This is a genomic window from Pseudomonas alcaligenes (assembly GCF_014490745.1).
GTDB classification, from domain to species: Bacteria; Pseudomonadota; Gammaproteobacteria; order Pseudomonadales; family Pseudomonadaceae; genus Aquipseudomonas; species Aquipseudomonas alcaligenes_C.
Genome location: NZ_LZEU01000001.1, coordinates 621,527 through 679,197 on the forward strand (window position 1 = coordinate 621,527; position 57,671 = coordinate 679,197).

General features: G+C 66.3%; 43 protein-coding genes and 2 tRNA genes (2 of these 45 running past the window's edge). 23 read left to right on the forward strand and 22 right to left on the reverse strand.

What is annotated here, in order from left to right; genetic code table 11:
* The 9 genes from miaA to A9179_RS02815 all read left to right on the forward strand — a co-directional run.
* Window positions 1-548 carry the 3' portion of a tRNA (adenosine(37)-N6)-dimethylallyltransferase MiaA gene (miaA, locus tag A9179_RS02775; protein ID WP_187804340.1) on the forward strand. 421 nt of this gene lie to the left of the window's left edge, so 548 of the gene's 969 nt are visible here — the last part of the coding sequence; its start codon lies off the left edge, out of view; its stop codon occupies window positions 546-548.
* A gap of 102 nt (window positions 549-650) precedes the next feature.
* Entirely contained in the window at window positions 651-905 is a 255-nt protein-coding gene (hfq, locus tag A9179_RS02780) for an RNA chaperone Hfq (protein WP_187804341.1), read from the forward strand.
* A gap of 12 nt (window positions 906-917) precedes the next feature.
* Window positions 918-2,219, forward strand: coding sequence for a ribosome rescue GTPase HflX (gene hflX, locus A9179_RS02785; RefSeq protein ID WP_187804342.1), 1,302 nt, complete (start codon window positions 918-920; stop codon window positions 2,217-2,219).
* 96 nt (window positions 2,220-2,315) lie between these two features.
* Window positions 2,316-3,458, forward strand: a complete 1,143-nt coding sequence (gene hflK, locus A9179_RS02790; protein ID WP_187804343.1) for an FtsH protease activity modulator HflK — start codon at window positions 2,316-2,318, stop codon at window positions 3,456-3,458.
* Window positions 3,458-4,327, forward strand: coding sequence for a protease modulator HflC (gene hflC, locus A9179_RS02795; protein ID WP_187804344.1), 870 nt, complete (start codon window positions 3,458-3,460; stop codon window positions 4,325-4,327). The genes hflK and hflC overlap by 1 nt, the downstream gene beginning before the upstream one ends.
* 111 nt (window positions 4,328-4,438) lie before the next feature.
* Complete coding sequence (locus A9179_RS02800; RefSeq protein WP_187808479.1) at window positions 4,439-4,624, forward strand: DUF2065 domain-containing protein; 186 nt, start codon at window positions 4,439-4,441, stop codon at window positions 4,622-4,624.
* Window positions 4,625-4,659: 35 nt separating this feature from the next.
* On the forward strand, window positions 4,660-5,847 hold the full coding sequence (locus tag A9179_RS02805) for an ATP phosphoribosyltransferase regulatory subunit (protein WP_187804345.1): 1,188 nt from the start codon (window positions 4,660-4,662) through the stop codon (window positions 5,845-5,847).
* Window positions 5,848-5,902: 55 nt separating this feature from the next.
* Complete coding sequence (locus tag A9179_RS02810; protein ID WP_187804346.1) at window positions 5,903-7,198, forward strand: adenylosuccinate synthase; 1,296 nt, start codon at window positions 5,903-5,905, stop codon at window positions 7,196-7,198.
* Window positions 7,199-7,352: 154 nt separating this feature from the next.
* Entirely contained in the window at window positions 7,353-9,287 is a 1,935-nt protein-coding gene (locus A9179_RS02815) for a methyl-accepting chemotaxis protein (RefSeq protein ID WP_187804347.1), read from the forward strand.
* Between the two features lie 92 nt (window positions 9,288-9,379).
* Here A9179_RS02815 and A9179_RS02820 read toward each other — a convergent pair.
* Together A9179_RS02820 and A9179_RS02825 are read right to left on the reverse strand one after the other, a co-directional pair.
* Window positions 9,380-9,466: transfer RNA gene (locus A9179_RS02820), tRNA-Leu, on the reverse strand.
* A 108-nt stretch (window positions 9,467-9,574) separates the two neighbouring features.
* Window positions 9,575-9,661: transfer RNA gene (locus A9179_RS02825), tRNA-Leu, on the reverse strand.
* A 207-nt stretch (window positions 9,662-9,868) separates the two neighbouring features.
* On the opposite strand from A9179_RS02825, the gene rnr reads away from it, so the two are divergent.
* The 8 genes from rnr to alr all read left to right on the forward strand — a co-directional run bounded on the left by rnr (window position 9,869) and on the right by alr (window position 18,259).
* On the forward strand, window positions 9,869-12,379 hold the full coding sequence (rnr, locus tag A9179_RS02830; protein ID WP_187804348.1) for a ribonuclease R: 2,511 nt from the start codon (window positions 9,869-9,871) through the stop codon (window positions 12,377-12,379).
* Complete coding sequence (rlmB, locus tag A9179_RS02835; RefSeq protein ID WP_187804349.1) at window positions 12,379-13,131, forward strand: 23S rRNA (guanosine(2251)-2'-O)-methyltransferase RlmB; 753 nt, start codon at window positions 12,379-12,381, stop codon at window positions 13,129-13,131. Before rnr ends, rlmB begins: the two co-directional genes overlap by 1 nt.
* 207 nt (window positions 13,132-13,338) lie before the next feature.
* The gene (gene rpsF / locus A9179_RS02840) at window positions 13,339-13,752 is read left to right on the forward strand and encodes a 30S ribosomal protein S6 (RefSeq protein ID WP_187804350.1); all 414 of its coding nucleotides are present in this window, start codon (window positions 13,339-13,341) and stop codon (window positions 13,750-13,752) included.
* A 28-nt stretch (window positions 13,753-13,780) separates the two neighbouring features.
* Window positions 13,781-14,011: a 30S ribosomal protein S18 gene (rpsR, locus tag A9179_RS02845; RefSeq protein WP_021701047.1), complete on the forward strand. Its 231-nt coding sequence runs from the start codon at window positions 13,781-13,783 to the stop codon at window positions 14,009-14,011.
* 36 nt (window positions 14,012-14,047) lie between these two features.
* Window positions 14,048-14,941: a hypothetical protein gene (locus A9179_RS02850; protein ID WP_187804351.1), complete on the forward strand. Its 894-nt coding sequence runs from the start codon at window positions 14,048-14,050 to the stop codon at window positions 14,939-14,941.
* A gap of 22 nt (window positions 14,942-14,963) precedes the next feature.
* Window positions 14,964-15,410, forward strand: coding sequence for a 50S ribosomal protein L9 (gene rplI, locus A9179_RS02855; protein WP_187804352.1), 447 nt, complete (start codon window positions 14,964-14,966; stop codon window positions 15,408-15,410).
* A 152-nt stretch (window positions 15,411-15,562) separates the two neighbouring features.
* Entirely contained in the window at window positions 15,563-16,957 is a 1,395-nt protein-coding gene (gene dnaB, locus A9179_RS02860) for a replicative DNA helicase (protein ID WP_187804353.1), read from the forward strand.
* A 225-nt stretch (window positions 16,958-17,182) separates the two neighbouring features.
* Window positions 17,183-18,259: an alanine racemase gene (alr, locus tag A9179_RS02865; RefSeq protein ID WP_187804354.1), complete on the forward strand. Its 1,077-nt coding sequence runs from the start codon at window positions 17,183-17,185 to the stop codon at window positions 18,257-18,259.
* Between the two features lie 9 nt (window positions 18,260-18,268).
* On the opposite strand, the gene A9179_RS02870 is transcribed toward alr, so the two are convergent.
* Window positions 18,269-20,182, reverse strand: coding sequence for a diguanylate cyclase domain-containing protein (locus tag A9179_RS02870; protein WP_394354696.1), 1,914 nt, complete (start codon window positions 20,180-20,182; stop codon window positions 18,269-18,271).
* 189 nt (window positions 20,183-20,371) lie between these two features.
* On the opposite strand from A9179_RS02870, the gene A9179_RS02875 reads away from it, so the two are divergent.
* The 4 genes from A9179_RS02875 to A9179_RS02890 all read left to right on the forward strand — a co-directional run bounded on the left by A9179_RS02875 (window position 20,372) and on the right by A9179_RS02890 (window position 29,778).
* Entirely contained in the window at window positions 20,372-22,681 is a 2,310-nt protein-coding gene (locus tag A9179_RS02875; RefSeq protein WP_187804355.1) for a YgiQ family radical SAM protein, read from the forward strand.
* Between the two features lie 266 nt (window positions 22,682-22,947).
* On the forward strand, window positions 22,948-26,244 hold the full coding sequence (locus A9179_RS02880) for a transglutaminase family protein (protein ID WP_187804356.1): 3,297 nt from the start codon (window positions 22,948-22,950) through the stop codon (window positions 26,242-26,244).
* Between the two features lie 127 nt (window positions 26,245-26,371).
* Window positions 26,372-28,867, forward strand: a complete 2,496-nt coding sequence (locus A9179_RS02885; RefSeq protein WP_187804357.1) for a circularly permuted type 2 ATP-grasp protein — start codon at window positions 26,372-26,374, stop codon at window positions 28,865-28,867.
* A complete protein-coding gene (locus A9179_RS02890; RefSeq protein ID WP_187804358.1) occupies window positions 28,864-29,778 on the forward strand; it encodes a transglutaminase family protein in 915 nt (304 codons plus the stop codon). The genes A9179_RS02885 and A9179_RS02890 overlap by 4 nt, the downstream gene beginning before the upstream one ends.
* Before the next feature lie 146 nt (window positions 29,779-29,924).
* On the opposite strand, the gene betA is transcribed toward A9179_RS02890, so the two are convergent.
* The 8 genes from betA to A9179_RS02930 all read right to left on the reverse strand — a co-directional run bounded on the left by betA (window position 29,925) and on the right by A9179_RS02930 (window position 39,994).
* A complete protein-coding gene (gene betA, locus A9179_RS02895; protein WP_187804359.1) occupies window positions 29,925-31,619 on the reverse strand; it encodes a choline dehydrogenase in 1,695 nt (564 codons plus the stop codon).
* Between the two features lie 219 nt (window positions 31,620-31,838).
* A complete protein-coding gene (gene betB, locus A9179_RS02900) occupies window positions 31,839-33,311 on the reverse strand; it encodes a betaine-aldehyde dehydrogenase (RefSeq protein WP_187804360.1) in 1,473 nt (490 codons plus the stop codon).
* A 359-nt stretch (window positions 33,312-33,670) separates the two neighbouring features.
* Entirely contained in the window at window positions 33,671-34,279 is a 609-nt protein-coding gene (gene betI / locus A9179_RS02905) for a transcriptional regulator BetI (RefSeq protein WP_187804361.1), read from the reverse strand.
* Between the two features lie 159 nt (window positions 34,280-34,438).
* On the reverse strand, window positions 34,439-35,299 hold the full coding sequence (locus tag A9179_RS02910) for a glycine betaine ABC transporter substrate-binding protein (RefSeq protein WP_187804362.1): 861 nt from the start codon (window positions 35,297-35,299) through the stop codon (window positions 34,439-34,441).
* Between the two features lie 175 nt (window positions 35,300-35,474).
* Window positions 35,475-36,419, reverse strand: a complete 945-nt coding sequence (locus tag A9179_RS02915; RefSeq protein ID WP_187804363.1) for a choline ABC transporter substrate-binding protein — start codon at window positions 36,417-36,419, stop codon at window positions 35,475-35,477.
* Window positions 36,420-36,456: 37 nt separating this feature from the next.
* Window positions 36,457-37,344 carry an ABC transporter permease gene (locus A9179_RS02920; RefSeq protein ID WP_187804364.1) on the reverse strand — a complete coding sequence of 296 codons (888 nt, stop codon included), beginning with the start codon at window positions 37,342-37,344 and terminating at the stop codon, window positions 36,457-36,459.
* A gap of 2 nt (window positions 37,345-37,346) precedes the next feature.
* Window positions 37,347-38,543 carry a quaternary amine ABC transporter ATP-binding protein gene (locus A9179_RS02925; RefSeq protein ID WP_187804365.1) on the reverse strand — a complete coding sequence of 399 codons (1,197 nt, stop codon included), beginning with the start codon at window positions 38,541-38,543 and terminating at the stop codon, window positions 37,347-37,349.
* Window positions 38,544-39,055: 512 nt separating this feature from the next.
* Window positions 39,056-39,994, reverse strand: coding sequence for a choline ABC transporter substrate-binding protein (locus A9179_RS02930; RefSeq protein WP_187804366.1), 939 nt, complete (start codon window positions 39,992-39,994; stop codon window positions 39,056-39,058).
* 239 nt (window positions 39,995-40,233) lie between these two features.
* On the opposite strand from A9179_RS02930, the gene A9179_RS02935 reads away from it, so the two are divergent.
* On the forward strand, window positions 40,234-41,610 hold the full coding sequence (locus tag A9179_RS02935; protein WP_187804367.1) for an L-serine ammonia-lyase: 1,377 nt from the start codon (window positions 40,234-40,236) through the stop codon (window positions 41,608-41,610).
* Window positions 41,611-42,112: 502 nt separating this feature from the next.
* Entirely contained in the window at window positions 42,113-43,204 is a 1,092-nt protein-coding gene (gene gbdR / locus A9179_RS02940) for a choline metabolism transcriptional regulator GbdR (protein ID WP_187804368.1), read from the forward strand.
* 267 nt (window positions 43,205-43,471) lie between these two features.
* Here gbdR and A9179_RS02945 read toward each other — a convergent pair whose 3' ends face one another.
* The 11 genes from A9179_RS02945 to A9179_RS02995 form a co-directional block, all read right to left on the reverse strand.
* The gene (locus A9179_RS02945) at window positions 43,472-43,735 is read right to left on the reverse strand and encodes a hypothetical protein (RefSeq protein ID WP_187804369.1); all 264 of its coding nucleotides are present in this window, start codon (window positions 43,733-43,735) and stop codon (window positions 43,472-43,474) included.
* Window positions 43,736-43,765: 30 nt separating this feature from the next.
* A complete protein-coding gene (etfB, locus tag A9179_RS02950) occupies window positions 43,766-44,539 on the reverse strand; it encodes an electron transfer flavoprotein subunit beta (RefSeq protein WP_187804370.1) in 774 nt (257 codons plus the stop codon).
* A gap of 119 nt (window positions 44,540-44,658) precedes the next feature.
* Complete coding sequence (gene etfA / locus A9179_RS02955; RefSeq protein ID WP_187804371.1) at window positions 44,659-45,891, reverse strand: electron transfer flavoprotein subunit alpha; 1,233 nt, start codon at window positions 45,889-45,891, stop codon at window positions 44,659-44,661.
* Between the two features lie 148 nt (window positions 45,892-46,039).
* Entirely contained in the window at window positions 46,040-47,998 is a 1,959-nt protein-coding gene (dgcB, locus tag A9179_RS02960; protein WP_187804372.1) for a dimethylglycine demethylation protein DgcB, read from the reverse strand.
* 144 nt (window positions 47,999-48,142) lie between these two features.
* On the reverse strand, window positions 48,143-50,203 hold the full coding sequence (gene dgcA / locus A9179_RS02965; RefSeq protein WP_187804373.1) for a dimethylglycine demethylation protein DgcA: 2,061 nt from the start codon (window positions 50,201-50,203) through the stop codon (window positions 48,143-48,145).
* A gap of 15 nt (window positions 50,204-50,218) precedes the next feature.
* Window positions 50,219-50,749, reverse strand: coding sequence for a 4-vinyl reductase (locus A9179_RS02970; protein WP_187804374.1), 531 nt, complete (start codon window positions 50,747-50,749; stop codon window positions 50,219-50,221).
* Between the two features lie 213 nt (window positions 50,750-50,962).
* A complete protein-coding gene (locus tag A9179_RS02975; RefSeq protein ID WP_187804375.1) occupies window positions 50,963-51,940 on the reverse strand; it encodes a dipeptidase in 978 nt (325 codons plus the stop codon).
* Between the two features lie 359 nt (window positions 51,941-52,299).
* A complete protein-coding gene (fdhA, locus tag A9179_RS02980) occupies window positions 52,300-53,499 on the reverse strand; it encodes a formaldehyde dehydrogenase, glutathione-independent (RefSeq protein ID WP_187804376.1) in 1,200 nt (399 codons plus the stop codon).
* 184 nt (window positions 53,500-53,683) lie between these two features.
* On the reverse strand, window positions 53,684-54,541 hold the full coding sequence (purU, locus tag A9179_RS02985; protein WP_187804377.1) for a formyltetrahydrofolate deformylase: 858 nt from the start codon (window positions 54,539-54,541) through the stop codon (window positions 53,684-53,686).
* Window positions 54,542-54,670: 129 nt separating this feature from the next.
* The gene (locus A9179_RS02990; RefSeq protein ID WP_187804378.1) at window positions 54,671-55,300 is read right to left on the reverse strand and encodes a sarcosine oxidase subunit gamma; all 630 of its coding nucleotides are present in this window, start codon (window positions 55,298-55,300) and stop codon (window positions 54,671-54,673) included.
* A gap of 71 nt (window positions 55,301-55,371) precedes the next feature.
* Window positions 55,372-57,671, reverse strand: the 3' portion of a protein-coding gene (locus tag A9179_RS02995; protein ID WP_187804379.1) for a sarcosine oxidase subunit alpha. It continues 739 nt past the right edge of the window; the window shows 2,300 of its 3,039 coding nt (coding positions 740-3,039); its start codon lies beyond the right edge, outside the window; it ends in the stop codon at window positions 55,372-55,374.

Consider the following 57,671-nt stretch of genomic DNA (forward strand, 5'->3'; position numbering starts at 1 on the left):
ACCGCGAGCTGGCGGCGGTCGATCCTGAGTCGGCGGCGCGAATTCACCCCAACGACCCGCAGCGCCTGACCCGGGCGCTGGAGGTCTACCGTGTCAGCGGCCTCAGCATGACCGCCCATCGGCAGCGCCAGGCTGCGCAAAATAGCGGTTTAGACGCGCCGGAAATGGCGCATTTGCCTTATACTGTGGCGCAATTCGCCATAGCTCCGACGCAGCGCCAGGTGCTGCATGCGCGTATCGCGCAACGTTTTCACCTGATGCTGGAACAGGGCTTCGTCGAAGAGGTCGAAGCGTTGCGCCTGCGGGGCGACCTGCATGCGGGATTGCCGTCGATCCGCGCGGTGGGCTATCGCCAGGTATGGGATTACCTGGACGGGCGCCTCGGCCGCGAGGACATGGCGGAACGGGGGATCATCGCCACACGCCAGTTGGCCAAGCGCCAGTTCACCTGGTTGCGCAGCTGGGCAGCCCTGGAGTGGCTGGACAGCCAGGCCGACGACAATCTGTTGCGTACCTTGAAATACCTCAAGACGGTCTCCATATTGTGATGAGACCCGTCAATTCGCCGTCTATCCTTGGTTTTCAAGGCTGATACGGCATAAAAGCCATTTTTGCGTTACTACTTTTAGACCTCTACAGGAGTGCGGCACATGTCAAAAGGGCATTCGCTACAAGACCCTTACCTGAATACCCTGCGTAAGGAACGCGTACCGGTTTCCATCTATCTGGTTAACGGCATCAAGCTGCAAGGCCAGATCGAATCCTTCGACCAGTTCGTTATTTTGCTGAAGAACACTGTCAGCCAGATGGTCTACAAACACGCCATTTCCACCGTGGTGCCGAGCCGCCCGGTGCGTCTGCCGAGCGCCGGTGAAGGCGAGCAAGCCGAGCCGGGCAACATTTGACGGGAGTCTGTCTTGTTCTTTGAGCGCCACGGTGGTGGTGAGCAAGCGATCCTTGTTCATCTGGAAGGTGCAAATCCCGAGGCGCGCGAAGACCCGCAGGAGTTCCGCGAACTGGCTCTTTCAGCCGGCGCGGATGTGGTGGCCTTCGTCAATGTGCCGCGCCATATGCCGACCGCCAAGTTCCTGGTCGGCAGCGGCAAGGTCGAAGAGCTGCGTGATCTGGTCAAGGCCGAAGGGGCCGAGCTGGTCATCTTCAACCACACCCTTACACCCAGCCAGGAGCGCAACCTCGAGCGCGCCTTCGAGTGCCGGGTGCTCGACCGTACCGGTCTGATTCTCGATATCTTCGCTCAACGTGCGCGTACCCATGAAGGCAAGCTGCAGGTCGAACTGGCCCAGCTCAACCACATGAGCACGCGTCTGGTGCGCGGCTGGACTCACCTGGAGAGGCAGAAGGGCGGTATCGGTCTGCGCGGTCCGGGTGAAACCCAGCTGGAAACCGACCGCCGCCTGCTGCGGGTACGCATTCGCCAGATCAAGCAACGCCTGGACAAGGTGCGCAGCCAGCGCGAGCAGGCCCGGCGCGGGCGCAAGCGGGCGGACATTCCTTCGGTTTCCCTGGTCGGCTATACCAACGCCGGCAAGTCGACCCTGTTCAATGCGCTGACCACCTCCGAGGTGTATGCCGCCGACCAGCTGTTCGCCACCCTCGACCCGACCTTGCGCCGCCTCGAGCTGGACGACCTGGGGCCGGTGGTGCTGGCCGACACGGTGGGTTTCATTCGCCACCTGCCGCACAAGCTGGTGGAGGCTTTCCGCGCCACCCTGGAAGAGTCGAGCAACGCCGACCTGCTGTTGCACGTGATCGATGCTCACGAGCCGGAGCGTGATCAGCAGATCGAGCAGGTCATGGCGGTGCTCGGCGAGATCGGTGCCAACGAGCTGCCGATGCTCGAGGTGTACAACAAGATCGACCTGCTCGAGGGCGTCGAGCCGCAGATCCAGCGCGATGGCGACGGCAAGCCGCAGCGCGTCTGGCTGTCGGCGCGCGACGGCCAGGGCCTGGAACTGCTGCGTCAGGCGGTGGCCGAGCTGCTCGGTGAGGATCTGTTCGTCGGTACCCTGCGCCTGCCGCAGCGCCTGGGCCGGCTGCGTGCCGGTTTCTTCGCGCTGAATGCGGTGCAGAGCGAGGCGCATGACGAGGAGGGCGCGATCCTGCTGGCCATCCGTCTGCCGCGGGTCGAGCTTAACCGGCTGGTCAGTCGCGAAGGTTTGCAGCCGCAGGAATTCCTCGAGCAACACACTTTGCAATAAAGCCCGCGCCATCGCTTTTGCGGCGGACGGCAGGCATTCTGTAGCATGGGCCGGCGCGCCGCGGGTGCGTCTTTGCTTTATCAGATGGAGAGCGCTATGGCTTGGAATGAGCCGGGTGGCAACTCGAACAATCAGGATCCCTGGGGTGGCCGCAAAGGCGGTGGCCGACAAGGGCCGCCGGATCTCGACGAAGCCTTCCGCAAGCTGCAGGAGAGCCTGAATGGCATCTTCGGCGGCGGCAAGAAACGTGACGATAGCTCGGGCGGTGGTTTCGGCCTGCTCGGCATCGGTGTGGCGCTGCTGGCGGTCGTCTGGCTGTGGAATGCCATCTATATCGTCGATGCCCAGGAGCAGGCGGTGATCCTGCGTCTCGGCAAGTACCACGAGACGGTGGGCCAGGGGCTGAACATCTACTTCCCGCCCTTCGACAAGAAATTCCAGGAGAACGTGACCCGCGAGCGAACCTTCTCCAAGCAGGGGCAGATGCTCACCGAGGACGAGAATATCGTCGAGGTGCCGCTGACCGTGCAGTACAAGATCAGCAACCTCAAGGACTTCGTGCTCAACGTCGACCAGCCTGAGGTCAGCCTGCAGCACGCTACCGAGAGCGCCCTGCGCCACGTCGCCGGCTCCACCTCGATGGACGAGGTGATCACCCTCGGTCGCGAGCAGATGTCGATGGCGGTGAGCAAGCGTCTGCAGACCTTCCTCGACAACTACGGCACCGGTATCACCGTCACCCAGGTCAACATCCAGCGTGCGGCGGCTCCGGCCGAGGTCAAGGATGCCTTCGACGACGTGATCCGTGCTCGCGAAGACGAGCAGCGCGAGAAGAACCAGGCAGAAACCTACGCCAATGGCGTGGTGCCGGAAGCCCGCGGTCAGGCCCAGCGCATCATTGAAGATGCCAACGGCTATCGCGACGAAGTGGTGGCGCGTGCCCAGGGTGAGGCGGATCGCTTCACCAAGCTGGTTGCCGAATACCGCAAGGCGCCGGAAGTGACCCGTCAGCGCCTCTACCTGGACACCATGCAGCAGGTCTTCAGCAATACCAGCAAGGTGCTGGTGACTGGCAAAGAGGGGCAGAACAACCTGCTCTATCTGCCGCTGGACAAGATGATCGACAGCCGCGGCGGTGTGCCGGTCGGTTCCGCGGCGCCTGCCGCCAGTGGCGAGACCACCACGCGGATCGTTGGCGATCTGCAGCAGCGTGACCTGCGTTCGAGGGAGAGCCGCTGATGAGCAACAAGTCCCTATTTGCCCTGATCGGCGCGGTGGTTCTGGCTGTACTGGTGTGGAACAGCCTGTATATCGTCACCCAGACCGAGAAGGCCGTGCTCCTGCAGTTCGGTAAGATCCAGGTGGCCGATGTGCAGCCGGGCCTGCACGTGAAGATCCCGGGGGTCAACCAGGTGCGCAAGTTCGACGCCCGCCTGCTGACCCTGGAATCGCCGATCCAGCGCATCCTGACCAAGGAAAAGAAAGCGGTGATGGTGGATGCCTATGCCAAGTGGCGGGTGGCGGATGCCGAGCGCTTCTATACCGCGACTTCCGGCCTGAAGCAGATTGCCGACGACCGCCTGTCCCAGCGTCTGGTGTCGGCGCTGTCCAACCAGTTCGGTACCCGTTCGCTCAACGAGGTGGTGTCCGGTGAGCGCGATGCGCTGATGGCAGCCATCACCAAGTCGCTCAACGGCATGGCGCAGAAGGAGCTGGGCATCGAAGTGGTGGACGTGCGGGTCAAGGCCATCGACCTGCCGAAAGAGGTCTATCGCAGCGTGTTCGACCGCATGAGCTCCGAGCGTGAGCGCGAAGCCCGCGAACACCGCTCCAAGGGCAAGGAACTGGCCGAGGGGATTCGCGCCGATGCCGATCGGCAGAAGCGGGTGATCCTGGCTGAGGCCTATCGCGAGGCTGAAGAAGTGCGCGGTGATGGTGATGCCAAGGCCGCGGCGATCTACGCCAAGGCCTATGGCCAGGATGCCGAGTTCTACGCCTTCTACCGTAGCCTGGGTGCCTACCGCGACAGCTTCTCCAGCAAGAACGATGTACTGGTGCTGGATCCGCAGAGCGAGTTCTTCCGCTACCTGCAGCAATCCAAGCCCTGATCGAGGCGCTCCCGACGTGGCCGTTCGGCCCGTCGGGGTGACCGTCAGGGAAAACGTGTTATCATGGGTCAGCCGGGTAAACAGCCCGGCTTTTTTGCGTCTGCGGGAATCATGTTGCAGGAATTCGGTATCGCGTTGTGCCTGGTGTTGGTACTGGAAGGCGTCTTGCCCTTCCTCTATCCCCGGCAGTGGCGCGCAGTGCTCGCCCAGGTGGCGCAGCTGTCTGACCGCCGCCTGCGCCTGATCGGGCTGGCCAGCATGTTGCTGGGGACTGCCCTCCTGTATCTGCTTCACTGAAGGCTTGCCGCCCGCACCGAGAGGGGAATGGCGAAATGGCAACGGTAGACCGCTGGCTGCTGCCAGATGGCATCGAAGAAGTACTGCCGCCGGAAGCGGCGCGCATCGAGGCGGCACGCCGCCAGGTGCTGGATCTGTTCCAGCGCTGGGGTTACGAATTCGTCGTGACCCCGCATATCGAATACCTCGAATCCCTGCTCACCGGTGCCGGCCAGGATCTGGATCTGCGCACCTTCAAGGTGACCGATCCGCAATCCGGCCGCCTGATGGGCTTCCGCGCCGACATCACGCCGCAGGTGGCGCGTATCGATGCCCACACCCTGCGCCGCGAAGGGCCGAGCCGTCTGTGCTATGCCGGTAGCGTGCTGCACGCCAAACCGCGTGCGCTGTCCACCTCGCGCAGCCCGATCCAGTTGGGTGCCGAGCTGTACGGCGATGCCAGCCCGGCCAGCGACGTGGAAGTCATCAGCCTGATGCTCGACATGCTCGAGCTGGCGCGGGTGCCGGATGTGCACATGGATCTCGGCCATGTCGGCATCTACCGTGGCCTGGCGCGCGCCGCCGGCTTGTCCGGCGAGGCCGAGCAGCAACTGTTCGATGCCCTGCAGCGCAAGGCGGTGGACGAGGTGGCGCTGCTCACCGAGCAGCTGCCGGCCGAGCTGGGTTCCATGCTGCGGGCCCTGGCTGAGCTGTGTGGCGGGCGCGAAGTGCTGGAGCTGGCTCAGGCCTGCCTGGTTGAGGCGCCGGCCGAAGTGCATGCCGCGCTCGACGAGCTGGTCGCCATTGCCGACCAGCTGGAGCTGCGTTATCCGGAGCTGCCGCTGTACTTCGACCTTGGCGAGCTGCGCGGCTACCACTATCACACCGGGGTGGTGTTCGCCGCCTTCGTGCCGGGCATGGGGCAGTCCATCGCCCAGGGTGGCCGCTACGACGACATCGGCGCCGATTTCGGCCGTGCGCGTCCGGCCACCGGTTTCTCCACCGACCTGAAGACCCTGGTGACCCTGGGCGACATGCAGGTCGACGAGCCGGCCGCTGGAGTCTGGGCGCCGGACAGCCATGACGTTTACCTGTGGCAGGCCGTACAGCGCCTGCGCCGTGAAGGTGCGCGTGTGGTACAGGCATTGCCCGGGCAGGATATCGCCGCCGCCGGCGAGGCTGGTTGCGACCGCCTCCTGCAGCTGCGCGACGGGCGTTGGCAAGTGGCGCCGCTGGCGTCCTGACGAGTTTTCCGCCGGCCGCGGCCGGCATCGAGCTTCCGCAAAGAGGAAAAGTGTTATGGGTAAGAATGTCGTCGTCCTGGGCACCCAGTGGGGTGATGAGGGCAAGGGCAAGATCGTCGACCTGCTGACCGAGCAGGCCGCCGCTGTCGTGCGTTACCAGGGCGGCCACAACGCCGGTCACACCCTGGTCATCGACGGTGAGAAGACCGTGCTGCACCTGATTCCATCCGGCATCCTGCGCGAAGGCGTGCAGTGCCTGATCGGCAACGGTGTGGTAGTCGCCCCCGACGCCCTGATGCGCGAGATCACCAAGCTGGAAGAGAAGGGTGTACCGGTGCGCGAGCGTCTGCGTATCAGCCCGTCCTGCCCGCTGATCCTGTCCTATCACGTGGCCCTCGACCAGGCCCGTGAGAAGGCCCGTGGCGATGCCAAGATCGGCACCACCGGTCGCGGCATCGGCCCGGCCTACGAAGACAAGGTGGCGCGTCGTGGCCTGCGCATCGGCGACCTGTTCCACCGTGAGCGCTTCGCCGCCAAGCTCGGCGAGCTGCTGGACTACCACAACTTCGTGCTGGTCAATTACTACAAGGAGCCGGCGGTCGACTTCCAGGCCACTCTCGACGAGTGCATGGCCTATGCCGAGCAGCTGCGCCCGATGATGACCGACGTCACCGCCGACCTGCATGAGCTGCGTCGCGCCGACAAGGACATCATGTTCGAAGGTGCTCAGGGCTCGCTGCTGGACATCGACCACGGCACCTACCCGTACGTCACCAGCTCCAACACCACCGCCGGCGGCACTGCCACCGGTTCCGGTTTCGGCCCGCTGTACCTCGACTACATCCTCGGCATCACCAAGGCCTACACCACTCGCGTCGGTTCCGGCCCGTTCCCCACCGAGCTGTTCGACGAGACCGGCGCCTTCCTCGCCAAGCGTGGCCACGAGTTCGGCTCGACCACCGGTCGCGCCCGTCGCTGCGGCTGGTTCGATGCCGTGATCCTGCGTCGCGCCATCGAGATCAACAGCATCTCCGGCCTGTGCCTGACCAAGCTGGACGTGCTCGACGGTCTGGAGACCATCAGCATCTGCACCGGCTACAAGGATGCCCAAGGCAACCTGCTGGTCGATGCGCCGACCGACGCCGACAGCTACATCGGCCTGCAGCCGGTGTACGAGGAGCTGCCGGGCTGGAGCGAGTCGACCCTGGGCGCCAAGAGCCTGGACGAACTGCCGGCCAACGCTCGTGCCTACATCAAACGCGTGGAAGAGCTGGTCGGTGCGCCGATCGACATCATCTCCACCGGCCCGGATCGCAACGAGACCATCGTGCTGCGTCATCCGTTCGCCTGATCCGTCGGGTGTAATAACAAAAAGGCCGCTCTCGAGCGGCCTTTTTGCATGCTGGCAAAGTGCTCTTGGTGGCCTATACCTTGCTTTAGGTTACAGCTTTGCTGCCTGCGGCCGATGCCCTGCCGTGGGCCGTCCTGGCGGAAGGAGTTGAGCAGTGTCCGTTCTATTTTCGTTGTTGCGCAGTCGTCTGTTGCGCCCGGTATTCATCGCCCTAGGTCTGGCCATGCTGGTGCAGGTGGGGCTGGCGGTATGGCTGACACGAGCCAGCGTGGATGGCCTGGTGGTCGATCTGACCCAGCGTCTGGGTGGCGAAAGTGAGCGCCTGGCGGGTGAGCTGGGCAGTGCCGAGAAGGAAATGAGCGCCGGCCTGGCTGCGCTTTCGGCCAATACCCGCGAGCGCCTCACTGGCGGCCTGTCGGGGCAGCTCAAGGGCGAGCAGGCGCAGCTGCGCAAGGTGCTGCAAGAGAATCTCAAGCAATCCGGCAACTCGCTGGCGCAGCTGCTGGCCGGCGTGGCGCCCAAGGCCATCTGGGATAACGACTCGCCGGCCCTGACTGCCTTTACCCGCATCGTCCAGCGCGATCCGGCGGTGCTCTTCGCCATTTACTACGACGCCCAGGGCCAGCGCCTGACGCGCAACTTCAACCGCAGCAGCCCGCAGGTGCGTGAGCTGATCGCTGCCGGCACGGGGGCAACGCCCCTGGAGAAGCTGGTGGATGCCGCCTCGCGCGACCCGCGGGTGCACCTGGTCGAGGTCGATATCAATCCGATGGGGGCCTCGATCGGCAAGATCCAGCTGGGGCTGTCACTGGATGCCGTGGAACAGGAGCTGACGGCGTTGGATGGGCGCTTCGCCGTGCTGGTGGGGAGCGCCGGCGAGCTGGTCGACAGCAGCCTGAGCGGTGCCGCCCAGGAAAGCACCAAGGCGCTGCAGCAGCGCCTGCAGGCGGCAGAGCAGGCGACCCAGGAGATGGCGCGCAATGGCAGCGATACCGTGCGCCAGTCGACCGATGGTCTGCGCTGGCGTATCGCCCTCGGCTTGCTGGTGGTCGGTGTGCTGACCCTGGTGGCGGTGGCGCTGGTGCTGGGCTGGCGGGTGCTCAGTCGCCTGCAGCTGCTGATTGCTGCATTGCAGGATCTGGCGGCCGGGGAGGGTGACCTGACTCGCCGGGTGCAGCTGGATAGTCGCGACGAAGTGGGCGACATGGCCGATGCGGTCAACCGTTTCATCGCCAAGCTGCAGCCTATTGTGCGCGAGGCGGGCGAGGTGGCGGCGCGTACCGGCGACGAGATCCGCAGCCTGGCGCAGCGCAGTGCAGCGGCGGAGTCGGCTTCGGCTCGTCAGCGCGATGAGGTGGCCGGCAGTCTGCAGGCGCTGGAGGAAATGGCTGGTGCCGCGCAGGCGGAAAGCCAGGCCATGCATGCGGCGCAGCAGCGGGTGGCGGCGATTCGCCAGGCCGCCCACGAGAATGCGGCGATTGCCGCCAAGGTCGGCGGCCTGATCGAGGCGCTGGTGGCGCGGGTGGAGAACGGCTCGGCGGTGATCGAGCGGCTGGCGCGGCAGAGCGAGCAGATCGAAGTGGTGCTGACGGTGATCCAGTCGATTGCCGAGCAGACCAACCTGCTGGCGCTGAACGCGGCCATCGAGGCGGCGCGGGCTGGCGAGAGCGGGCGTGGCTTTGCCGTGGTGGCCGACGAGGTGCGTGCCCTGGCGAGCAAGACCCAGCAGTCCACCGGCGATATCCAGGCGCATATCGCGGCGCTGCAGAAGGGCGCGAGCGAGGCGGTGGCGGTGATCGGTCAGGCCGGCGCGCAGGCGGCCGAAGGTCTGCAGGCCCTGCGCGACAGCGCGCGCCTGCAGCAATCGGTACAGGCTTCGGTGGATGAGGTGCATGGCGCCATCGATGCGGCGACGCGGGCGGCGAGCCATCAGGCCGATGGCGCCAGTGCCGTGCGTGGTCGGGTCGAGGTGATCCATGGCGAAGCGCAGCGCGCGGCGCAGGCGGTCAGCGAGACGGCGGCCAGCGGGCGGGTGGTCGATGGTCTGGTGGCACAGCTGAAGGCCAGCTTCGCCCAGTTCAAGGTCTAGGGTTGGCAGGGGGCGTCAGTGTGGCGCTCCATGGCTTTTTCCGGGCCAGAAAAGACAAAACCGAGCCAGTGGCTCGGTTTTGTTTTGAAGAGTGGTGCCCAGGAGAAGACTCGAACTTCCACGGTGTTGCCACCGCTAGGACCTGAACCTAGTGCGTCTACCAATTCCGCCACCTGGGCACATTGCGATGACGAATCATCGACTTTTTGCAGCGTTCATCGGCTATGCCGATACGGTGTTGCTGCTCCGTTGAAGCGAAATCAAGCTGGCGCTCGATTTCTGAATAGTGGTGCCCAGGAGAAGACTCGAACTTCCACGGTGTTGCCACCGCTAGGACCTGAACCTAGTGCGTCTACCAATTCCGCCACCTGGGCACGGGAAACTATGATGAATCAGTCGTTTCCGTGTTACAACGTCTCAGCAACGTTGAGGCCGCGAACTATACGGATGCGGTTTTTGCTTGTAAACCCCTGACGGTAAAAAAATTATTGTCGCGGGAAAAGCTGACCCCCGAGGTCGTTTCGCGCTTCAATAGGCAAATGGCAAACACATCTATATATGCGTAAAGGTGATTTCACTTAATGGCCGATTGGCAATCCCTCGACCCTGAGGCCGCCCGCGAGGCGGAAAAATACGATAACCCCATTCCCAGCCGCGAGCTGATCCTGCAGCACCTGTCCGAGCGCGGTTCGCCCGCTGCCCGCGAGGAGCTGGTGGCCGAGTTTGGCCTGACCACCGACGAGCAGCTCGAAGCGCTGCGTCGCCGCCTGCGCGCCATGGAGCGCGACGGCCAGCTGATCTACACCCGGCGCGGCACCTATGCCCCGGTGGATAAGCTGGATCTGATCCGCGGGCGCATCAGCGGTCACCGCGATGGCTTCGGTTTCCTCGCACCCGACGATGGCAGTGACGACCTGTTCCTCAGCCCGGCGCAAATGCGCCTGGTGTTCGATGGCGACCGGGTGCTGGCGCGCGTCGCCGGTTTCGACCGTCGCGGTCGCCGTGAAGGCGCGATCGTCGAGGTGATCGAGCGTGCCCACGAGAGCATTGTCGGGCGCTACTTCGAAGAGGCCGGCATCGGCTTCGTCGAGGCCGACAACCCGAAGATCCAGCAGGAAGTGCTGGTCACTCCAGGGCGTACCGGCGGGGCCAAGATCGGCCAGTTCGTCGAGATCAAGATCACCCACTGGCCGACCTCGCGCTTCCAGCCGCAGGGCGACATCGTCGAAGTGATCGGCAACTACATGGCGCCGGGCATGGAAATCGACGTGGCGCTGCGCAGCTACGACATCCCGCATGTGTGGCCCGAGGCGGTGATCAAGGAGGCGCGCAAGCTCAAGCCGGAAGTCGAGGAAAAGGACAAGCAGAACCGCGTCGACCTGCGCCATCTGCCGTTCGTCACCATCGACGGCGAGGATGCCCGCGACTTCGACGACGCAGTCTACTGCGAGAAGAACAGCAGCCGCTGGAAGCTGTTTTCCGGCGGCTGGAAGCTCTATGTGGCGATCGCCGACGTCTCCCACTACGTCAAGGTCGGTTCGGCCCTGGACGAGGAGGCGGTCAAGCGCGGTAACTCGGTGTATTTCCCCGAGCGCGTGGTGCCGATGCTGCCGGAAGAGCTGTCCAACGGCCTGTGCTCGCTGAACCCGCATGTCGATCGCCTGGCCATGGTCTGCGAAATGACCATGTCCAAGTCCGGCAAGCTGGTCGATTACCAGTTCTACGAGGCGGTGATCCACTCCCATGCGCGCCTGACCTACAACAAGGTCAGCTACATGTTGGAGCAGCCGTCGAGCAGCGAGGGCAAGGCCCTGCGCGGCGAGTACAAGGAAATTCTGCCGCACCTCAAGCAGCTGTATGCCCTGTACCAGGTGCTGCTGGCCGCTCGTCACGAGCGCGGCGCCATCGATTTCGAGACCCAGGAAACGCGGATCATCTTCGGTTCCGGGCGCAAGATCGCCGAGATCCGCCCGACCCAGCGCAACGATGCGCACAAGCTGATCGAGGAATGCATGCTGGCGGCCAACGTGGCCACTGCGCAGTTCATGCAGAAGCATGAGATCCCCTCGCTGTACCGGGTGCACGACGGCCCGCCGCCGGAGCGCCTGGAGAAACTCAAGGCGTTCCTCGGCGAGCTCGGCCTGGGGCTGCACAAGGGCAAGGAAGGGCCGTCGCCGAAGGACTACCAGAAGCTGCTGGCCAGCATCCAGGGGCGTCCGGACTTCCACCTGATCCAGACCGTGATGCTGCGTTCGCTGAGTCAGGCGGTGTACAGCGCCGACAACAACGGTCACTTCGGTCTCAACTACGAGGCCTACACCCACTTCACCTCGCCGATCCGCCGCTATCCGGATCTGCTGGTGCATCGTGCCATCCGCAGCGTGATTCGTTCCCGCCTGGAAACCCCGCACGTGCAGCGGGCCGGTGCGGTGAGCATTCCGCGGGCGCGCATCTATCCGTACGACGAGCCGGCCCTGGAGCAGCTCGGCGAGCAGTGCTCGCTGACCGAGCGGCGTGCCGACGAGGCCACCCGTGACGTGGTCAACTGGCTCAAGTGCGAGTTCATGCAGGATCGCGTCGGCGAGAGTTTCGAGGGTGTGATTACCGCGGTGACCGGCTTCGGCCTGTTCGTCGAGCTCAAGGACATCTACGTCGAAGGTCTGGTGCATGTCACCGCGCTGCCGGCCGATTACTACCACTTCGACCCGGTGCACCACCGTCTGGCGGGCGAGCGCAGCGGGCGCAGCTTCCGCCTGGGCGACAGCGTGGAAGTGAAGGTCATGCGCGTCGACCTCGACGAGCGCAAGATCGACTTCGAGCTGGGTGCTGCGGCGAGCAAGGCCGCGCCGCGCACGCGGCGGGCAGGTGCTGAAACGGCTCCGGCCGGCAAGGCGCGGGCCAAGGCGGACAAGAGCTTTGGCAATACCGACGTGCAGAAGAGCCGGGATGTGAAGAAGGCTCTGCTGGATGGCGCCAAGAAGGGCGGCAAACCGGCTGCTGGGGCGGCGAAGAAGCCATCCGGCCATCGCAAGGGTGCGCCCAAGGGCGGTGCTCCGGCGGGTGGCAGGTCGGGCAAGCGTAAGGCGAACTAATGAGTCAGCTGGAAAAGGTCTATGGCGTGCACGCTGTCGAAGCGTTGCTGCGCCATCATCCCAAGCGGGTCAAGCAACTGTGGCTGGCGGAAAGCCGGCAGGATCCGCGGGTGCAGGTACTGCTCGAGCTGGCTGCTCAGCATCGGGTAGTGGTCGGGCACAAGGATCGCCACGAGCTGGACGAGTGGGCCGAAGGGGTGCACCAGGGCGTGGTGGCCGAGGTCAGCCCCAGCCAGGTGTGGGGCGAGAACATGCTCGACGAGCTGTTCGAGCGCAGTGAAGGCCCTGCGTTGCTGCTGGTGCTGGACGGCGTGACCGATCCGCACAACCTCGGTGCCTGCTTGCGCACGGCCGATGCCGCTGGCGCCCTGGCGGTGATCGTGCCCAAGGACAAGTCGGCTACCCTCAACGCCACCGTGCGCAAGGTGGCCTGCGGTGCGGCCGAGGTCATTCCGCTGGTGGCTGTGACCAACCTCAGTCGCACCCTGGAAAAACTGCAGAAGAAGGGCCTGTGGGTGGTTGGCACCGCCGGTGAGGCCGAGCAGGAGCTGTACCAGCAGGACATGAGCGGCCCAACCGTGCTGGTCATGGGCGCGGAGGGCAAGGGCATGCGCCGCCTGACCCGCGAGCACTGCGACTTCCTGGTGAAGCTGCCGATGGCGGGCAGCGTCAGCAGTCTCAACGTCTCGGTGGCCACCGGCATCTGCCTGTTCGAAGCGGTGCGCCAGCGCCAGGCCAAGCTCAAGGCCTAGGTCGTCCCGTCAGCGAGCCCCGTCTGGCGGGGCTGCTGCTCAAATAATCACCAGTTTGCCTTGCGCCGGGCAGGGGGCTTCTCTAGAATGTCGCCCCTTGCCGTGTCGGCGGGCGCTCTGGTGCCTTTCGTTCGGCAAGTAAAACGAGTCATTCACTCCTTGCCTGACCACTTTCAGTTGGCAGGCTACAACCCGTAAGGAGCATTCATGCGTCATTACGAAATCATCTTTCTGGTTCACCCGGATCAGAGCGAGCAAGTCGGCGGCATGGTCGAGCGTTACACCAAGCTGATCGAAGAAGACGGCGGCAAAGTACACCGTCTGGAAGACTGGGGTCGTCGCCAGCTGGCCTACGCCATCAACAACGTACACAAAGCTCACTACGTGATGCTGAACGTTGAGTGCAGCGGCAAAGCCCTGGCCGAGCTGGAAGACAACTTCCGCTACAACGACGCCGTGATCCGCAACCTGGTCATCCGTCGCGACGAAGCCGTTACCGGCCAGTCCGAGATGCTCAAGGCCGAAGAAAACCGCAGCGAGCGCCGCGAGCGCCGTGAGCGCGTTGAAACCGACTCCGCCGAAGGCGAAGACGGTGACAACAGCGACAACGCTGACGAGTAATCCACGGATCTATTGAGGAGCCACATTCATGGCACGTTTCTTCCGTCGTCGTAAATTCTGCCGTTTCACCGCTGAAGGCGTGAAAGAGATCGACTTCAAGGATCTCAACACCCTGAAGGCCTACATCTCCGAAACCGGCAAGATCGTTCCTAGCCGTATCACCGGTACCAAGGCCAAGTACCAGCGTCAGCTGGCTGTCGCTATCAAGCGCGCCCGCTACCTGGCCCTGCTGCCCTACACCGACAGCCACGGCCGTTGATAGCAGGCAGTCGACTCGTAGCAAAGGATAAACCGCATGCGCGCCTTGGCTGATTTCATCATGCGCGGCCGCGTGCAGGCCACCCTGGTGGTGGTTGGATCGGCGGCTGTGCCGCTGTTGTTCTGGTTGAGTGCCGCCGCCAGCAGCCTGGTGCTGTTGCGGCGGGGCCCCAAGGATGCCGTTGGCATCCTCGTCTGGGCGATGCTGCCGGCTCTGGCCTGGTGGCATTTCGGCGAACCGCGCACCCTGCTGGTGTTGCTCGGTACGCTGGGGTTGGCGCAGCTGTTGCGCGCCGGCCAGGCCTGGACACGCGTGCTGCTGGTCAGCATGGCGCTGGGGCTGGTGTATGCAGTGGTTCTGGGGGCGGAGTTCCGCGAGCCCATTGCGAACATGGCGGCTGAGCTGAACAAGCTGATGCCGCAGATGTTCGCGGAGCTCTACCAGCAGTTGCCGGTAGATGAGCGGATGCGCCTGGAGTCGCTGACAGCCCCGGTACTCACCGGTCTGATGGCTGCACTGTTGCAAATCGTCAGTCTGCTTTGCCTGGTACTCGGGCGTTTTTGGCAGGCGGCGTTGTACAACCCCGGCGGTTTCGGGCGCGAGTTCCGCGTTCTGAAGCTGTCCCCGGCACTGGCCCTGGGCCTGTTGGCCGCCATGCTACTGGGCCCGAACATCGGCACCGGGCTGGCGATGTTGACGCCCATCAGCAGTGTGCCCCTGGCGTTTGCCGGTGTGGCGCTGCTGCATGGTCTGGTTGCCGAGGGGCGTCTGGCCAGGTTCTGGCTGGTGGGGCTGTACGTGCTTCTGCTGCTGCAGATGCAACTGGTTTATCCGTTGCTGGTGGCCTTGGCCATCGTCGACAGTCTGATGGATTTTCGTGGTCGCCAGGCGCGCAAGAACGGCGCCGGCCCCGCGAACGGTGAAGGTTAAAAGTTCAAGAGGTAAGACCCAAATGGAAGTTATCCTGCTGGAAAAAATCGCCAACCTGGGCAACCTGGGCGACAAGGTCAACGTCAAAGCCGGTTACGGCCGCAACTTCCTGCTGCCGCAGGGCAAAGCGACCGCCGCTACCGCCGAGAACGTAGCTGCGTTCGAAGCGCGCCGCGCCGAGCTGGAAAAAGTTGCTGCCGAGAAGAAGGCTTCGGCCGAAGCTCGCGCTGCTCAGCTGGCCGAGCTGGAAGTCACCATCACCGCCGTCGCCGGCGATGAAGGCAAACTGTTCGGCTCCATCGGTACCCACGACATCGCTGATGCCCTGACCGCCTCCGGCGTCGAAGTGGCTAAGTCTGAAGTGCGTCTGCCGAACGGCACCATTCGCCAGGTTGGCGAATTCGACGTAGCTGTGCACCTGCACACCGACGTTGAAGCAACCGTCAAGGTTGTTGTCGTAGCTGCCTAAGTCAGCCGACTTGCGGGCTTGCGCTTAGGCACAGGCCTGCAGACAATCGGGCACGACATCGCATCCGCGGTGCCGTGCCCTTTGTTTTTCCGCAGAGTTTTTTGCAAAGCCCGCTTTTGCAAAAGCTTCTGCGCTTTGGAATTTCAGGTGCCATGAACGATATCAGCACTCCCCAGCAGTACGACCTGGAAACCGCCGCCCTCAAGGTGCCGCCGCATTCCATCGAGGCCGAGCAGGCCGTGCTCGGCGGCCTGGTGCTGGACAACAACGCCTGGGAGCGGGTACTCGACCAGGTCTCCGATGGCGACTTCTACCGCCATGATCACCGCCTGATCTTCCGCGCCATCTTCAAGCTGGCCGAGCGCAACTCGCCGTTCGACGTGGTGACCCTGGCCGAGCAACTGGACAAGGAGGGCCAGCTGGCGCAAGTCGGCGGCCTGGCCTATCTGGGCGAGCTTGCCAAGAACACCCCGTCGGTGGCCAACATCAAGGCCTATGCACAGATCATTCGCGAGCGCGCCACCTTGCGCCAGCTGATCGGCATCAGCTCGGAGATCGCCGACAGCGCCTACGCGCCGCAAGGCCGTACCGGCGAGGAAATTCTCGACGAGGCCGAGCGCCTGATCTTCCAGATCGCCGAGGCGCGGCCGAAAACCGGCGGTCCGGTGGGCATCAACGACATCCTGGTCAAGGCCATCGACCGCATCGACAGCCTGTTCAACGCCGGCGACGCGATCACCGGCCTGTCCACCGGCTTCACCGACCTGGACAACCTGACCAGCGGCCTGCAGCCGGCCGACATGATCATCGTCGCCGGCCGTCCCTCCATGGGTAAGACCACCTTCGCCATGAACCTGGTGGAAAACGCCCTGATGCGCAGCGACAAGGCGATCCTGGTCTACTCGCTGGAAATGCCCTCGGAATCCATCGTCATTCGTATGCTGGCGTCCCTGGGTCGCATCGACCAGACCAAGGTGCGCTCCGGCCGCCTGGATGACGACGACTGGCCGCGCCTGACCTCGGCGGTCAACCTGCTCAACGACCGCAAGCTGTTCATCGACGATACCGCCGGCATCTCGCCATCGGAGATGCGTGCGCGTACCCGCCGCCTGGCCCGCGAGCACGGCGAGATCGGCCTGATCATGGTCGACTACCTGCAGCTGATGCAGATCCCCGGCTCCAGCGGCGACAACCGGGTCAACGAGATTTCCGAGATCTCGCGCTCGCTCAAGGCCCTGGCCAAGGAATTCAACTGCCCGGTCATTGCCCTGTCGCAGCTCAACCGCGGCCTGGAACAGCGCCCGAACAAGCGCCCGATCAACTCCGACTTGCGCGAATCCGGTGCAATCGAGCAGGACGCCGACATCATCTTGTTCGTCTACCGCGACGAGGTCTATCACCCCGAGACCGAGTACAAGGGCGTCGCCGAGGTCATCATCGGCAAGCAGCGTAACGGCCCGCTGGGTACCGCGCGCCTGGCCTTCCTCGGCAAGTACTCGCGCTTCGAGAACCTGGCGCCGGGTGCCTATCAGTTCGACGACGAATAAATCGTTACCCCGTAAACCTACTGCGCGCAGCACAGACTGCGTCACGCGGTGCGCGCAATCCTCATGAACAGATGTTCACTCCGGTTGCTGTGCTCCGGGCTTCTTGCCTGTGCCGCGCTCGCTACGGTTTCCGGGGCAACGATGGCATGGCATGGTTTGGATCAATGAAAACGGGCGCCCAGCGGTTAAGATGGGCGCCCGTTTTCGTTTGCCGGAGCCTGCGCCATGCGCCCTCTAGTCGCCACCATCGATCTGGCCGCCATTCGCCACAACTACGCGCTGGCCAAGCGCTGCGCGCCGGGCCGCGAGGCCTTTGCGGTGGTCAAGGCGAATGCCTACGGACATGGCGTGCGCGAGGTGGTTACCGCCCTGCACGACGAGGCCGACGGCTTTGCCGTGGCCAGCCTGGAGGAGGCCGCCGAAGTGCGCGCCCTGCATGGTACGGCGCGCATCCTGCTGCTCGAAGGTTGCTTCAGCGCCGACGAGCTGCCGATTGCCGCCCAGCTGCGCCTGGATATCGTGGTGCAGGGCGTCGAGCAGGCCGAGGCGCTGCTGGCGGCGCAGCTGCCGCAGGCGCTGAATGTCTGGCTCAAGCTGGATTCCGGCATGCACCGCCTGGGCCTGGCGCCGGCGGCCGTGCGCGACTGGCACGCGCGCCTGCGTGGCGCCGCGCAGGTCGCCGAGCTCAACCTGCTCAGCCACTTCGCCTGCGCCGACGAGCGCGGCCATCCGCTCACCGAGCAGCAGGTGGAGCAGTTCCTTGAGCTGCTCGATCTGGATTTCGACCAGCGCAGCCTGGCCAACTCCGCCGCCCTGCTGACCATTCCCGCATCGCACATGGACTGGCTGCGCCCCGGCATCATGCTCTACGGCGCCACGCCGTTCGCCGAGCTGTCGGCTACCGAATTGGGCCTGCGGCCGGTGATGAGCCTGCAGGCGCAGCTGATCGCCGTGCGCGAGGTGGCGGCGGGGGAGAGCGTCGGTTACGGCGCCAGCTGGGTGGCCGCGCGATCGTCGCGGATCGGCACGGTCAGTTGCGGCTATGCCGATGGTTACCCGCGCCATGCGCCGAGCGGCACCCCGGTGCTGGTCGGCGGCCGCCGCGCGAGCCTGGTTGGGCGGGTATCGATGGACATGCTGGCGGTCGACCTGACCAACCTGCCCGCCGCTCAGGTCGGCGATACCGTCGAGTTGTGGGGCGCGCAGCTGCCGGTCGACGAGGTGGCCAGGGCCGCCGGCACCATCGGCTACGAGTTGCTGACCAAGGTCACCGCGCGGGTGCCGCGCCGCTATCTGGCCTAAGAGCCGGCCCTAGAGCAGCCCGCTCGGCACCTTCAGCACATCCAGCTGCAGGCAGGCCTGCGGGCTCAGCTTGCCGTCGCTGCCGGGCATGATGAAGCCCGAGCGGCCCTGCTGCTTGGCCTGGTACATGGCCTCGTCGGCGGCCTTGTACAGGCTGGCGAACTGCTGGGCATGTTGCGGGAACAGGGCGGCGCCGATGCTGATGGTCACGGTCAGGCGGTTGGCGCCGTAGAGCACCGGCTTGGCCAGCTCGCAGAGCAGCCGTTCGGCGATTTCCTGGGCATGCTGCTGGGCGTCGGCGCCGCAGATCAGCAGGGCAAATTCGTCACCGCCGAGGCGCGCGACCATGTCGTTGGCGCGCACATGCTCGCGCAGGCGCTGGCCGATGGTACGCAGCAGCAGGTCGCCGGCGTCGTGGCCGTAGTGGTCGTTGATCGGCTTGAAGTGGTCGAGGTCGAGCAGCATCAGCACCACCGATTCCTCTCGGCGCTGGGCGTCGGCCATGGCGGTTTCCGCGCGCTCGATCAGGTAGCGGCGGTTGGGCAGCTCGGTCAGCGGGTCATGGAAGGCGGCGTGCTGCAGTTCGTGCTCGCGCTCGCACAACTGCTGGTTGGCCAGGGCCAGTTCGGCGGTACGCTGGCTGACGGCGACCTGCAGCTCGTCGGCGCTGTTCTGCATCTGCGCCAGGCGCGCGGTCTTCTCGCGGTCGGCCTGTTCCAGGGCCTCGGCCTTCTCCTGCTTGAGCATCTGGATGCGGTAGGCCAGGGCGAAGGAGAACAGGATGGATTCGGCGGCCACCGCGATGGGGAACATGTAGGCGGTGAAGTTGCTCGGCTGGATGATGCCGGCAGCGCGCATCACCAGCACGGCAGTGCTGATCAGCACGGTGCCGTAGCCGATCAGGTAGAAACGCGCCGGGATAAAGCCCTGGTACCAGCGGATGCCGGCGCTGAGCAGCGCGGTCGGCACCGTGACGATCGGGGTCAGGGCGATCAGCAGGGCCCCTTCGGCGCGGTAGCCGAAGGCGTTGATCAGGATGGCGATGGCGTACAGCACGCAGCCGGTGTTGAACGCCCGATCTGCCCAGCGCAGGCCGCGGCGGGTGTACAGCAGCTCCTGGGTGAAACGCATGACGAAGATGCCCCACAGCGAGGGCAGGCTGATGCGATCCAGCCAGAACGGCACCGGCGAGTGGCCCCAGAAATACTGGAAGCCGTGGCCGGTCATGCTGAGGATGAACACCAGCGCGCAACCGGTGGCCAGCACGTACCACAGGTAGGCCTTGTCGCGCAGGGCGACGAGGATGAACAGGTTGTACAGGAACAGCGCCAGGATCACCCCGTAGACCAGGCCGAAGCCGAGGTTCTCGCTGGCGCGCAGGTTCTGCAGGTCGTCGTGCTGCCAGACCTTGAGCGGGAAGGAGTTGCCAGCCGGATCAAAGCTGCGGAAGTAGAAGGTCAGCGGCTGCGCGCCCAGCTCCGGCAGGCGGAACACCATGCGTCGGTAGTCGAAGTCGCGGCCGGCAGCGAACGGCACGCTCTCGCTGGTTTCCCGCGTGCTCCAGCCACCCTGGCCATCCGGCAGGTAGAGCTGCACGCGGTAGACGGTGATGCCGGAGTTCTCCAGCCACCACTGGCTGGGCGCGCCCGGGGCCCGTTGCAATTGCACCTTGACCCACCAGGGATGGCGGCTCTGGCCAACCGAGGCGCGGCCATTGGCGGGCACGAAACGCTGCTGCACGGCCGGGTCGGCCATGTCGGCGATGCCAAGGCTGCCGTCGACATCTTCCAGCAGCTCGATGTGCTCGTTCAGTGCCTGCCCGCTGCTGGTGTCCTGCAGCACAAAGGTATCGGCCAAGGCATGACCGCCCTGGATAGCCAGGCACAGGGTCAACAGCAGCGCTTGCAGGAAAGTGCCTCGCACCGGTACGGCTCCTTAGTCCTCGGCGCGGGGCCGGGCTGATCTCGATCCCGCCGAGTATAGCCATGAGTGTGGCTGTGATCACAAACTGCTGTCGTGTTCGGGTATAAGCGACTGAGCGTTCTACTCGGACTCTGTATATTTTTTGTGCTATATTCCGCGCCCCCGTGAGAGCCCGGTTGATCAAAAAACATGCAAGTCGCCAAGCCGCTGTTCGACTATCCGAAGTATTGGGCCGAGTGTTTCGGGCCTGCGCCTTTCCTGCCGATGAGCCGGGAAGAGATGGATCAGCTCGGCTGGGACTCCTGCGACATCATCATCGTCACCGGTGACGCCTACGTCGACCACCCGTCCTTCGGCATGGCCATCATCGGTCGCCTGCTCGAGTCCCAGGGTTTCCGCGTCGGCATCATCGCCCAGCCGAACTGGCAGTCGAAAGACGACTTCATGAAGCTCGGCCAGCCCAACCTGTTCTTCGGCGTGGCCGCCGGCAACATGGACTCGATGATCAACCGCTACACCGCGGACAAGAAGATCCGCTCCGACGACGCCTACACCCCCGGCGGCCTGGCCGGTGCCCGTCCGGATCGCGCCAGCCTGGTATACAGCCAGCGCTGCAAGGAAGCCTACAGCGAGACGCCGGTGATCCTCGGCGGTATCGAGGCATCCTTGCGCCGCATCGCCCACTACGACTACTGGCAGGACAAGGTGCGCCGCTCGATCCTGATGGACGCTACCGCCGATATCCTGCTGTACGGCAACGCCGAGCGCGCCGTGGTCGAGATCGCCCAGCGCCTGGCCTTCGGCGAGAAGGTCGAGAGCATCACCGATGTGCGCGGCACCGCCTTCGTGCGCCGTGACACCCCGCAGGGCTGGTACGAGGTGGACTCCACCCGCATCGACCGTCCGGGCAAGGTCGACAAGATCATCAACCCCTACGTCAACACCCAGGACACCGCCGCCTGCGCCATCGAGCAGGAAAAAGGTCCGCAGGAAGACCCCAACGAGGCCAAGGTGGTCGAGCTGCTGCCCAGCCCGAAGATGACCCGTGCCAAGACGGTGATCCGCCTGCCGTCCTTCGAGAAGGTGCGCAACGACCCGGTGCTCTACGCCCACGCCAACCGCGTGCTGCACCTGGAGACCAATCCGGGCAACGCCCGCGCCTTGGTGCAGAAGCATGGCGAGGTGGATGTGTGGTTCAACCCGCCACCCATCCCGATGACCACCGAGGAAATGGACTACGTGTTCGGCATGCCCTATGCGCGCGTGCCGCACCCGGCCTATGGCAAGGCGAAGATCCCGGCCTACGAGATGATCCGTTTCTCGGTCAACATCATGCGTGGCTGCTTCGGTGGCTGCACCTTCTGCTCGATCACCGAGCATGAGGGCCGCATCATCCAGAACCGCTCGCACGAATCGATCATCCGCGAGATCGAGGAGATGCGTGACAAGGTGCCGGGCTTCACCGGCGTGGTCTCCGACCTCGGCGGGCCGACCGCCAACATGTACCGCATCGCCTGCAAGAGCCCGGAAATCGAATCCGCCTGCCGCAAGCCGTCCTGCGTGTTCCCCGGCATCTGCCCGAACCTGAATACCGACCACTCGTCCTTGATCGAGCTGTACCGCAAGGCCCGCGCCCTGCCGGGCGTGAAGAAGATCCTGATCGCTTCCGGCCTGCGCTACGACCTCGCCGTGGAGTCGCCGGAGTACGTCAAGGAGCTGGTCACCCACCACGTTGGTGGCTACCTGAAGATCGCCCCGGAGCACACCGAGGAGGGCCCGCTGAATCAGATGATGAAGCCGGGCATCGGTAGCTACGACAAGTTCAAGCGCATGTTCGAGAAGTACTCGAAGGAAGCGGGCAAGGAGCAGTACCTGATCCCGTACTTCATCGCCGCGCACCCGGGCACCACCGACGAGGACATGATGAACCTCGCCCTGTGGCTCAAGCGCAACGACTTCCGCGCCGACCAGGTGCAGGCCTTCTACCCGTCGCCGATGGCGTCGGCCACGGCCATGTACCACTCGGGCAAGAACCCGCTGCGCAAGGTCAGCTACAAGAGCGACGGCGTGACCATCGTCAAGAGCGAGCAGCAGCGCCGCCTGCACAAGGCCTTCCTGCGCTATCACGATCCGAAGGGCTGGCCGATGCTGCGCGAGGCGCTGGAACGCATGGGCCGCAGCGACCTGATCGGCAACGGCAAGCACCACCTGATCCCGACCTACCAGCCGCAGACCGACGAGTACCAGAGCGCGCGCCGCAAGAACTCGACCCCGGCCGGCAGCAAGAAGGTTGCCGGCAACGGTGGCGGCAAGCCGCAGACCACTGGGCGCATCCTTACCCAGCACACCGGACTGCCGCCGCGCGGCAGCGACGGCAGCAAGAGCTGGGACAAGCGCGAGCAGGCCAAGGCCGCTGCCGAGGCCCGGCGCAAGGCGGAGAAGTCCGGCGGCGGCAAGGATTCCGGCAAGAAGCCCAAGCGTCCGGTAGTTCCGCGCTAAGCGGCGTGACTCCCTCTCCCTCCGAGAGAGGGTTGGGGTGAGGGTGCCCTAGGCAACTCAGCGTGGCCTGTAAGCCCCTCACCCCCGGCCCCTCTCCCGGGGGGAGAGGGGAGCTGGCGCCTTTTCTGTGCGCCGCACTGCCCGCCCTGCGCGCGCCGCCCCGTTGTGGTGCTCGGCACCCCGCGCAACCCGCTGAAACCGCGAAAAAGTCACTGGCATAACTCTTGCGCAGCCCAGGTATCGCCCTGGCTCGCAGGAGGCCCGCCGTGTCGATCCATGTCGCACTGCAGCATGTCACCCATTACCGCTACGACCGTCTGGTCAACCTCGGCCCGCAGGTCGTACGCCTGCGCCCGGCGCCACACAGCCGCACGCGCATCCTCTCCTACGCGCTCAAGGTCGAACCGGGCGAGCATTTCATCAACTGGCAGCAGGATCCCCAGGGCAACTACCTGGCGCGCCTGGTGTTCCCGGACAAGACCGACGAGCTGAAAATCGTCGTCGACCTGGTCGCCGAGATGGCGGTGTTCAACCCCTTCGACTTTTTCCTCGAGCCCTACGCCGAGCAGATTCCCTTCGCCTACACCGCCGGCGAGCAGCGCGAGCTGGCGCCCTACCTGGTCAAGCTGGCGGGCGGTGCGCTGTTCGCCGACTACCTGGCCGGCATCGAGCGCAAGCCCAAGGCCAGCGTGGACTTCCTGGTTGCGCTGAACCAGAGACTGGCCACCGATATCGGCTACCTGATCCGCCTGGAGCCGGGCGTGCAGACCCCCGAGGAAACCCTGGAGAAGGCCTCCGGCTCCTGTCGCGACTCGGCCTGGCTGCTGGTGCAGCTGTTCCGTCACCTGGGCCTGGCCGCGCGCTTCGTCTCCGGCTACCTGATCCAGCTCAGCGCCGACGTCAAATCCCTCGACGGCCCCAGCGGCACCGAAGTGGACTTCACCGACCTGCATGCCTGGTGCGAGGTGTACCTGCCGGGGGCCGGCTGGATCGGCCTCGATCCGACTTCCGGGCTGTTCGCCGGCGAAGGCCACATCCCGCTGGCCTGCAGCCCCGAGCCGTCCTCGGCGGCGCCGATCAGCGGCGCGGTGGACGAGTGCGAGTGCGACTTCGAGCACGAGATGCGCGTCGAGCGCATCTGGGAAGCGCCGCGGGTGACCAAGCCGTACAGCGACGAGCAATGGCAGGAGATTCTCGACCTCGGCCGGCTGATCGACGGCGACCTGGCCTATGGCGACGTGCGCCTGACCATGGGCGGCGAGCCGACCTTCGTCGCCCTCGACTACCCCGACGACGCCGAGTGGAACACTGCGGCCATGGGCCCGAACAAGCGCCGTCTGGCCGGCGAGCTGTTCCATCGCCTGCGCGCGCATTACGCGCCGCAGGCGATGGTGCATTTCGGCCAGGGCAAGTGGTACCCCGGCGAGCAGCTGCCGCGCTGGTCGCTCAACTGTTTCTGGCGCAAGGACGGCGAGCCGATCTGGCAGGACGCCGCGCTGTACGCCGACGAGACGCGCTACTACGGCGCCGACGCGCGCCTGGCCGGGCGCTTCCTGGCCGCCCTGGCCGGGCACCTCGGGCTGTCCGCCGAGCATGCCTTCCCGGCCTACGAGGACTGGCTCTACTACCTGTGGCGCGAGCGCCGGCTGCCGGCCAACGTCAGCCCGGACGACCCGCGCCTGGCCGACCCGCTGGAGCGCGAGCGCCTGCGCAAGGTGTTCTGCCGTGGCCTCGGCGAAGTGGTCGGGCATGTCCTGCCGCTGATGTGTGATACCGCCGGGCAGTGGCTGACCGGCCCCTGGTTCCTGCGCGAAGAGCACTGCCGCCTGATTCCCGGCGACTCGCCACTGGGCTATCGCCTGCCGCTGGATTCGCAGCCCTGGGTCGGCGAGCTGGACTACCCCTATGTGCAGCCGCAGGATCCCAACCAGCAGTTCCAGCCGCTGCCCAGCCGGCAGAGCATCCAGCAGCAGCTGCGCACCCCGCTGCACCCCCATGGCAAGGGCGACGGCCCGGCGCTGCGGGCACCGGCGCCGTTCGAGTCGGCCGCCGGCATCGTGCGCACGGCGCTGTGCGCCGAACCGCGCGACGGCCGCCTGTACCTGTTCATGCCGCCCCTGAGCCGGCTGGAGGAGTATCTGGAACTGGTCGCCGCCATCGAGGCCACCGCCCGTGAGCTGCGCTGCCCGGTGCTGCTGGAGGGCTACGAGCCACCGGCCGACCCGCGCCTCAACTACTTCCGCGTCACTCCGGATCCGGGCGTGATCGAGGTGAATATCCACCCGGCGAGCAACTGGCAGGAGCTGGTCGAGCGCACCGAGTTTCTCTACGAGGCGGCGCGGCAGACGCGCCTGACCAGCGAGAAGTTCATGGTCGACGGGCGCCATACCGGCACCGGCGGCGGCAACCACTTCGTCCTCGGTGGCGCCACTCCGGAAGACTCGCCGTTCCTGCGTCGTCCCGACCTGCTGCGCAGCCTGATTAGCTACTGGCACAACCACCCGTCGCTGTCCTACCTGTTCAGTGGCCTGTTTATCGGCCCGACGTCTCAAGCCCCCAGGGTCGACGAGGCGCGCAACGATGCCCTCTACGAGCTGGAAATCGCCTTCGCGCAGATGCCCGAGCCGGGCCGCGACTGCCCGCCCTGGCTGGTCGACCGCCTGCTGCGCAACCTGCTGGTGGATGTCACCGGCAACACCCACCGCGCCGAGTTCTGCATCGACAAGCTGTACTCGCCGGACAGCGCCAGCGGCCGCCTCGGCCTGCTCGAACTGCGTGCCTTCGAGATGCCGCCGCATGCGCGCATGAGCCTGGCCCAGCAGGTGTTGCTGCGCGGCCTGGTCGCACGTTTCTGGGACGAGCCCTACCGGCCGCACAAGCTGGCGCGCTGGGGCACCGAACTGCACGACCGCTTCCTGTTGCCGCACTTCGTCGAGCAGGACTTCCAGGACGTGCTGCACGAGCTCAACGCCTATGGCTATCCGCTGCGCGCCGAGTGGTTCGCCCCGCACTTCGAGTTCCGTTTCCCCAAGGTCGGCGACTACCAGGTGCGTGGCATCGACCTGGAACTGCGCCAGGCCCTGGAGCCCTGGCATGTGCTCGGCGAGGAGGGCGCCGTCGGCGGCACCGTGCGCTATGTGGATTCGTCCCTGGAGCGCCTGCAGGTGCGCCTCGACGGCCTGGCGCCGGATCGCTACGTGCTCACCTGCAACGGCGTGCCGGTACCGCTGCGCCCCACTGGCAAGGTCGGCGAGTTCGTCGGCGGCGTGCGCTACCGCGCCTGGCAGCCGGCCAACTGCCTGCAACCGACCATCGGCGTGCAGGCACCGCTGGTGTTCGACCTGGTCGATACCTGGATGAGCCGCTCCCTCGGCGGTTGCCAGTACCATGTGGCTCACCCCGGCGGGCGCAACTACGCCAGCCTGCCGGTCAACGCCTACGAGGCCGAGAGCCGGCGCCTGGCGCGCTTCTTCCGCCACGGCCACAGCCCGGGCGAGCTGACGGCCAGCCAGCCGATCAACAATAATGAATTGCCGATGACCCTGGATCTGCGCCGTGTTTGACTTCCTTTTCCGCGTACGGGAGACGGATCTGTAGGAGCGAGCTCTGCTCGCGAACAATGCAAAGGCTTCGCGAGCAGAGCTCGCTCCTACCAAGAACACCCCGCGCTAGATATCTCTTGAGCCTGCCATGCCTGACTTGCTTGCCGACTACCCGCTGAACGAGGCGGCCTACCACGAACTGCTGGATGCCAAGGGCGCGGTACGCCCGCACTGGCGCCGGCTGTTCGAGCAGCTGCAGCGCAGCAGCCCGGCGCAGCTGCAACAACGCCAGGCCCTGCTCAGCCGGCAGATCCAGGAAAACGGCGTGACCTACAACGTCTACGCCGACCCGGATGGCGCCGACCGCCCCTGGGAGCTGGATCTGCTGCCCAACCTGATTCCCTTTGATGAGTGGCAGCAGATCGCCGCCGGCGTGGCCCAGCGCGCCGGCCTGCTCAATGCCGTGCTGGCCGACCTGTACGGCCCGCAACAATTGCTCGCCGACGGCTTGCTGCCGGCCGAGCTGGTATTCGGCCACGACAACTTCCTCTGGCCGTGCCAGGGCATCCAGCCGCCGGGCGGCACCTTCCTGCACCTGTACGCGGTGGATCTGGCCCGCGCCCCGGACGGCCGCTGGTGGGTCACCGCCGACCGCACCCAGGCGCCGTCCGGTGCCGGCTATGCCCTGGAGAACCGGCAGATCCTCTCGCGCGCCTTTCCCGAGCTGTACCGCGACCTGCGCGTGCAGTACCTGGCCGGCTTCTTCCGCACCCTGCAGGACACCCTGGCGCGCCAGGCGCCGGTGGAAGGCGGCGAGACGCCGCTGGTGGTGCTGCTGACGCCGGGGCGCTTCAACGAAAGCTATTTCGAGCACCTGTACCTGGCCCGCCAGCTCGGCTATCCGCTAGTGGAAGGCAGCGACCTGACCGTGCGCGACGCCACCGTCTACCTCAAGACCCTGGCCGGCCTGCGCCGGGTGCATGCGGTGCTGCGCCGCCTCGACGACGACTTCTGCGACCCGCTGGAGCTGCGTACCGATTCCGCCCTCGGCGTGCCCGGCCTGCTCGAGGCGGTACGCCAGGGCAAGGTGCTGGTGGCCAATGCCCTCGGCAGCGGTGTGCTGGAGTCGCCCGGCCTGCCCGGTTTCCTGCCGGCGATCAGCGAGAAGCTGCTCGGCGAGGAACTGCTGCTGCCGTCCATCGCCAGTTGGTGGTGCGGCGAGCCGCCGGTGCTGGACGAGGCGCTGGAGATGCTCGACGAGCTGCTGGTGCGGCCCAGCTTCCCGTCGCAGAGCTTCGCCCCGGTATTCGGCCGCGATCTCGACGCGGCGCAGCGCGCCGAGTTGGCCGCGCGCCTCAAGGCGCGCCCCTATGCCTACGTGGCCCAGGCCCAGGCCCAGCTGTCGCAGGCGCCGGTGTGGCAGGCCGAGGACGGCAAGCTGGCGCCGCGGGCCATCGGCATGCGCGTATTCGCCGTGGCCAGCGCCGACGGCTACAAGGTTCTGCCCGGCGGCCTGACCCGGGTGGCCGCCGAGGCCGACGCCGAAGTGGTGTCGATGCAGCGCGGCGGGGCGAGCAAGGACACCTGGGTGCTCGGCGAACGGCATGCCGGCGGCGAGCCCTGGCAATGGCTGCGCCCGCTCGGCGTGGCCGACCTGGTGCGCAGCGACCCCTACCTGCCGTCACGGGTGGTGGAAAACCTGTTCTGGTTCGGCCGCTACAGCTCGCGCTGCGAGGATGGCGCGCGGCTGCTGCGCATCATGCTGGCGCGCTATGTCGACGATGACGACGACCCGCAGGCGCTACAGACCGCCCTGGCCCTGGGCGAGAGCCTCGGCCTGCTGCCGGGTGCCGTCGAGGGCACCCTGGAGCAGCGCCTGCTGCAGGCCCTGCTCGGTGCCGACTGGCCGACCAGCCTGCGCGCCAACCTGCAGCGCCTGCAGTGGGCGGCCGGCAGCGTGCGCGGCAAGCTGTCGCGGGAGAACTGGCAGGCGCTGGTCGAGCTGCAGCGCGAGGCGCAGAGCCTGGATAGCGAGGGCGCGGACTTCGGCGAGCTGCTGGATTTCCTCAACCGTCTGCTGATGTCGCTGGCGGCGCTGTCCGGCTTCGCCCTCGACGACATGACCCGCGACGACGGCTGGCGCTTCCTCATGCTCGGCCGCTGCATCGAGCGCCTGCAGTTCCTCGCCGAGAGCATCGCCGAGTTCCTGCGTAGCCCGGCGGCGCATGACCAGTCGGCGCTGGAGTGGCTGCTGGAGCTGGGCAACAGCAGCATCACCTATCGCACCCGCTACCTGGCCAGCGCGCAGCTGATCCCGGTGCTCGACCTGCTCCTGCTCGACGCGCAGAACCCGCATGCGGTGCTGTTCCAGCTGCGCCAGCTGCTGCGTTCGCTGGGCAACCTCGAGGCCAGCTTCGCCTTCAGCGGCGACAGCCGCCTGGTCGAGCTGGAGCGCAAGCTGGCCGGCTTCCAGCTGGGCAGCCTGGAGAGCCCGCTGTTCGGCCAGTCCGGCATCCGCGCCGTGCTCGGCGGGCTGGCCGACCTGCTGCTGCAGATCGCCAGCGCCGCCGGTGCGGTATCCGACCAGCTGGCGCTGCGTTTCTTCGTGCATGTGGACGCCAGCCGCGGGACGCTTTCCGTATGAAGCGCGCGCACTATCAGGTTCTCCACGACACCCATTACCGCTACTCGGCGCCGGTTTCCCTGGCCCAGCAGCTGGCGCACCTGTGGCCGAGAGACTGCGCGTGGCAGCGCTGCCTGGAGCGCCATCTGACCGTCACCCCGCAGCCGACCCGGCGCCTGGATGGCGTCGATGTGTTCGGCAACCCGCTGACCCGCCTGGCCTTCGAGCGGCCCCACGACGAGTTGCGGGTGATCGCCTGCCTGCGCGTCGAGGTGCAGGCCCGCGAGGATCTGCAGCTGGAGGATTCACCGGCCTGGGAGGAGGCGGTCGCCGCCCTGCGCTATAGCGGCCAGGCGCTGCCGGCCGAACTGCTGGAGGCGGCGCGCTACCGCTTCCAGTCGCCCTATGTGCACCTCAAGCAGGCCTTCGTTGCCTTCGCCGCCGAGTGCTTCAGCCCCGGCCGCCCGCTGCTATTGGCGGTGCGTGCGCTGATGCAGAAGATCTTCACCGAGTTCACCTTCGATGCCGCCGCCACCCAGGTGGCGACGCCACTGCTGCAGGTGCTGGAGGAGCGCCGCGGGGTATGCCAGGACTTCGCCCACCTGATGTTGGCCTGCCTGCGTTCGCTGGGCCTGTCGGCGCGCTACGTCAGCGGCTACCTGCTGACCCAGCCGCCGCCCGGCCAGCCGCGGCTGATCGGTGCCGACGCTTCGCACGCCTGGGTCTCGGTGTACTGCCCGCGCCAGGGCTGGGTGGATTTCGACCCGACCAACAACCTGTTGCCGGCGCTGGAGCACATCAGCCTCGGCTGGGGCCGCGACTTCGCCGACGTGTCGCCGCTGCGCGGGGTGATCCTCGGCGGCGGCAGCCACGACCCGGAGGTGCGGGTCACGGTTACCCCACTGGGTGAGGCATTGCCGGCTGCGAGTTGAGAACCTGCCCAAAGTCTGCTGCGCGTCGGCCATGCTGCGTTGAAAGCAGGCTCGGGCTGCTCATTTACAGCTCGTAAACTCCGCGCCCTCGCCTGTTTTCGCCTTGCCTGGCTCTAGCTCGCGAGACTTTGAACAGGTTCTGTGCCTCAGGCGCTGAGGGCGCGCAGGGCGGCCTGGCGTACCGGCCGCTCGCCGGCGACGAAGTAGGCCGCCTCGCTGCGCGGCAGCGGCTGGCGCCCGCGGATGCGGTCGGCGATCTTCTCGGCGAGCATGATGGTGGTGGCGTTGAGGTTGCCGGTGATGATCTCCGGCATGATCGACGCATCCACCACTCGCAGCCCCTGCAGGCCGTGCACGCGGCCCTGGCCGTCGACCACCGCCATGGCGTCGCTGCCCATCTTGCACGAGCAGGAGGGGTGGAAGGCGGTCTCGGCATGGCTGCGGATAAATTCGTCCAGCTCGGCGTCACTCTGCAGGTGCGCACCGGGGCTCAGCTCGCGGCCGCGGAAGGCGTCCAGCGCCGGTTGGGCCATGATTTCGCGGGTGATGCGGATGCCGTCGCGGAACTCCTGCCAGTCCTGCGGGCTGCTCATGTAGTTGAACAGGATGCTCGGGTGCTGGCGCGGGTCTTTGGACTTCAGCTGGATGCGCCCGCGGCTGGGCGAGCGCATGGAGCCCATGTGAGCCTGGAAGCCGTGCTCCTTCACCGCGTTGCTGCCGTTGTAGTTAATCGCTACCGGCAGGAAGTGGTACTGGATGTTCGGCCACTTGAACTCATCCCGGGTACGGATAAAGCCGCCGGCCTCGAACTGGTTGCTGGCGCCCAGGCCGCTGCCGAGGAACAGCCATTCGGCGCCGATCGCCGGCTGATTCCACCACTGCAGCGCCGGGTACAGCGACACCGGCTCCTTGCAGGCGTACTGCAGGTACAGCTCCAGGTGATCCTGCAGGTTGGCGCCGACGCCGGGCAGGTCGTGCACCAGGGGAATGTCCAGCTCGCGCAGCAGGGCCGCCGGGCCGACCCCGGAGCGTTGCAGGATCTGCGGCGAGGCGATGGCGCCGCTGCTCAGCAGCACTTCGCGGCGCGCCCTGACGATCACTGGTGTATCGCCGTCGCCATGCAAATAGGCGACGCCAGTGGCGCGCCGGCCGTCGAACAGGATGCGGTCGGTGAGGGCGTGGGTGACGATGGTCAGGTTGGGCCGGCCGCGGGCCTGATCCAGATAGCCGCGGGCGGTGCTGGAGCGCCGCCCCTGCGGGGTCACGGTGCGATCCATCGGGCCGAAGCCTTCCTGCTGGTAGCCGTTGAGGTCGTCGGTGCGCGGGTAGCCGGCCTGCACGCCGGCCTCGACCATGGCCTGGAACAGCGGGTTGTTGCCGGCCTTGGGCGTGGTCACGCTGACCGGGCCGTCGCCGCCGTGGTAGGGGTTGGCGCCGCTGTCGCGGGTCTCGGCTTTCCTGAAATACGGCAGGCAGTCCAGATAGCTCCAGTCCTCGAGACCCGGTTGTTTGGCCCAGTTGTCGAAGTCCAGGGCGTTGCCGCGGATGTAGCACATGCCGTTGATCAGTGAGGAGCCACCCAGGCCCTTGCCGCGCCCGCATTCCATGCGCCGGTTGTTCATGTACGGCTCGGGGTCGGTCTCGTAGGCCCAGTTGTAGCGGCGGCCCTGCAGCGGGTAGGCGAGGGCGGCGGGCATCTGGGTGCGGAAGTCCAGGCGGTAGTCGGGGCCGCCGGCTTCGAGCAGCAGCACGCTGACCTCGGCATCTTCGCTGAGGCGGGTGGCCAGCACGTTACCGGCCGAGCCGGCGCCGATGATGATGTAGTCGAATTCCTGGGACATGGACGTTCCTGTGGCCGGAGGCGCTCCGGGCAAACGCAGTGACTACGCCCGGATGGCCGGGCCATATTTTTGTGCCGCAGAACCTGTTTACGATCTCGCGAGCTAGCGCCAGACAAGGCAAAACTGGCCGAGGGAGCGGAGTTTACGAGCTGTAAATGAGCATCCCGAGGCCAGTTTTAACGCGGTCTGGCCGACGCGCAGCAGATCGTAGGCAGGTTCTCAGAACACCGAGTGGTAATCGCCCAGCTCCACCTGCACCGACTTGATCCGGGTGTAGTGGCCGAGGGTGGTCAGGCCGTTCTCGCGGCCGACCCCGGACTGCTTGTAGCCGCCCACCGGCATTTCCGCCGGCGACTCGCCCCAGGTGTTGATCCAGCAGATGCCGGCTTCCAGCTGGTGGATCAGGCGATGGGCGCGGGCCAGGTCGCGGGTCACCACGCCGGCGGCCAGGCCGTAGTCGCTGGCGTTGGCGCGGCGGATCACTTCGGCCTCGTTGTCGTAGATGAGGATGCTCATCACCGGGCCGAAGATTTCCTCGCGCACTATGGTCATGTCGTCCGTGCAGTCGGTGAACACGGTGGCGGCCACGTAGGCGCCCTTGGCGAATTCGCCGCTGGTCACCCGTTCGCCGCCGATCAGCAGGCGGGCGCCTTCGCTGCGGCCCTTGGCGATGTAGCCGAGCACGCTGTCCATGTGCGCGAAGCTGGTCAGCGGGCCGAAGTTGGTGCGCTCGTCCTGCGGGTCGCCAAGGCGGATGCGCTTGACCCGTTCGACCACCTTGGCCTCGAAGCGCGCCTGCAGAGCGCGCGGGATGAACACCCGGGTGCCGTTGGTGCAGACCTGGCCGGAGCTGAAGAAGTTGGCCATCACCGCGATGTCGGCGGCGCGGTCGAGGTCGGCGTCCTCGCAGATGATCAGCGGCGACTTGCCGCCCAGCTCCATGGTGACTTCCTTGAGCGACGAGCTGGAGGCGCTGGCCATGACCTTCTTGCCGGTGGCGGTGCCGCCGGTGAAGGAAATCTTCTCGATCAGCGGGTGCTCGGTGAGCCACTGGCCGACTTCCCGGCCGCTACCGGTGAGCACGCTGAACACGCCATCCGGCACGCCTGCCTCGGTGTAGATCTCGGCCAGTTTCAGCGCGCTCAGCGGGGTCACCTCGCTGGGCTTGAAGATCATCGCGTTGCCGGCGGCCAGGGCCGGGGCGGATTTCCACAGGGCGATCTGGATCGGGTAGTTCCACGCGCCGATGCCGGCGACCACGCCCAGCGGCTCGCGACGGGTGTAGACGAAGCTGCTGTCGCGCAGGGGAATCTGTTCGCCCTCGATGGCCGGGATCAGCCCGGCGTAGTACTCCAGCACGTCGGCGCCGGTGACGATGTCCACCGCGCGGGTTTCGCTCAGCGGCTTGCCGGTGTCGAGGGTCTCCAGGGCGGCCAGCTCGTCGTTGCGCTCGCGCAGGATATCCACGGCGCGGCGCAGGATGCGCGAGCGCTGCATGGCGGTCATCGCCGCCCAGACCTTCTGCCCCTCGACGGCGCAGGCCACGGCGCGCTCGACGTCAGCCTGGCTGGCGCGCTGCACGCGGGCCAGCACTTCGCCGGTAGCCGGGTTGATACTTTCGAAGTGGACGCCGCTGCTGCCGTCGACATAACGGCCGCCGATATAGAGCTGCTGGTCGGGGAAACGGGGCATGGCGCAGTCCTCGGAAACAGGGCCGGCGCAATGGATAGGCAGCCGGCAGAGAGTGTCCGGGTACGCTAGATGGTTTTTATTGAGCGCTCAATCAATAAAAACGACAAGAGCAAGTCATGCGCGACATCGCGCCTCAGAACCGCTCCAAAGTCTTGCGGGCTAGAGCGATGCAAGGCGCAACGACCAACGGGAGTAACCGCGGCAGACTGGCCCGAAGGGTAAGCGCCAGCGAGTTCAACAAGCGAGGGCGCGCAGTGTATGAACTGTAAATCAGCGGTACTCACTACGGGCCGCGCTAGCTGCTTTCCAAGCCTGCTTTCAACGCGGCAGTGCCGAAGCGCAGCAGACTCAGCAGATTCTCAGTGGCGGGTGCTGGAGGTGGTGGCCTTGGCCAGCTGTAGATCGAGGTAGTCGTAGGCGATATGCAGCGCCTGCTGGATATCGAAGGTGGTGCCAGACAGCGCGCCACGCAACCACAGGCCGTCGATCAAGGCAGCCAGGCCACGGGCGGCGGCCCGCGCGTGAGCCTTGTCCAGCGCGCGGCGGAATTCGCAGCACAGGTTGGAATACAGGCGGTGGTCGTTGATCTTCTGCAGGCGCTGCAGGGCAGGCTGGTGCATGCTGGCAGCCCAGAAGGCCAACCAGGTCTTCATCGCCGGGCCGCTGACTTGGCTGTCGTCGAAGTTGCCGTCGATGATCGCCCGCAAATGCGCGCGCGGGCTGGCGTCCTGCAGCTCGAAGCGGCGCTGGCGCACGGCATTGCTCAGCGCCTGCATCAGATGGCGCATGGTGGCTTCGAGCAGGCCGTTCTTGTCCTGGAAGTAGTGGCTGATGATGCCGTTGGAGACCCCGGCGATACGCGCGATATAGGCGATGCTGGCGTCGCTCATGCCGACCTGGTCGACCGCTTCGAGGGTCGCGGCAATCAGTTGCGAACGGCGGATCGGCTGCATTCCGACCTTGGGCATCAGTCTCTCCGGCGCGGGTTTCAGGCTAGGATGGGCCTAGTCTAGGGGGCGGCCAATTGCCCCGGCAACCTGCGATGTCGCACGCGGAGATGACCTGTCGGTCAAGGTCATGCGCGCGCTGCCGGCGAGCGGGCCGTGGCCCGTCCGCCGGCGTTGCCCTTACTGCAGCCAGCCGGCAACCCGCTCGGGGTTCTTGGCGATCCAGTCCTTGGCCGCCTGCTCCGGCTTGGCGCCTTCGCGGATGGCCAGCATCACTGCACCGACTTCCTCGCCGTTCCAGGAGAACTTGCCGAGGAAGGCGGTGGCATCAGCGGCCTTGCCGGCCAGAGCCGGGTTGACCACGGTGTCGACATGCTCGTCGTCGCCGAAAACCTTCTGCGGGTCGTCGAGGAAGCGCAGTTTCCACTTGGCGAACATCCAGTGCGGAATCCAGCCGGTGACCACGATCGGCTTCTGATCCTTCTCGGCGCGGGTCAGGGCGGTGGCCATGGCGGGGCCGGAGCTGGGCATCAGCTTTATGTCGGTCAGCTTGTACTGCTTGATCGCGTCCTCGGTGCGGCGCATCACGCCAGCGCCGGCGTCGATGCCGGTGATCTTGCCGTCGTAGTCCTTGGCCTGGGCATTGAGGTCGGCAATGCTCTTGGCCGCCACGTAGTCCGGCACGATCAGGCCGATCTTGGCGCCTTTGTAGTTGCTGCCGAGCACAGTGACCTTGTCCTTGAGCTTGGCGTAGTACTCGCCGTGGGTGGCCGGCAGCCAGGCCGAGAGCGTGGCGTCGAGGTCGCCGCGGGCCACGCCCTGCCACATGATCGCCGGCTCTACCGGCTTCAGCTCGACCTTGTAGCCGAGCTTGTCCTGGAGAATCTGCCCGGCGACGAACGTGGCGGCGACGCTGTCGTCCCAGCCATTGACGTAGCCGATCTTCAGGGTGGGCTTGTCCGCCGCCATGGCGGTCGACAGGCTCAGGGCCAGGGCGGCACTGCCCAGGCCCAGCAGACAACGGAAGTTGAACTTGCGCATCGGTGGTGCTCCATCAGGTGAGTGGCAGTGGTGGGGGTTACTGGCTCGTTCTGATTGCGGGCCTTGCAGCCAGGAGGCGAAAAGCGGCCATGGCTAATCCGGCCGGGCGGCCCTGTGGGCGCCCGGAGTACGGAACGGGTGGGGAGCGGCCGCCTGGGGCGGCGGCCGTCAGGCTTTACAGACCGAGGTACTTCTTGACCGCGGCACTGCCGTCCTGGCCGTCGTAGCTGGTCACGCCGGCCAGCCACTGGTCGAGCATCTGCGGGTTGGCCTTGAGCCAGTCCTTGGCCACGGTGGTCGGGTTTTCCTTCTTCAGTACCCGATCCATCAGCTGGCTTTCGATTTCGACGCTGAATTGCAGGTTGTTCAGCAGGGTGCCGACGTTGGCGCAGCGCTCCTGGTAATCCGGCGGCACCACGGTGTAGACCTTGGCCGCGCCGAAGTCGGGGCCGAACACGTCGTCGCCGCCGGCCAGGTAGGTCAGGTCGAACTGGGTATTCATCGGGTGTGGCGCCCAGCCGAGGAACACCACCGGTTCCTTCTTCTTCACCGCGCGCTGCACCTGCACCAGCATGCCGGCTTCGCTGGACTCGACCATGCGGAAGCCGCCGAGGTCGAACTGGTTGCCCTTGATCATCTTGTCGATCAGCAGGTTGCCGTCGTTACCCGGCTCGATGCCATAGATCTTGCCGCCCAGCTGCTCCTTGAACTTGGCGATGTCCTGGAAGCTCTTCAGGCCAGCTTCGGCCGCATAGGTGGGTACTGCCAGGGTGTACTTGGCGCCTTCCAGGTTGGGCTTGGTCAGCACCTTGACCCCGCCGTCCTTGGTGAAGGGCTCGATCACTGGATCCATCGAGGGCGCCCAGTAGCCGAGGAACACGTCGATCTGCTTGTTCTTCACCCCGGTGAAGGCGATCGGTACCGAGGCCATGACCTTGCGCGGCTGGTAGCCCAGGCCCTCGGTCAGCACCATGGCCACGCCAGTGGTGGCGGAGATGTCAGCCCAGCCGATTTCGGCGAAGCGCACCTGCTTGCAGCTTTCCGGCTCCTGCGCCCAGGCGCCTTGCAACAAGCTGCACGACAACAGACCCACGGCGGCAATGCTCTTGATCGTATTCATCTGCGACTCCCTGAAGGTGGATAGTACTTGGCGTTTCTTATTGGCGTTGCAGCTTGCTGTTGAACCAGCCGAACAGGCCTGACTGCTTGAGACTGCGTTTGGCGCTCTTGCTGCCGAAACTTTCGGTGATACGGTCGAGAATGATCGCCAGCAGCACCACGGCCATGCCGCTCTCGAAGCCGAGGCCGATGTCCAGGCGCTGGATACTGGCCAGCACGTCGTTACCCAGGCCGCCGGCGCCGACCATCGAGGCGATGATCACCATCGACAGGGCCATCATGATGGTCTGGTTGACCCCGGCCATGATCGACGGCATGGCGTTGGGCAGCTGCACCTTGAACAGCAGCTGGCGGCTGTTGCAGCCGAACGACTGGCCGGCCTCGACCAGTTCCTTGTTGACCATGCGGATACCCAGGCTGGTCAGGCGCACCGCCGGCGGCATGGCGAAGATCACCGTGGCGATGATCCCCGGCACACGGCCGAGGCCGAACAGCATGGCCGCCGGAATCAGGTAGACGAAGGCCGGCATGGTCTGCATGAAGTCGAGGATCGGCCGGATCACGTAGGCCACGCGTTCCTTCTTCGCCGCCCAGATGCCCAGGGGAATGCCCAGCAGCAGGCTGATCAGGGTCGAGGAGAAGGTCAGGCCGAGGGTCACCACCGTCTGTTCCCAGAAGCCGGTCATGACAATGAGGATGAAGGACACCGCGGTGAAGGCGGCGAACTTGAAGCCGATGCGCCACAGACCGAGGCCGACGAACAGGCTGATCAGCAGCCAGGCCGGCGGCAGCATGAGCAGATTCTCGACCGCTTCGGAGAAGCCGTTGACCACGTTGCCGATGCTTTCGAAGCCGCCGCTGTAGTTGTCCAGCAGATGCTGTACGCCGTCGTTGACCCAGCTACCCAGATCCAGTTTCTCGCTCATCGTCATTCTCCCTGCAGGCGGCTCAGCAGGCGCCCCTTGCTGATGGCGCCGGCGTAGCGGCCGCTGCGGTCGATTACCGGGATCGGCCCTTCATTGATCACCAGGCGCTCGATCACCTGCTCCAGCGGCAGATCCTCGGCGACCGGGTCGATGTGTTTGAGCAGCTCGGGTACCAGTTCCTTGTGCCGGCCTTCTTCGACGATCAGGGCGATCTTTTCCAGGCTGATCGAACCGCAGAAGCGGTTTTCTTCGTCGACGATGAAGGCGTAGTGCTTGTCCTGCGCCTGCAGCTCCTGACACACCTTGAGGGCATCCGGGGCACGGCCGTTGTGCACGTAGAGCGGCACGCTGTCGGCCTTGAGCTGGCCGGCGGTGAGGTAACGGCTGGTGTCGATGGTGTCGAAGAAGTTGCGCACGTAGTCGTTGGCCGGGTGGTCGATCAGCTCCTGCGGGGTGCCGACCTGTACCAGCTTGCCGCCTTCCATGATGCCGATGCGCGAGCCGATGCGGATGGCTTCCTCGATATCGTGGGAGACGAAGATGATGGTACGCCGGTGGGTCTTCTGCAGCTCCAGCAGCACGTCCTGCATCTCGCGGCGCTTGAGCGGGTCGAGGGCGGAGAAGGCCTCGTCCATGATGATCATCGACGGGTTGACCGCCAGCGCGCGGGCCAGGCCGACGCGCTGCTGCATGCCGCCGGAGAGTTCGTGTGGATACTTGTGGGCGAAGCTGGCCAGGCCGACCTGCTCGAGTACCGCCATGGCGCGCTGCTCGCGCTCCTTGCGGCTCTTGCCGGCCACTTCCAGGCCGAAGGCGGCGTTGTCCAGCACGGTGCGCGAGGGCATCAGGGCGAAGGACTGGAAAACCATGCTCATGTCGCGTCGGCGCAGCTCGATGAGCTGGGCCTGGGGCAGCTTGGCAACGTTCTGGCCGTCAATGAACACATCGCCGGCGGTGGGTTCGATCAGACGGTTGATCAGGCGGATCAGGGTCGACTTGCCCGAGCCGGAGAGGCCCATGAGGACGAAGATCTCGCCTTCCTCGACGCTGAACGACACGTCGCTGACGCCGATCACCGCGCCTTTTTCGGCGAGGATCTGCTCCTTGCTCATGCCCTGCTTGAGCATGTCGATCGCTTGCTGCGGGTGCTCACCGAAAACCTTGTACAGGTTCTGCACCACGATTTTTCCAGACAACATGGGACATTTCCCCTTCGCTAGGCATCCCTGCGCTGACCCGCCAACGCTGCTGCGTCCGAGGGTCTCGATGCGGATGCCGCAGGCCGCTCGGCCTGTGTGGGTGTTAAATGGTTCCTGGGCTTGGTTCGCTGCCTGCACCGCGCACCGCCAGGTCGCCGCCGGCTCCGCGCGGGGCGGGCCTTGGTCGAGCTGATGGGCGTTGTAGCAAAACCCGATCCAAACACGCTGGCAGTGTTACGAGCCCTCATCCAGTGGGCAGTCGCCTGCATCCTGCAAGCGCGTACATCCGAATTTTCTTGTTGGGCCGCCGCCCTAGGGCGTCAGGCACTTGTCTGTCTTCGGTCCGTGGCGGTGGGCCCCGGTCTGTCGGTGCTTACTGGCAGCGACAGCGACGAAATCGGCTGACTCAACGATATAGCCTTCAGCTTGCAGGAATTGTCGGTTTGCGACCCCGGCGTGCTGGGTGGCGACATGCTGCCATGCGCCTGGCCGCCCGTCCGCTTGCCTGTCGTTCAGGGGTTGGTCGAGGTCGCCAGCAGCGACTGTACCGGGCTGCCGTCGCGCCGGGTAACACCCTGCAGCCACTGCTCGACGGTGGCCGGGTTGCTCTGCAGCCAGGAGCGGGCCACGCGGCGGCGGTTGGTGTTGGGGTCGAGGATGGCTTCCATCAGGTGGTTTTCCATGTCCAGGCTGAAGCGCAGGTTGTTCAACAGGCGGGCGACATTGGGGCATTGCTCGGCGTAGCCGGCGCGGATGTTGGTGTAGACGGTAGCGCCGCCGTAGTTCGGCCCGAAGTACTGGTCGCCGCCGCTCAGGTAGCGCATCTCCACCTGGGTGTTCATCGGGTGTGGTTCCCAGCCGAGAAACACCAGCCACTGCTTGAGGTGGGCAGAGCGGCGTACCTGGGCGAGCATGCGCGACTCGCTGGACTCGACCAGACGGAAGCCGCCAAGGCCGAAGGCGTTGTCGTCGATCATCTTCTGGATCAGCTGGTTGCCGTCGTTGCCCGGCTCGATGCCATACAGCTTGCCGCCCAGCTGCTCCTTGAAGCGGGCGATGTCGGCAAAGCTCTTGAGGCCGCCTTCGTACGCCTCGAGGGGCACCGCCAGGGTGTACTTGGCGCCTTCCAGGTTGGCGCCCAGGCTCTGCACGCTGCCGTCCTGCAGATAGGGGCGGATGTCGCTTTCCATGCTCGGCATCCAGTTGCCGAGGAACACGTCGATCTGCCGATGGGCCAGGGCCTTGTAGGTATCCGGCACCGACAGGCGCTTGACCTGGGTGCGGTAGCCCAGCTCGGTGAACACCTGGCGGGCGAGGGCGGTGGTGGCGGTGATATCGGTCCAGCCAACATCGGCAAAACGCACCGTGTCGCAGGCCGCCGGTTCGGCGGCCTGGGCCAGCAGGGGAGCGCCGAGGAGGGCGGCCAGCAGCGGGAGCTTACGCAGATTCATCGGGGCCATCCTGTGCGGGAGTGATCGGGCCTGGGCGCTGGGCGCAGGCGGCGCATGGCCCCGCAACGGGTCTGGCACGGGGCTGGGCGATCATGCCGGGGTGGCCGGGGCTTGCCTATGTGGCAGGTCGCGAACGGAGCAATGCTGGCGGATTTGGATACGCGCGGGTCGGTGTGGGACGCCCGCCGGGACGGCAAATCCCGATGATGGGCGCCTAATTGCCGCCCGAGGAGACTGTCGTGGCCATCAGCGTGTTCGACCTGTTCAAGATCGGTATCGGCCCGTCCAGCTCGCATACCGTCGGCCCCATGCGCGCCGCCGTGCTGTTTCTCGGCGCGCTGCGCGAGCGCGGTCTGCTGGAGGCGGTAGAGCGTCTCGAAGTGCGCCTGTATGGCTCGCTGGCGGCCACCGGCGTCGGCCATGGCACCGACAGCGCGGTGATCATGGGCCTGATGGGCGAATGGCCGGATCGCATCGACCCGAGCCTGATCGGCCCGCGCATGAGTGCCTTGCGCAGCAGCGGCGAGCTGCTCCTCGATGGGCGCCTGATCGTGCCATTCGACTGGGCGCGTGACATGCTGCTGCTCGACGAGAACCTGCCCTACCACCCCAATGCCATGACCCTCAGCGCTTGGGTGGATGGTGCCGTGCTGCACCAGGACACTTACTACTCGGTGGGCGGCGGCTTCGTTGTCGACGCCGCCCAGGCCGCCACCGGCCAGCTGGATCAGGACGCCAGCGTGCTGCCCTACGACTTCTCCAGCGCCGCCGAACTGCTCGAGCTATGCCAGCGCCACCAGCTGCGGGTGAGCGAGCTGATGCTGGCCAACGAAAAGGTCTGGCGCCCCGAGGCGGATATCCGCAGCGGCCTGTTGCGCATCTGGCAGGCCATGCAGGAGTGCGTGGCCAACGGCCTGCGTCACGAAGGCATCCTGCCCGGCGGGCTGAATGTGAAGCGCCGTGCGGCCAGGCTGCATCGCAGCCTGCAGGAGCTGGGCAAACCCAACGTGATCGGCTCGACCCTGTCGGCCATGGAATGGGTCAACCTCTATGCCCTGGCGGTCAACGAGGAGAATGCCGCCGGCGGGCGCATGGTCACCGCGCCGACCAACGGCGCCGCCGGCATTGTGCCGGCGGTGCTGCATTACTACATGCGCTTCAATCCGGATGCCTGCGACGACGACGTGGTCAACTTCTTCCTCGGCGCCGCCGCGGTGGGCATTCTGTGCAAGAAGAACGCCTCGATCTCCGGCGCCGAGGTCGGTTGCCAGGGCGAGGTCGGTTCGGCCTGCGCGATGGCCGCCGCCGGCCTGGCCGAAGTGCTCGGGGCCAGCCCGGGGCAGCTGGAGAATGCTGCCGAGATCGGTCTGGAGCACAACCTCGGGCTGACCTGCGACCCGGTCGGCGGGCTGGTGCAGGTGCCCTGCATCGAGCGCAACGCGATTGCCGCGGTGAAGGCCATCAATGCCGCGCAGATGGCCCTGCGTGGTGACGGCGAGCACTTCATCTCGCTGGATCGGGTGATCCGCACCATGCGCGATACCGGTGCCGACATGCACGACAAGTACAAGGAAACCTCGCGCGGCGGCCTGGCGGTCAGCGCCATCGAGTGCTGATCCGCGAGCGCCCGCTGCCGCACCGCGGCGCCCTGTGCTGGTGCGTCGACGCGGTGTTACGCGCCGGTTATTTCCCCACGTAGCGAGCTGGCCAATGGCCGCCAGGGCGAGTGCTACCGAATGCCCCAGGGCGGGGCGCCGCCAGTGCCAGCGGCGCTTGGCGGTGATGCCCCACGTCGTCCGGGTGGGCCGTGGCTGGCGCCCTGCGCGGCACCTTCTATTTTTATTGAATGGTCAATCAATTTAGGCACGGCCTTTGCCTCGCTTTCCGTGTCCATCCGGGGCGCAAACGATCCCGGGATCATAAAAAGGACTCGCCAGTCAGAACCTGTTTACGATTTTCTGAATTAGAGCCAGGCAAGGCAGAAATAGCCGAAGAAGCGCAGTTTACGAGTGGTAAATGAGCATTCTGAGGCTGTTTCTAACGCGGGATGGCCGCGAGTCAGGAAGTCGTAAGCAGGTTCCCAGAGTCCAGACCGTGCCTTGCGTGAGGGTTACACTGATGTCGCAGCTCAATTCGGGGGCTCAACCCCAGAACACCGCTCCTCAGTCCATCGGTTTCCTGCTGCTGGACAACTTCACCCTGATTTCCCTGGCGGCCGCAGTCGAGCCGCTGCGCATGGCCAACCAGCTGTCCGGCAAGACCCTCTACCGCTGGCACACCCTGACCCGCGACGGCAGCCCGGTCTGCGCCAGCGACGGCCTGCAGATCACGCCCGATGCCGGCCTGAGCAATGCCCCGGCGCTGAGTGCGGTGATCGTCTGCGGCGGCATCGACATCCAGCACAGTGTCACCCGCGAGCACCTGCTCTGGCTGCAGAGCCAGGCGCGCCAGGGCCGCCAGCTCGGTGCCGTGTGCACCGGCAGTTGGGCGCTGGCCAAGGCCGGGCTGCTCGACGGCTACGACTGCAGCGTGCACTGGGAGTGCCTGGCATCGATGCAGGAGGCTTTCCCGCGGGCGGCCATCACCACCCGTCTGTTCTCCATCGACCGCAACCGCAACACCGCTACCGGCGGCACCGCGCCGCTGGACATGATGCTGCACCTGATCGCCCGTGAGCATGGCCGCGAACTGGCCGCGGCAATCTCGGAAATGTTCATCTGCGAGCGCATCCGTAACGAGCAGGATCACCAGCGCGTGCCGCTCAAGCACGTGCTCGGCACCAACCAGCCGAAGCTGCAGGAAATCGTTGCACTGATGGAGGCCAACCTGGAGGAGCCGATCGATCTCGACGAGCTGGCCTGCTACGTCGATGTGTCGCGCCGCCAGCTCGAGCGCCTGTTCCAGAAGTACCTGCACTGCTCGCCGTCGCGCTACTACCTGAAGCTGCGCCTGATTCGCGCGCGCCAGCTGCTCAAGCAGACCACCATGTCGATCATCGAGGTGGCGGCGGTGTGCGGCTTCGTCTCCACCCCGCACTTCTCCAAGTGCTACCGCGAGTACTTCGGCATTCCGCCGAGCAACGAGCGCGCCGGTCAGCAGGGCGCCAGTGTAGTAGCGCTGCTGCCGATTCCTGGCGAGCTGCATGGCGCCCAGTCGCTGGCACTGAGTCGCGCCCAGGGTGAATCGAGCTATGCCAGCGTGCGTCTCTGACGCGCTAATTGCATGAGCCCGGTGCTCTCCGTTCTGCGATTGCCTCTCTCGGTGTCCGGGGTCTGACAGCGCCCTGGATTCCCGCCTGCGCGGGAATGACGAAGTCGATAAATAACTCCATGGCCCATTCACACCTCGTCATTCCCGCGCAGGCGGGAATCCAGGGGTAGGCCGCGGAGGGATCGAAGGGTGCGCCGTGCGCACCGTGGCTGCTGCGTGGAGGCCTGGTGCGCATGGCGCACCCTACGGAGCGCCGGGGCGGGGAGGTTACGAGGTCGCGCTGTTCTGGCGTGGCACCAGGGCCGGCAGCAGGTGGCGGGAAATCGCCTCGCGCACGGCCGGCAGCAGGGTCGCGCCGCTGCCCAGCAGCTCCTCCACCAGCCGGCGCAGGGCCTTGGCCCGCTCCGCATCGAGGCCGCTGACGGCCAGTTCGCAGGCCTGTTCGGCGCTGCTGCCGCTGGGAATGCTCAGGCCCAGGGCCACCAGGCGTTCGCGGAAGTCTTCCTGGTCGATCAGATCGGCATGCATCATGGCGTAGAGCTCCTGTTGCGGGGCAGCGCGTCAGCGCAGCACACCCTCTTCCAGCAATAGTTTGAAAATAGCCTCGGCGCCGGCCTCTGGCGAGATGTCCTTGAGCACCTGACCGCCCCCGCCGCTGGCCTTGGCGGTAGCCGCCTTCATCCGCTCGGCGCCGGTCTTGGCCTTGATCACCTTGAGTCGCTTGGGGCGTGGCCGTGCCGGCTGCCATTGCGCCTCGGCCTGCAACGGATCGTCGACCACGGCTACCGTGTCGCTGTGCAGCTGGCCGCGGCGGGCCGGGCCGAAGGCGCTCTGGCGGGCCGCGGGGGCGGCGTTGTCGACGCTGGCGAGGAACGGCAGGCGCACCCGCAGGCGGCGTCGCTGGCCGCGCGGCAGGGCCTGCAGCACTTGGGCCACGCCATTCTCCACCTGTTCCACTTCGGCCAGGCCGACCACCACGGGCCAACCCAGGCGCTCGGCCAGCAGGAACGGCAGCATGCCCGATCCTTCGCCGGTTTCCGCCTGGCTGCCGGTGAGCACCAGCTGCACGTTGCTGCCGGCCAGGTAATCGGCCAGCGCCGGCAGGGCGTCGGCGCGGGGCGGCTGGGCGAGCACGGTGAGCGCGTCCAGGCCCATGCCCAGGTAGGCGCGCAGGGCTTCCTCCTGCGGGTCGCCGGCGTGCAGCAGCTGCAGGCGCGGGCCGACCAGGCGCAGGCCCAGCTCGACGGCGCGGGCATCCTGTTCGGCGCGGCGGGCGCGGCCCGAGGTGGGGTGGGCGCCCACCGAGACCAGGGTGATGATATTCAGCTCAGTCATGGCGCAGCCTCGAAGCATGAGTGGCGCAGGGCGTCACCCGCAGGAAGATGGTGCAGGGCAGGGGTGCCCTCACCCCGGCCCTCTCCCGGAGGGAGAGGGGGAATGCCCGCCGGCATCCTTCAGGCCGCATCGCGGGCAGCTCCCTGGCGATGGGCGGTGACCCGCTCGATCAGCGCGGCGAGGATCGCCGCGGAGTCGCCGATCACCGCCAGGTCGGCGCGTTTGATCATGTCGCAGCCGGGGTCGCGGTTGATCGCCACCACCTTGTCGCAGGCGCCAATGCCCTGCAGGTGCTGGATGGCTCCGGAAATCCCCACCGCCAGATAGACCCGTGCAGTGACCCAGGTACCGGTGGCGCCGACCTGGCGGCTGCGCGGCATATGGCCGTCGTCCACGGCGACGCGGGAAGCGCCCTCGGTGGCGCCGAGGGTGCTGGCGGCCTGGTGGAACTGCGCCCAATCCTGCACGCCGTTGCCGCCGGAGAGAATGAACTCGGCCTCGGCCATGGGAATGGCCGCCGGATCCACGGCCACCGGGCCGAGGTCTTCGAGACGCGGCAGGCAGTGGGCGATGGCGGCGTCGAGGTTGAGCGGACGCGCCTCGTGGCGGCTGTCGCCGACCGGCTCGGCGCACTCGGCGCTGGCCAGGATCAGCCGTGGCGCGCGTTGGATCAGGTCTTCGCGGCCGGCCCCGGCGCGGCCGCTGGCCTGGCCGTCGGCGACCTGCCAGACCCGCGTGGCCGGGCGTTCGCCGAGTTTGGCGGCGAGCCGGCGGCCGAGTTCGCCGCCGCCGTTGCGGCTGTCCGGCAGCAGCCAGTGGCGCGGGGCGAACTGGCTCTCCACGGCGCTCAGGGCCAGCACTCGGGCTTCCGGGGCATAGCCGGCGAATGCCGTGCCGTCGAGCTGCAGCAGGCGATCGACGCCGGCCGTGTCGAAGGCGTTTTCCTTGTGCTCGCCGAACACCACGGCGATGACCGCGCCATCGTGGCCGGCCAGCTGGCGGGCCAGGCCGAGCAGATCCTTGTCGTGGCTGCCGAGACGGCCGCCGACCATGTCCGGCACCACGGCGATATGGAACGCCGGCTGCTCGACGATATGCAGCGGCAGTTGCTCCACTTCGCTGGCACTGCTGCGTTTGCCGCCGGTGCCCTGCTGGGCGCCGCTGCGGTCGATGCGCTTGAGCCCGCTGGGGGCGATAAAGCCGGCCGCGGCGGCATGCGGGTTCTTGCGGATGATGCCGTTGGGGCCCATCCAGCTGACCTGGCCCTGTATCTGCAGGGCGGCATGCAACGGGTGCAGGCGGTTACGGGCGATCCATTCGGCACGCGGGTCGCGGCGGATGATGGTGCTCATACACGGAACTCCAGGGCTGCGCGGACAACCCCCTCTCCCATTGGGAGAGGGTTGGGGTGAGGGAGGGGAGAGGCAGTCAGGGTGCCTGAGGATGCCCTCATCCCCGGCCCTTCTCCCGGGGGGAGAAGGGAGGCAAGCCACTCATTCATCACGCCACCTCCACTGCGGCTTTAGCCGCCGACGGCTTTTTTGCTTCCACCGGTGCCTCCAGCAGTACCTCGGCTACCAGCTCGGCGATGTCCTTGATCTCGGGCCGCGGCGCCACCACCCCTTCCAGCATGGCGGTGCACTGCGGGCAACCGACGGCCACCAGTTCGGCGCCGGTCTCCTTGATGTCCACCATGCGCATGTCGGGGATACGCTGCTTGCCGGGGATATCGGTGATCGGCGCACCGCCGCCGCCGCCGCAGCAGCGCGAGCGGAAACCGGAACGGGCCATTTCCCGAACCTCGATGCCGATGGCCTTGAGCACCGTCCGTGGGGCTTCGTACTCGCCGTTGTAGCGGCCCAGGTAGCAAGGGTCGTGGTAGGTCACGCTGCTCGCTGCATGGCGGCCGAGGTGCAGCGCGCCGCCACGTACCAGCTCGTCGATAAAGCTGCTGTGGTGCAGCACCTGGTAGTGGCCGCCCAATTCGCCGTATTCGTTCTTCAGCACATGGAAGCTGTGCGGGTCGCAGCTGACGATCCGCTTGAAGCGGTACTGGGCCAGGGTGGCGATATTGCGCCGGGCCAGTTGCTGGAAGGTCGCCTCGTCGCCCAGGCGGCGGGCCACGTCACCGCTGTCGCGCTCTTCCAGGCCGAGTACGGCGAAGTCGACGTTGGCGGCCTTGAGCACTTTCACGAAGGCGCGCAGGGTGCGCTGGTTGCGCATGTCGAAGGCGCCGTCGCCGACCCAGAACAGCACGTCGACCTCGCGCTTGTCGCTGAGCAGCGGCAAGTCCAGATCCGCCGCCCAGTTCAGGCGGCCGCCGGGGGCGAAGCCGCCGGGGTTGTCGGTGGCGATCAGGTTGTCCAGCACCTCGGCGCCCTTGTTCGGCGTGGCGCCTTTCTCCAGGGTGAGATGGCGGCGCATGTCGACGATGGCGTCGACGTGCTCGATCATCATCGGGCACTCCTCGACACAGGCGCGGCAGGTGGTGCACGACCACAGGGTGTCGGCATCGACCAGGGCCTTGCCATCGAGATTGACGATCGGCAGGTGCGGGCCGCCGCTATGTTCGCCGATCGGCTTGCCAGGATAGGGCGAGCCGGCGAACTGGGCGTCGCTGCCGCCGGCCAGGCCGATCACCATGTCCTGGATCAGCTTCTTCGGGTTCAGCGGCTGGCCGGCGGCGAAGGCCGGGCAGGCCGCCTCGCACTTGCCGCACTGCACGCAGGCGTCGAAGCCGAGCAGCTGGTTCCAGGTGAAGTCGGTGGGTTTCTCCACCCCCAGCGGTGCCTGTGGATTGTCCAGGTCGAGGGCTTTCAGACCGGTCGAGCGACCGCCGCCAAAGCGCTCGCTACGGCGGTGCCAGGCCAGGTGCAGGGCACCGGCGAAGGCGTGCTTCATCGGCCCGCCCCAGGTCATGCCGAAGAACAGCTCGGACACACCCCAGGCCACGCCCACGGCCAGTACCACGGCGAGAATCCAGCCGCCGAAGTTCGCCGGCAGAACCCCGGCCACCGGCAGGGTGGCGATGAAGAAGCTCGCGGCGAACATCAGCAGGCTTTTCGGCAGGCGCATCCACGGACCCTTCGACAGGCGCGCCGGCGGATCGAGGCGGCGCTTGGCGACAAACAGGGCGCCGGCGAACATCAGCGCGCAGGCCGCCAGCAGGGCGTAGCCGAGGATCCGGTGGTGCAGGCCGAAGCCGTGCACGGCGATGGCCAACACGGCGGCCAGGACGAAGCCGCCAGCGGTGGCCACGTGGGTGTTGGCCATGTATTTGTCGCGGGCCACCACATGGTGCAGGTCGACCATGTAGCGGCGCGGCATCTGCAGCAGGCCACCGATCCAGGCGACCTGCGCGGGGCGGCCGCGGCGCCACATCAGGAAGCGCTTGCCGGCACCGAGCACGGCCAGGCCGAGGGCGGCGAACAGCAGGATGGGGAGCAGGGTGTTCAGCATTGTTGGTCTCCTACCGGGACCTGAAAGCGGCACGGATAGCTCCCTCTCCCGGCGGGAGAGGGCTGGGATGAGGGACGGCAAGCGGCGTTGCCCGAGCATCCCTCACCCCCGGCCCCTCTCCCGGAGGGAGAGGGGAGCCTCGCATCAGAAGTCCTTGCACAGGCGCAGCGCGTCGTAGATCGCCGCGTGGGTGTTGCGCTGGGCCACGCAGTCGCCGATGCGGAACAGCAGGTAGCCGTCGCCGGGCTGGCTCAGGCAGGGCTGCGGCTGAATGGCGAACAGCGCCTCGATGTCGATCTGGCCCTTGTTGCGCGAGCTGTCCTTCAGTGCGTAGTACAGGCTCTCGTCGGGGCGTACGCCGTTCTCCACCACGATCTGGTCGACCACCCGCTCTTCCTTGGCCCCGGTGTATTCGTTCTCCAGCACCGCCACCAGCTTGTCGCCCTCGCGGTAGACCTTCTCCAGCATCAGGTCGCCGGTCATGATCACTTCCTTGGGGTACAGGCTGCGGTAGTAGGTGGGGAAGGTGGTACCGCCCATGGCCACGCCCGGCTTGATGTCGTCGGTGACGATCTCCACCTGGGCGCCCTTGTCGGCGAGGAAGTCGGCCACCGACATGCCGGTGAACTCGCAGATGGTGTCGTACACCAGCACGTTCTTGCCCGGCGCGACCTTGCCGTCGAGCACGTCCCAGCTGCTCACCACCAGGCCTTCGGCCGCGCCCCAGTGTTCGTTCTGTTCGAGGAACGGGTGGCCGCCGTTGGCCAGCACGACGATGTCCGGACGCAGGTCGAGGATGGTGGCGACATCGGCGCCGGTGCCCAGGCGCAGGTCGACGTTCAGCCGCGCCAGCTCCAGCTGGAACCAGCGGGTGATGCCGGCGATCTGGTCGCGCTGCGGCGCCTTGGACGCGGTGGTGATCTGCCCGCCGAGCTGCTCCTTCTTCTCGAACAGGGTGACGTCGTGGCCGCGCTCGGCGGCGACCCGCGCCGCCTCCATGCCAGCCGGACCGCCACCGACTATCACCACCTTGCGCTTCACCCCGGTGCTCTTCTCGATGATATGCGGCACGCCCATGTACTCGCGGCTGGTGGCGGCGTTCTGGATGCACAGCACGTCGAGGCCCTGGTACTGGCGGTCGATGCAGTAGTTGGCGCCGACGCACTGCTTGATCTGGTCGACCTGGCCCATCTTGATCTTGGCGATCAGGTGCGGATCGGCGATGTGCGCGCGGGTCATGCCGACCATGTCCACGTAGCCGCCCTCGAGAATACGGGTGGCCTGGTTCGGATCCTTGATGTTCTGCGCGTGCAGCACCGGCACCTTGACCACTTCCTTGATCCCGGCGGCCAGGTGCAGGAACGGCTCCGGCGGGTAGCTCATGTTGGGGATGACGTTGGCCAGGGTGTTGTGGGTGTCACACCCAGACCCCACTACGCCGATGAAGTCGAGCATGCCGGTGGCGTCGTAGTAGGCGGCGATCTGCTTCATGTCCTCGTGGGACAGGCCGTCCGGGTGGAATTCGTCACCGCAGATGCGCATACCCACGCAGAAGTCCGGGCCGACCTCGGCGCGCACCGCCTTGAGCACTTCCAGGCCGAACTTCATGCGCCCCTCGAAGCTGCCGCCCCATTCGTCGGTGCGCTTGTTGACCCGTGGGCTCCAGAACTGGTCGATCATGTGCTGGTGCACGGCCGACAGCTCGACGCCGTCCAGGCCACCGGCCTTGGCGCGCCGGGCAGCCTGGGCGTAGTTGCCGATGACACGCCAGATTTCCTCGACCTCGATGGTCTTGCAGGTGGCGCGGTGCACCGGTTCGCGGATGCCCGACGGCGACATCAGGGTCGGCCAGTGCTCGCCATCCCAGCGCGAACGGCGACCCATGTGGGTAATCTGGATCATGATCTTGGCGCCGTGCTTGTGCATGGCGTCGGCCAGGTTCTGGAAGTGCGGGATGATCTTGTCGGTGGCCAGGTTGACCGACTTCCACCAGCCCTGCGGGCTGTCGATGGCCACCACCGAGGAACCACCGCAGATGGCCAGGCCGATGCCGCCCTTGGCCTTCTCCTCGTAGTACTTCACGTAGCGCTCGGTGGTCATGCCGCCATCGGTGGCGTAGACCTCGGCGTGGGCGGTGCTGAGCACGCGGTTGCGGATGGTCAGCTTGCCGATCTGCAGCGGCTGGAACATTGCCTCGAAAGCCATCTTGAGCACTCCGCCTTACAGGGGTTTGACGATGAACAGGCCGTCGTCGTGGCCTTCTTCCGAGGCCCCGTGTACCTGCTCGGCCACGGTGCGCAGGGCGCTGCCGCGAGCCTGGAGAATCTGATCCATGGCCCCGGCGAACCAGCCGGTGAACATGTAGTCGACCTTGCGCCCGCACTTGCCGTAGACGTAGACGAAGGCCGAATGGCGCAGGCGTACGCTGGCGGTGCCCTTGTCCAGGTCGATGGCCTCGATGTCGAACAGGCCCCAGCCGCGCTGGGACAGGCGCTTCATGTAGTGCTCGAAGACTTCCACGCCGACCAGGCCATGGCATTCGGCTTCCTTCTCGCACCAGTGCCAGGCGGACTTGTAGCCGGCCTTGTAGAGGATCTCGGCGTAGGCTTCGGCGCCGAGCACCTGCTCGATGCCGATATGGTTGTTGACGAAGAAATGCCGCGGCACATAGAGCATCGGCAGGGCGTCGGTGGTCCAGACGCCGGTTTCGTCGTCGACCTGGATGGGCATTTCGGGGGCGTGGGTGGCCATGTGTTCGGTACTCCAGAATTCGTGTGTTACATGGGGCCTGGCTGGGCCGGGCCGGATGAAAAAGGTTGGCGTGAATGGCGCTGGAGCCGTAGCGAGCGCACCGAGAGCAAGGAGACCCGCAGCGACAAGCGAGAGCAGTACGACGGTACGGCGAGCTTGGCGCGAGGACGCGACGCGGCTATCGGTGTGCGCAGTAGGCTCCGGCGGTATTCATCATTCGCCCCAGACGTCTGCCAGCACACGCACCCAGTTCTCGCCCATGACCTTGCGCACCACGCGCTCGGGCATGCCGCGCTTGAGCAGGGTCTCGGTGAGGTTGGGGAATTCGCCGACGGTGCGGATGCCCAGCGGGTTGACGATCTTGCCGAAGCTGGTCAGGCGGCGGGCGTAACCCTTGTCATGGGTCAGCCACTCGAAGAAGTCCTGGCCGTGGCCCTGGGTGAAGTCGGTGCCGATGCCGATGGCGTCCTCGCCGACCAGGTTCATCACGTACTCGATGGCTTCGGCGTAGTCGTCGATGGTCGAGTCGATGCCCTTGGCCAGGAAGGGCGCGAACATGGTCACACCGACGAAGCCGCCGTGGTCGGCGATGAACTTCAGCTCGGCGTCGGACTTGTTGCGCGGGTGTTCTTTCAGGCCGGAAGGCAGGCAGTGCGAGTAGCACACCGGCTTTTTCGATTCGAGGATGACCTCTTCCGAGGTCTTGGAGCCGACGTGGGACAGGTCGCACATGATGCCGACCCGGTTCATCTCGGCGACTATCTCGCGACCGAAGCCGGACAGGCCGCCGTCACGCTCGTAGCAGCCGGTGCCGACCAGGTTCTGGGTGTTGTAGCACATCTGCACGATGCCCACGCCGAGCTGCTTGAACACCTCGACGTAGCCGATCTGGTCCTCGAACGCGTGGGCGTTCTGGAAGCCGAAGAGGATGCCGGTCTTGCCCTGCTCCTTGGCCTTGCGGATATCGGCGGTACTGCGCACCGGGATGACCAGGTCGCTGTTGTCGCGGATCAGCTGGTTGCTGGCGGCGATGTTGTTCACCGTGGCCTGGAAGCCTTCCCACACCGACACGGTGCAGTTGGCTGCGGTCAGGCCGCCCTTGCGCATGTCCTCGAACAGTTCGCGGTTCCACTTGGCGATGATCAGACCGTCGATGACGATGCTGTCGGCGTGCAATTCGGCTGGGCTCATCAGGCTGTCCCTTGGGTCGGTGGCGCTGCGGCGGACGGCGGCGCTTTGGGGGCAGCTTATCCCCGGGGGGGATGTCGTCCGGGTGTAAAAACGACCGGGGTATTGCTCAGAGCGTCAAGTGTCCGGGCCGGGCTGCGTGTTGCCTTGCTGGAGCCTGCGCGGGAATGACCAAGTGTGGATGGGCCATAGCGTTACTTACCTACTCCGTCATTCCCGCGCAGGCGGGAATCCAGGGGCGGGGCAGCAGGCCTGCTGCGAGAAAACTGCAGGCAAAAAAAGAGGAGCCATGGGCTCCTCGGAAAGGGCGTCGACCGCTAACTGACGCCGGCCGTGTTCGCACGCACCGTGCGAAGCTCAGATCAGGCGGCGCTGAACAGCTTGTGCGGGTCGATGACGAATTTTTTCGGCACTCCGGCATCGAACTCGCCGTAGCCCTTGGGCGCGTCGTCCAGGCCGATCACCTGCACGCCGACCACTTCGGCAATGTTGATGCGATCCCACATGATCGCCTGCATCAGCTGGCGGTTGTATTTCATCACCGGGGTCTGCCCGGTGTGGAAGCTGTGCGACTTGGCCCAGCCGAGGCCGAAGCGGATGCTCAGGCTGCCCAGCTTGGCTGCGGCATCCACCGCGCCCGGGTCTTCGGTGACGTAGAGGCCGGGGATGCCGATCTTGCCGGCCACCCGCACCACCCCCATCAGCGAGTTGAGCACGGTGGCCGGGGCCTCGTGCTGGGCGCCGGCATGGCCGTGGCCGCGGGCCTCGAAGCCCACCGCATCGACCGCGCAATCAACTTCCGGCTCACCCAGCAGGTTGGCGATCTGCTCGTGCAGCGGGGTGTCCTGGGACAGGTCGGCGATCTCGAAACCCTGGGCCTTGGCGTGGGCCAGGCGTACCGGGTTGACGTCGCCGACTATCACCACCGCGGCGCCCAGAAGGCGCGCCGAGGCTGCCGCGGCCAGGCCCACCGGGCCGGCGCCGGCGACATACACGGTGCTGCCCGGGCCGACCCCGGCGGTGACTGCGCCGTGGTAGCCGGTGGGCAGGATGTCGGACAGGCAGGTCAGGTCGCGTATCTTCTCCATGGCCTTGTCGCGATCCGGCAGCTTGAGCAGGTTGAAGTCGGCGTAGGGCACCAGCACGTACTCGGCCTGGCCGCCAGTCCAGTCGCCCATGTCGACGTAGCCGTAGGCGCCGCCGGCGCGCGCCGGGTTGACCGTGAGGCACACCCCGGTGTGCATTTCCTTGCAGCTGCGGCAGCGCCCACAGGCGACGTTGAACGGCACCGAGACCAGGTCGCCGATCTTCAGGTTTTCCACGTCGCTGCCTTTCTCGATCACCTCGCCGGTGATCTCGTGGCCCAGCACCAGGCCGACCTGCGCGGTGGTGCGGCCGCGCACCATGTGCTGGTCGGAGCCGCAGATATTGGTGGAGACCACGCGCAGGATGACCCCGTGCTCGATCTTGCGGCCGCGCGGATCCTGCATCTTCGGATAGGTGATGTTCTGCACTTCGACCTTGCCGGCGCCCAGATAGACGACGCCACGATTACCAGACATAGGGTGTTCTCCTTTGTTGTTGTGGATACAAGGCGCGACCGGCGGCCGCGCGACCTTGTCCTGGAGCTGTTATCTGTGGCCGGAGGCCGCCGGTTCAGGGGCAGGGCGGAATCCGGGTAAAACTTCCCCGCACCGCGGCCAAATGGCCGCAGCGGGCGGGCAATCTGTTGGGCTCAGCGCGTGCTCAGAGCACCACGGTACGGCTGGCGTGGAGGAACACGCGGCGTTCCAGGTAGTAGCCGACGGCCTTGGCCAGGGTCAGGCATTCGATGTCGCGGCCCTTGGCAATCAGGTCTTCGGGGTAGTGGGCGTGATCCACCGGTTCCACGCCCTGGGCAATGATCGGGCCCTCGTCGAGGTGGTTGTTGATGAAGTGGGCGGTGGCGCCGACCAGCTTGACGCCCTTCTGGTAGGCCTGGTGGTACGGCTTGGCGCCCTTGAAACCGGGCAGCAGCGAGTGGTGGATATTGATCGCGCGGCCGTCCAGGCGCTGGCACAGCTCGGGCGACAGCACCTGCATATAGCGGGCGAGGATCACCAGTTCGGCGCCGCTGTCCTCGACTATCTGCAGCACCTGGCGCTCCTGCGCGGCCTTGTCCAGCGGGTCGAGCGGCAGGTGGTGGTAGGGAATGCCGTGCCAGCGCGCCAGCGGTTCCAGATCCGGGTGGTTGGACACCACCGCGGTGATGTCCATCGGCAACTGGCCGATGCGCTGGCGGTAGAGCAGGTCGTTGAGGCAGTGATCGGCCTTGGACACCATGATCACCACCTTGGCCCGGTACCCCGGCGGGGTCAGCTCGGTGTGCATGTCGAAGGGCGCCACCCGCTCGGCCAGGCCGGCGCGGAAGCTGGCTTCGCTGAAGCCTGAGGGGGCGCGGAACTCGATGCGGATGAAGAAGCGCGCGGCCAGGCGGTCATCGAAGCTGTGATGCTCGGTGACATAGCAGCCCTGCTCGAACAGGAAGCGCGTGACCACGTCCACCGTGCCGAGAATGCTCGGGCTGTGGGCGGTGAGAATCCAGGTGTCGGGTGTGCGGCTCATAACAGACTCCGATGATGTTCACCCCTCTCCCAAGGGGAGAGGGGGGCGGGGATGCTGGCTCAACGCGGTTCGCTCTTTCCCTCACCCCAGCCCTCTCCCGGAGGGAGAGGGAGCTGTATGCGAGAGCCTTCAGGCCTCGATGGCCAGGCCGTATTCGGCGCCAGCGTCCTGCAGCCACAGCCAGATGTAGTCGGCGAAGCTGCGGCGCACTACCAGTTCCCAGGTCTCTTCGGCCGTATGGCGAATCACCAGCTGGCTCTTGGCGAAGTGGGTGCCGACCGCCTTGCCCACCGGGAAGCTGTCCGGATGCACGTCGTAGGAGGTGGACTTCATCAGCAGCTCGCGCACCTTGGGCCCGCTCAGTTCGACCAGGGTCTGCCCGCCGCTGACATTGATCACCGCGCAGTGCAGCTCGCCGAAGGCGGTGCGCAGGCGCTGCTCGGTGGCGAATTCCTCGCCGCGCGGCACCACCAGCAGCCACTCGTCCGGGCTCAGCCACTGCAGCGAGCAGTCGCCCTTGGCGGTCAGGGTCAGGGCGGTGGGCAGCTCCAGGCCGAGGGCCTGGTGCACGCCGCCGGCGAAGGCCGGATCCTTGCCGTCGCCGCGCAGGATCAGGTGGCCGAGCAGGGCCTTCTCGCGCAGGCGGATACCGGCATTGCCCTGGCCCTTGCCGGCCAGTTGTTCGAGGCCGGCGTGGAACAGCGGCGACTCGCCGCGGGCAGTGGCCGGGCGCTGGTTGTAGACGTTGATTGCACTCATGTTCTGGTTGTCCTGTGTGGATCAAAGCCGATGCCGCAGAGCGGGGGCGACGGCCCCCGGGCGGGCCTGCCTCATACGTTCTGGCGTTCGCCTTTGGGGTCGTAGAACACCGAGCTGACGATTTCCGCCTCGATCAGGCTACCGTCGGCCAGCGGCGCGAACACCCGTTCGCCCATGCGCTTGAGGCCGCCCTTGACCACCGCCATGGCGAAGCTGTGGCCCATGGCTGCGCTCATGTAGCTGGAGGTGACGTGGCCGACCATCTTCATCGGGATGCTTTGCTTGGGCTCGAACACCAGCTGGGCGCCTTCCGGCAGCACCTTGAGCGGGTCGATCGGCTTGAGCCCGACCAGCTGCTTGCGATCCTCGCGTAGGCAGTCCTCGCGGTTCATGCCGCGCCAGCCAATCCAGGAGAACGGCTTGGTACGGCCGACACACCAGCCCATGTTGAGGTCGTCCGGGGTCACCGAGGCATCGGTGTCCTGGCCGACGATGATGAAACCCTTCTCGGCGCGCAGCACGTGCATGGTCTCGGTGCCGTACGGGGTCAGGCCGTACTTCTGGCCGGCGGCGATCAGCTGTTCCCAGACGCCCAGGGCGTAGTCGGCCTGCACGTTGACTTCATAGCTCAGCTCGCCGGTGAAGGAGATGCGGAACACCCGCGCCGGCACGCCGCCGACCAGGCCTTCCTTCCAGGTCATGAAGGGGAAGCCGTCCTTGTCCAGGTCGATGTCGGTGACTTCGGCCAGCAGCTTGCGGCTGTTGGGGCCGGACAGGGTCATGGTGGCCCAGTGGTCGGTGACCGAGGTGAAGTACACCTTCATGTCCGGCCATTCGGTCTGGTGGTACAGCTCCAGCCACTGCAGCACGCGGGCGGCGCCGCCGGTGGTGGTGGTCATCAGGAAGTGGTTGTCGGCCAGGCAGGCGGTCACGCCGTCGTCGAAGACCATGCCGTCTTCCTTGCACATCAGGCCGTAGCGCGCCTTGCCTACGTCGAGCTTGGTCCAGGCGTTGCTGTACACGCGGTTGAGGAACTCGCGGGCGTCGGGGCCCTGGATGTCGATCTTGCCCAGGGTCGAGGCATCGAGGATGCCGACGCTGTTGCGCACTGCCAGGCACTCGCGAGCCACAGCGGCGTGCAGGTCTTCTCCGGGTTTGGGGAAGTACCAGGGGCGTTTCCACTGGCCGACGTCCTCGAACTCGGCACCCTGGGCCACGTGCCAGCTGTGCAGGGCGGTGTAGCGCTTGGCGTCGAACAGCGCGCCGCAGTGGCGGCCGGCGATGGCGCCGAAGGTCACCGGGGTGTAGTTGGGGCGGAACATGGTGGTGCCCATCTCGGCGATGCCGATGCCCAGCGAGCGGGCGGCGATGGCCAGGCCGTTGATGTTGCCCAGCTTGCCCTGGTCGGTACCGAAGCCCAGCGCGGTGTAGCGCTTGACGTGCTCGACCGACTCGAAGCCCTCGCGGGTGGCCAGCTCGATGCCGGCGGCGGTGACGTCGTTCTGCAGGTCGACGAACTGCTTGGGCGCACGCGCCGTGGGCTTGTCGTGGGGCACCTGGAACAGCGCCAGGGTGGCTTCCTCGACGCGTTTCTCGGTGCGCGGCACGTCGCCGGCCTGGGCCTTGAAGCCGACTTCGCCGGCGGCCTTGGCGCCGGCGGCGAAACCGTCGGCGATCACCTCGGCGAGCTTGAACACGCCATTCACCGCACCAGCGTCGATGCGTTTCTGCAGGCCGTTGCCGGCACCGGGGACGAAGGCCAGCAGCTCTTCACGCCATTCCGGCTTGCCGCCCAGGTGCGAGGCCAGGTGCACCACCGGGCTGTAGCCGCCGGAGCTGGCGACCAGGTCGCACTCCAGCCACTCGCCGGGGCTGCTGACGCGCAGGGCCTGCGGGTCGATGGCGGCGATGCGCGCGGCCTGCACGCGCTTGCTGCCGCGCACGTCGATCACCGCGCTGCCGGTGAGGATGCGCACGCCGCGTGCGCGCACATCTTCCACCCAGCTGCCGCGCGGGTTGTGGCGGGCATCGGCGATGGCCACCACCTTGAGGCCGGCGTCCAGCCAGTCGAGGGCCACGCGGTAGGCGTAATCGTTGTTGGTCGACAGCACCAGCTGCTTGCCCGGGGCCACGCCGTAGCGACGCACGTAGGTGGACACGGCGCCGGCCAGCATATTGCCCGGCACGTCGTTGTTGGCGTACACCAGCGGCCGCTCGTGGGCGCCGGCGGCCAGCACCACGCGCCCGGCGCGTACCCGGTGCATGCGCTGGCGGGCCTGCTGACGGGCGAAGGCGCCGAGCGGGGCGCGCTCGCCGAGGTGGTCGGCGAGGCGCTGGTGAATGGTCAGGAAGTTGTGGTCGTGGTAGCCGT

Excerpts from the sequence above, each read along its gene's own strand:
- hflC (WP_187804344.1), top strand. The coding sequence starts at position 3,458 with ATGAGCAACAAGTCCCTATTTGCCCTGATCGGCGCGGTGGTTCTGGCT.
- A9179_RS02910 (WP_187804362.1), bottom strand. The coding sequence starts at position 35,299 with ATGCGCAAGTTCAACTTCCGTTGTCTGCTGGGCCTGGGCAGTGCCGCC.
- hfq (WP_187804341.1), top strand. The coding sequence starts at position 651 with ATGTCAAAAGGGCATTCGCTACAAGACCCTTACCTGAATACCCTGCGT.
- A9179_RS02925 (WP_187804365.1), bottom strand. The coding sequence starts at position 38,543 with ATGTTGTCTGGAAAAATCGTGGTGCAGAACCTGTACAAGGTTTTCGGT.
- rlmB (WP_187804349.1), top strand. The coding sequence starts at position 12,379 with ATGAGTCAGCTGGAAAAGGTCTATGGCGTGCACGCTGTCGAAGCGTTG.
- dgcA (WP_187804373.1), bottom strand. The coding sequence starts at position 50,203 with ATGGCTTTCGAGGCAATGTTCCAGCCGCTGCAGATCGGCAAGCTGACC.
- A9179_RS02930 (WP_187804366.1), bottom strand. The coding sequence starts at position 39,994 with ATGAATCTGCGTAAGCTCCCGCTGCTGGCCGCCCTCCTCGGCGCTCCC.
- A9179_RS02975 (WP_187804375.1), bottom strand. The coding sequence starts at position 51,940 with ATGAGCCCAGCCGAATTGCACGCCGACAGCATCGTCATCGACGGTCTG.
- A9179_RS02850 (WP_187804351.1), top strand. The coding sequence starts at position 14,048 with ATGCGCGCCTTGGCTGATTTCATCATGCGCGGCCGCGTGCAGGCCACC.
- rpsR (WP_021701047.1), top strand. The coding sequence starts at position 13,781 with ATGGCACGTTTCTTCCGTCGTCGTAAATTCTGCCGTTTCACCGCTGAA.
- A9179_RS02990 (WP_187804378.1), bottom strand. The coding sequence starts at position 55,300 with ATGAGTGCAATCAACGTCTACAACCAGCGCCCGGCCACTGCCCGCGGC.
- A9179_RS02915 (WP_187804363.1), bottom strand. The coding sequence starts at position 36,419 with ATGAATACGATCAAGAGCATTGCCGCCGTGGGTCTGTTGTCGTGCAGC.
- A9179_RS02875 (WP_187804355.1), top strand. The coding sequence starts at position 20,372 with ATGCAAGTCGCCAAGCCGCTGTTCGACTATCCGAAGTATTGGGCCGAG.
- rplI (WP_187804352.1), top strand. The coding sequence starts at position 14,964 with ATGGAAGTTATCCTGCTGGAAAAAATCGCCAACCTGGGCAACCTGGGC.
- A9179_RS02805 (WP_187804345.1), top strand. The coding sequence starts at position 4,660 with ATGGCAACGGTAGACCGCTGGCTGCTGCCAGATGGCATCGAAGAAGTA.
- A9179_RS02810 (WP_187804346.1), top strand. The coding sequence starts at position 5,903 with ATGGGTAAGAATGTCGTCGTCCTGGGCACCCAGTGGGGTGATGAGGGC.
- dgcB (WP_187804372.1), bottom strand. The coding sequence starts at position 47,998 with ATGCTGAACACCCTGCTCCCCATCCTGCTGTTCGCCGCCCTCGGCCTG.
- betB (WP_187804360.1), bottom strand. The coding sequence starts at position 33,311 with ATGCCCCGTTTCCCCGACCAGCAGCTCTATATCGGCGGCCGTTATGTC.
- hflK (WP_187804343.1), top strand. The coding sequence starts at position 2,316 with ATGGCTTGGAATGAGCCGGGTGGCAACTCGAACAATCAGGATCCCTGG.
- rpsF (WP_187804350.1), top strand. The coding sequence starts at position 13,339 with ATGCGTCATTACGAAATCATCTTTCTGGTTCACCCGGATCAGAGCGAG.
- purU (WP_187804377.1), bottom strand. The coding sequence starts at position 54,541 with ATGAGCCGCACACCCGACACCTGGATTCTCACCGCCCACAGCCCGAGC.
- betI (WP_187804361.1), bottom strand. The coding sequence starts at position 34,279 with ATGCCCAAGGTCGGAATGCAGCCGATCCGCCGTTCGCAACTGATTGCC.
- A9179_RS02800 (WP_187808479.1), top strand. The coding sequence starts at position 4,439 with ATGTTGCAGGAATTCGGTATCGCGTTGTGCCTGGTGTTGGTACTGGAA.
- etfA (WP_187804371.1), bottom strand. The coding sequence starts at position 45,891 with ATGAGCACCATCATCCGCCGCGACCCGCGTGCCGAATGGATCGCCCGT.
- rnr (WP_187804348.1), top strand. The coding sequence starts at position 9,869 with ATGGCCGATTGGCAATCCCTCGACCCTGAGGCCGCCCGCGAGGCGGAA.
- gbdR (WP_187804368.1), top strand. The coding sequence starts at position 42,113 with ATGTCGCAGCTCAATTCGGGGGCTCAACCCCAGAACACCGCTCCTCAG.
- A9179_RS02885 (WP_187804357.1), top strand. The coding sequence starts at position 26,372 with ATGCCTGACTTGCTTGCCGACTACCCGCTGAACGAGGCGGCCTACCAC.
- A9179_RS02890 (WP_187804358.1), top strand. The coding sequence starts at position 28,864 with ATGAAGCGCGCGCACTATCAGGTTCTCCACGACACCCATTACCGCTAC.
- A9179_RS02920 (WP_187804364.1), bottom strand. The coding sequence starts at position 37,344 with ATGAGCGAGAAACTGGATCTGGGTAGCTGGGTCAACGACGGCGTACAG.
- alr (WP_187804354.1), top strand. The coding sequence starts at position 17,183 with ATGCGCCCTCTAGTCGCCACCATCGATCTGGCCGCCATTCGCCACAAC.
- A9179_RS02970 (WP_187804374.1), bottom strand. The coding sequence starts at position 50,749 with ATGGCCACCCACGCCCCCGAAATGCCCATCCAGGTCGACGACGAAACC.
- A9179_RS02945 (WP_187804369.1), bottom strand. The coding sequence starts at position 43,735 with ATGATGCATGCCGATCTGATCGACCAGGAAGACTTCCGCGAACGCCTG.
- betA (WP_187804359.1), bottom strand. The coding sequence starts at position 31,619 with ATGTCCCAGGAATTCGACTACATCATCATCGGCGCCGGCTCGGCCGGT.
- fdhA (WP_187804376.1), bottom strand. The coding sequence starts at position 53,499 with ATGTCTGGTAATCGTGGCGTCGTCTATCTGGGCGCCGGCAAGGTCGAA.
- etfB (WP_187804370.1), bottom strand. The coding sequence starts at position 44,539 with ATGACTGAGCTGAATATCATCACCCTGGTCTCGGTGGGCGCCCACCCC.
- dnaB (WP_187804353.1), top strand. The coding sequence starts at position 15,563 with ATGAACGATATCAGCACTCCCCAGCAGTACGACCTGGAAACCGCCGCC.